Origin of the sequence: Streptomyces sp. NPDC059696, assembly GCF_042733745.1 — a bacterium.
Lineage (GTDB): Bacteria > Actinomycetota > Actinomycetes > Streptomycetales > Streptomycetaceae > Streptomyces.
The window spans coordinates 1-56,254 of record NZ_JBHWFG010000013.1; the positions used below are offsets into that span (position 1 = coordinate 1).

At 72.4% G+C, this 56,254-nt stretch carries 50 protein-coding genes and 1 pseudogene (1 of these 51 cut by a window edge); 19 read left to right on the plus strand and 32 right to left on the minus strand.

The window, feature by feature from the left end; genetic code table 11:
* The first annotated feature begins 584 nt into the window (after positions 1–584).
* On the plus strand, positions 585–1,634 hold the full coding sequence (trpS, locus tag ACFV20_RS16205; protein WP_385656885.1) for a tryptophan--tRNA ligase: 1,050 nt from the start codon (positions 585–587) through the stop codon (positions 1,632–1,634).
* A gap of 41 nt (positions 1,635–1,675) precedes the next feature.
* Here the strand turns inward: trpS and proC are convergent, their stop codons facing one another.
* From proC to ACFV20_RS16230, 5 genes are all read right to left on the minus strand, one after another.
* Entirely contained in the window at positions 1,676–2,488 is an 813-nt protein-coding gene (proC, locus tag ACFV20_RS16210; RefSeq protein WP_385656889.1) for a pyrroline-5-carboxylate reductase, read from the minus strand.
* Between the two features lie 107 nt (positions 2,489–2,595).
* Complete coding sequence (locus ACFV20_RS16215; protein WP_385656892.1) at positions 2,596–3,384, minus strand: ABC transporter permease; 789 nt, start codon at positions 3,382–3,384, stop codon at positions 2,596–2,598.
* A complete protein-coding gene (locus ACFV20_RS16220) occupies positions 3,381–4,184 on the minus strand; it encodes an ABC transporter ATP-binding protein (protein WP_385656895.1) in 804 nt (267 codons plus the stop codon). The genes ACFV20_RS16215 and ACFV20_RS16220 overlap by 4 nt, the downstream gene beginning before the upstream one ends.
* Before the next feature lie 218 nt (positions 4,185–4,402).
* A complete protein-coding gene (locus tag ACFV20_RS16225) occupies positions 4,403–4,915 on the minus strand; it encodes an EamA/RhaT family transporter (protein WP_385656898.1) in 513 nt (170 codons plus the stop codon).
* A gap of 101 nt (positions 4,916–5,016) precedes the next feature.
* The gene (locus ACFV20_RS16230) at positions 5,017–5,337 is read right to left on the minus strand and encodes an SH3 domain-containing protein (RefSeq protein WP_385656900.1); all 321 of its coding nucleotides are present in this window, start codon (positions 5,335–5,337) and stop codon (positions 5,017–5,019) included.
* Positions 5,338–5,518: 181 nt separating this feature from the next.
* Here ACFV20_RS16230 and ACFV20_RS16235 point away from each other — a divergent pair, with 181 nt between their 5' ends.
* Positions 5,519–7,639, plus strand: coding sequence for a PQQ-binding-like beta-propeller repeat protein (locus ACFV20_RS16235; protein ID WP_385656903.1), 2,121 nt, complete (start codon positions 5,519–5,521; stop codon positions 7,637–7,639).
* A 56-nt stretch (positions 7,640–7,695) separates the two neighbouring features.
* Here the strand turns inward: ACFV20_RS16235 and ilvD are convergent, their stop codons facing one another.
* The 4 genes from ilvD to ACFV20_RS16255 form a co-directional block, all read right to left on the minus strand.
* Complete coding sequence (gene ilvD / locus ACFV20_RS16240; RefSeq protein WP_385656906.1) at positions 7,696–9,549, minus strand: dihydroxy-acid dehydratase; 1,854 nt, start codon at positions 9,547–9,549, stop codon at positions 7,696–7,698.
* A gap of 151 nt (positions 9,550–9,700) precedes the next feature.
* On the minus strand, positions 9,701–10,333 hold the full coding sequence (locus ACFV20_RS16245) for a TetR family transcriptional regulator (RefSeq protein WP_385656909.1): 633 nt from the start codon (positions 10,331–10,333) through the stop codon (positions 9,701–9,703).
* The gene (locus tag ACFV20_RS16250) at positions 10,330–11,154 is read right to left on the minus strand and encodes a sugar phosphate isomerase/epimerase family protein (protein ID WP_385656911.1); all 825 of its coding nucleotides are present in this window, start codon (positions 11,152–11,154) and stop codon (positions 10,330–10,332) included. The genes ACFV20_RS16245 and ACFV20_RS16250 overlap by 4 nt, the downstream gene beginning before the upstream one ends.
* A gap of 92 nt (positions 11,155–11,246) precedes the next feature.
* On the minus strand, positions 11,247–12,179 hold the full coding sequence (locus ACFV20_RS16255; RefSeq protein WP_385656914.1) for a Ppx/GppA family phosphatase: 933 nt from the start codon (positions 12,177–12,179) through the stop codon (positions 11,247–11,249).
* 83 nt (positions 12,180–12,262) lie between these two features.
* On the opposite strand from ACFV20_RS16255, the gene ACFV20_RS16260 reads away from it, so the two are divergent.
* On the plus strand, positions 12,263–13,063 hold the full coding sequence (locus ACFV20_RS16260; protein WP_385656916.1) for a hypothetical protein: 801 nt from the start codon (positions 12,263–12,265) through the stop codon (positions 13,061–13,063).
* A gap of 10 nt (positions 13,064–13,073) precedes the next feature.
* Here the strand turns inward: ACFV20_RS16260 and ACFV20_RS16265 are convergent, their stop codons facing one another.
* On the minus strand, positions 13,074–14,804 hold the full coding sequence (locus ACFV20_RS16265) for a hypothetical protein (protein WP_385656918.1): 1,731 nt from the start codon (positions 14,802–14,804) through the stop codon (positions 13,074–13,076).
* 197 nt (positions 14,805–15,001) lie between these two features.
* On the opposite strand from ACFV20_RS16265, the gene radA reads away from it, so the two are divergent.
* Entirely contained in the window at positions 15,002–16,411 is a 1,410-nt protein-coding gene (gene radA, locus ACFV20_RS16270; RefSeq protein ID WP_234850027.1) for a DNA repair protein RadA, read from the plus strand.
* A gap of 80 nt (positions 16,412–16,491) precedes the next feature.
* Positions 16,492–17,616 (plus strand): DNA integrity scanning diadenylate cyclase DisA, encoded by a 1,125-nt coding sequence (gene disA / locus ACFV20_RS16275; RefSeq protein ID WP_234850028.1) that lies wholly within the window; start codon positions 16,492–16,494, stop codon positions 17,614–17,616.
* A gap of 186 nt (positions 17,617–17,802) precedes the next feature.
* Here the strand turns inward: disA and ACFV20_RS16280 are convergent, their stop codons facing one another.
* A complete protein-coding gene (locus ACFV20_RS16280) occupies positions 17,803–18,660 on the minus strand; it encodes a hypothetical protein (protein WP_385656922.1) in 858 nt (285 codons plus the stop codon).
* 635 nt (positions 18,661–19,295) lie between these two features.
* Between ACFV20_RS16280 and ACFV20_RS16285 the strand changes: the two genes are divergently transcribed.
* The 5 genes from ACFV20_RS16285 to cseC all read left to right on the plus strand — a co-directional run bounded on the left by ACFV20_RS16285 (position 19,296) and on the right by cseC (position 23,981).
* A complete protein-coding gene (locus ACFV20_RS16285; RefSeq protein ID WP_385656925.1) occupies positions 19,296–20,264 on the plus strand; it encodes an A/G-specific adenine glycosylase in 969 nt (322 codons plus the stop codon).
* Positions 20,265–20,555: 291 nt separating this feature from the next.
* Positions 20,556–21,095 (plus strand): SigE family RNA polymerase sigma factor, encoded by a 540-nt coding sequence (locus tag ACFV20_RS16290; protein ID WP_030251439.1) that lies wholly within the window; start codon positions 20,556–20,558, stop codon positions 21,093–21,095.
* Positions 21,083–21,739 carry a hypothetical protein gene (locus tag ACFV20_RS16295; protein ID WP_385656928.1) on the plus strand — a complete coding sequence of 219 codons (657 nt, stop codon included), beginning with the start codon at positions 21,083–21,085 and terminating at the stop codon, positions 21,737–21,739. Before ACFV20_RS16290 ends, ACFV20_RS16295 begins: the two co-directional genes overlap by 13 nt.
* 176 nt (positions 21,740–21,915) lie before the next feature.
* Positions 21,916–22,617 carry a two-component system response regulator CseB gene (gene cseB / locus ACFV20_RS16300; protein WP_385656931.1) on the plus strand — a complete coding sequence of 234 codons (702 nt, stop codon included), beginning with the start codon at positions 21,916–21,918 and terminating at the stop codon, positions 22,615–22,617.
* 14 nt (positions 22,618–22,631) lie between these two features.
* Positions 22,632–23,981, plus strand: a complete 1,350-nt coding sequence (gene cseC / locus ACFV20_RS16305; protein WP_385656934.1) for a two-component system sensor histidine kinase CseC — start codon at positions 22,632–22,634, stop codon at positions 23,979–23,981.
* 15 nt (positions 23,982–23,996) lie between these two features.
* Here the strand turns inward: cseC and ACFV20_RS16310 are convergent, their stop codons facing one another.
* The 3 genes and pseudogenes from ACFV20_RS16310 to ACFV20_RS16320 all read right to left on the minus strand — a co-directional run bounded on the left by ACFV20_RS16310 (position 23,997) and on the right by ACFV20_RS16320 (position 26,881).
* Positions 23,997–24,443: a VOC family protein gene (locus tag ACFV20_RS16310; protein WP_385656937.1), complete on the minus strand. Its 447-nt coding sequence runs from the start codon at positions 24,441–24,443 to the stop codon at positions 23,997–23,999.
* Positions 24,444–24,798: 355 nt separating this feature from the next.
* Positions 24,799–25,194, minus strand: a pseudogene (locus tag ACFV20_RS16315) (helix-turn-helix transcriptional regulator); the annotation flags it as partial.
* Between the two features lie 103 nt (positions 25,195–25,297).
* Positions 25,298–26,881 carry an MDR family MFS transporter gene (locus ACFV20_RS16320; RefSeq protein WP_385656940.1) on the minus strand — a complete coding sequence of 528 codons (1,584 nt, stop codon included), beginning with the start codon at positions 26,879–26,881 and terminating at the stop codon, positions 25,298–25,300.
* 122 nt (positions 26,882–27,003) lie between these two features.
* Between ACFV20_RS16320 and ACFV20_RS16325 the strand changes: the two genes are divergently transcribed.
* A complete protein-coding gene (locus ACFV20_RS16325) occupies positions 27,004–27,600 on the plus strand; it encodes a TetR/AcrR family transcriptional regulator (RefSeq protein ID WP_385656942.1) in 597 nt (198 codons plus the stop codon).
* 22 nt (positions 27,601–27,622) lie between these two features.
* Here ACFV20_RS16325 and ACFV20_RS16330 read toward each other — a convergent pair whose 3' ends face one another.
* Entirely contained in the window at positions 27,623–28,345 is a 723-nt protein-coding gene (locus tag ACFV20_RS16330) for a M23 family metallopeptidase (RefSeq protein ID WP_385656945.1), read from the minus strand.
* A gap of 439 nt (positions 28,346–28,784) precedes the next feature.
* Here ACFV20_RS16330 and ACFV20_RS16335 point away from each other — a divergent pair, with 439 nt between their 5' ends.
* Both ACFV20_RS16335 and ACFV20_RS16340 read left to right on the plus strand, forming a co-directional pair.
* A complete protein-coding gene (locus ACFV20_RS16335; protein WP_385656948.1) occupies positions 28,785–29,423 on the plus strand; it encodes an HAD family acid phosphatase in 639 nt (212 codons plus the stop codon).
* A gap of 62 nt (positions 29,424–29,485) precedes the next feature.
* Complete coding sequence (locus ACFV20_RS16340; RefSeq protein WP_385656951.1) at positions 29,486–32,545, plus strand: NACHT domain-containing protein; 3,060 nt, start codon at positions 29,486–29,488, stop codon at positions 32,543–32,545.
* Between the two features lie 126 nt (positions 32,546–32,671).
* On the opposite strand, the gene ACFV20_RS16345 is transcribed toward ACFV20_RS16340, so the two are convergent.
* Positions 32,672–35,197 carry an ATP-dependent Clp protease ATP-binding subunit gene (locus tag ACFV20_RS16345; protein ID WP_385656954.1) on the minus strand — a complete coding sequence of 842 codons (2,526 nt, stop codon included), beginning with the start codon at positions 35,195–35,197 and terminating at the stop codon, positions 32,672–32,674.
* Positions 35,198–35,627: 430 nt separating this feature from the next.
* On the opposite strand from ACFV20_RS16345, the gene ACFV20_RS16350 reads away from it, so the two are divergent.
* Positions 35,628–36,320, plus strand: coding sequence for an SCO3374 family protein (locus ACFV20_RS16350; RefSeq protein ID WP_385656957.1), 693 nt, complete (start codon positions 35,628–35,630; stop codon positions 36,318–36,320).
* A gap of 9 nt (positions 36,321–36,329) precedes the next feature.
* Here ACFV20_RS16350 and ACFV20_RS16355 read toward each other — a convergent pair whose 3' ends face one another.
* The 10 genes from ACFV20_RS16355 to ACFV20_RS16400 all read right to left on the minus strand — a co-directional run bounded on the left by ACFV20_RS16355 (position 36,330) and on the right by ACFV20_RS16400 (position 44,868).
* Positions 36,330–36,665 (minus strand): Lsr2 family protein, encoded by a 336-nt coding sequence (locus tag ACFV20_RS16355; RefSeq protein WP_010048839.1) that lies wholly within the window; start codon positions 36,663–36,665, stop codon positions 36,330–36,332.
* A 264-nt stretch (positions 36,666–36,929) separates the two neighbouring features.
* Positions 36,930–37,463 carry an amino-acid N-acetyltransferase gene (locus tag ACFV20_RS16360; protein ID WP_234850358.1) on the minus strand — a complete coding sequence of 178 codons (534 nt, stop codon included), beginning with the start codon at positions 37,461–37,463 and terminating at the stop codon, positions 36,930–36,932.
* 9 nt (positions 37,464–37,472) lie between these two features.
* Positions 37,473–37,937 carry a BlaI/MecI/CopY family transcriptional regulator gene (locus ACFV20_RS16365; RefSeq protein WP_385657268.1) on the minus strand — a complete coding sequence of 155 codons (465 nt, stop codon included), beginning with the start codon at positions 37,935–37,937 and terminating at the stop codon, positions 37,473–37,475.
* A gap of 184 nt (positions 37,938–38,121) precedes the next feature.
* Positions 38,122–38,310, minus strand: coding sequence for a hypothetical protein (locus tag ACFV20_RS16370; protein ID WP_385656962.1), 189 nt, complete (start codon positions 38,308–38,310; stop codon positions 38,122–38,124).
* A gap of 18 nt (positions 38,311–38,328) precedes the next feature.
* On the minus strand, positions 38,329–38,994 hold the full coding sequence (locus tag ACFV20_RS16375; protein ID WP_385656964.1) for a hypothetical protein: 666 nt from the start codon (positions 38,992–38,994) through the stop codon (positions 38,329–38,331).
* Between the two features lie 313 nt (positions 38,995–39,307).
* Complete coding sequence (locus tag ACFV20_RS16380; protein WP_385656967.1) at positions 39,308–40,105, minus strand: type III pantothenate kinase; 798 nt, start codon at positions 40,103–40,105, stop codon at positions 39,308–39,310.
* 14 nt (positions 40,106–40,119) lie between these two features.
* A complete protein-coding gene (nadC, locus tag ACFV20_RS16385; RefSeq protein WP_385656970.1) occupies positions 40,120–41,094 on the minus strand; it encodes a carboxylating nicotinate-nucleotide diphosphorylase in 975 nt (324 codons plus the stop codon).
* Between the two features lie 5 nt (positions 41,095–41,099).
* Positions 41,100–42,809, minus strand: a complete 1,710-nt coding sequence (locus ACFV20_RS16390) for an L-aspartate oxidase (protein WP_385656972.1) — start codon at positions 42,807–42,809, stop codon at positions 41,100–41,102.
* Positions 42,806–43,807, minus strand: a complete 1,002-nt coding sequence (gene panC, locus ACFV20_RS16395) for a pantoate--beta-alanine ligase (RefSeq protein WP_385656975.1) — start codon at positions 43,805–43,807, stop codon at positions 42,806–42,808. Before panC ends, ACFV20_RS16390 begins: the two co-directional genes overlap by 4 nt.
* Complete coding sequence (locus ACFV20_RS16400) at positions 43,804–44,868, minus strand: DUF2520 domain-containing protein (protein WP_385656977.1); 1,065 nt, start codon at positions 44,866–44,868, stop codon at positions 43,804–43,806. Before ACFV20_RS16400 ends, panC begins: the two co-directional genes overlap by 4 nt.
* Positions 44,869–45,144: 276 nt before the next feature.
* On the opposite strand from ACFV20_RS16400, the gene ACFV20_RS16405 reads away from it, so the two are divergent.
* Positions 45,145–46,341: a threonine aldolase family protein gene (locus tag ACFV20_RS16405; RefSeq protein WP_385656980.1), complete on the plus strand. Its 1,197-nt coding sequence runs from the start codon at positions 45,145–45,147 to the stop codon at positions 46,339–46,341.
* 98 nt (positions 46,342–46,439) lie between these two features.
* On the opposite strand, the gene ACFV20_RS16410 is transcribed toward ACFV20_RS16405, so the two are convergent.
* Positions 46,440–46,676, minus strand: coding sequence for a hypothetical protein (locus ACFV20_RS16410; protein WP_385656983.1), 237 nt, complete (start codon positions 46,674–46,676; stop codon positions 46,440–46,442).
* A gap of 161 nt (positions 46,677–46,837) precedes the next feature.
* On the opposite strand from ACFV20_RS16410, the gene ACFV20_RS16415 reads away from it, so the two are divergent.
* Positions 46,838–47,944 (plus strand): DUF5937 family protein, encoded by a 1,107-nt coding sequence (locus ACFV20_RS16415; protein ID WP_385656985.1) that lies wholly within the window; start codon positions 46,838–46,840, stop codon positions 47,942–47,944.
* An 89-nt stretch (positions 47,945–48,033) separates the two neighbouring features.
* On the opposite strand, the gene ACFV20_RS16420 is transcribed toward ACFV20_RS16415, so the two are convergent.
* Both ACFV20_RS16420 and ACFV20_RS16425 read right to left on the minus strand, forming a co-directional pair.
* Entirely contained in the window at positions 48,034–48,702 is a 669-nt protein-coding gene (locus ACFV20_RS16420; protein ID WP_385656988.1) for a response regulator, read from the minus strand.
* A gap of 168 nt (positions 48,703–48,870) precedes the next feature.
* Positions 48,871–50,064 carry a sensor histidine kinase gene (locus ACFV20_RS16425; RefSeq protein ID WP_385656991.1) on the minus strand — a complete coding sequence of 398 codons (1,194 nt, stop codon included), beginning with the start codon at positions 50,062–50,064 and terminating at the stop codon, positions 48,871–48,873.
* A gap of 118 nt (positions 50,065–50,182) precedes the next feature.
* On the opposite strand from ACFV20_RS16425, the gene ACFV20_RS16430 reads away from it, so the two are divergent.
* A complete protein-coding gene (locus ACFV20_RS16430) occupies positions 50,183–51,193 on the plus strand; it encodes an SAM-dependent methyltransferase (RefSeq protein WP_385656994.1) in 1,011 nt (336 codons plus the stop codon).
* A 68-nt stretch (positions 51,194–51,261) separates the two neighbouring features.
* On the opposite strand, the gene ACFV20_RS16435 is transcribed toward ACFV20_RS16430, so the two are convergent.
* A complete protein-coding gene (locus ACFV20_RS16435; protein ID WP_385656996.1) occupies positions 51,262–52,413 on the minus strand; it encodes an NADH-quinone oxidoreductase subunit D in 1,152 nt (383 codons plus the stop codon).
* Between the two features lie 31 nt (positions 52,414–52,444).
* Here ACFV20_RS16435 and ACFV20_RS16440 point away from each other — a divergent pair, with 31 nt between their 5' ends.
* Both ACFV20_RS16440 and ACFV20_RS16445 read left to right on the plus strand, forming a co-directional pair.
* Entirely contained in the window at positions 52,445–52,975 is a 531-nt protein-coding gene (locus ACFV20_RS16440) for a PH domain-containing protein (RefSeq protein WP_385656998.1), read from the plus strand.
* Positions 52,972–54,306, plus strand: a complete 1,335-nt coding sequence (locus ACFV20_RS16445) for a PH domain-containing protein (RefSeq protein WP_385657000.1) — start codon at positions 52,972–52,974, stop codon at positions 54,304–54,306. Before ACFV20_RS16440 ends, ACFV20_RS16445 begins: the two co-directional genes overlap by 4 nt.
* Positions 54,307–54,681: 375 nt before the next feature.
* On the opposite strand, the gene ACFV20_RS16450 is transcribed toward ACFV20_RS16445, so the two are convergent.
* On the minus strand, positions 54,682–55,941 hold the full coding sequence (locus tag ACFV20_RS16450) for a hypothetical protein (RefSeq protein ID WP_385657003.1): 1,260 nt from the start codon (positions 55,939–55,941) through the stop codon (positions 54,682–54,684).
* A gap of 135 nt (positions 55,942–56,076) precedes the next feature.
* Positions 56,077–56,254, minus strand: the 3' end of a protein-coding gene (locus ACFV20_RS16455; protein WP_385657005.1) for an alpha/beta hydrolase. It continues 941 nt past the right edge of the window; only the last 178 of its 1,119 coding nucleotides appear in the window; its start codon lies beyond the right edge, outside the window; it ends in the stop codon at positions 56,077–56,079.

Sequence of the window (56,254 nt, forward strand, 5' to 3'; positions counted from 1 at the left end):
CTATCAGATCTTTCCGATCCGATTTCCTCGGTGCTTTCCAGGTTCCCGCTTTCGCGTTTCCCTTTCCGGCGGTTCCGACTCTATCAGATCCTTTCGGGCCTGATCCCCGGTCAGCGGGGTTTGTCTTTGCGGCTGTTGGGCCGTTCCGACGAGTGAGACTTTAGCGGATTCCCCGGCTCCCGAGCGAATCGGGGGCCGCGTCCTTTCGAACGTGGATTCCTCATTCCGTAAATACACACGCCAATGAAGCGACGGCAGACGTACTGCGCATCGATGAATGGTGGGTACTTGCGGAGTGGCCGCCCGGGGACCGACCGGAGTCGGCGCTCACGTCGGGCAACTCGGAGAACACTACGGATGGGGGTAGGGCGTGTCAACCCAGGGGCGGAGGGCGCATCCGGGGCGTAGCCTGGGCCGCATGACGACGCGTACGTGCACCCAGCTGTGGTGGGCCGCCTGACGGCGGCCGTCCTCACGTATGCACTCGACGGCCGCCGCTTCGGCGGCCGTTTTCGTTTCTCCTCCCGGATCCACGGAGGGGCGGCCGCCCGGGGCGGCGGTTCCGACCAGGAGGTGGAGGAGAGATGACGCGGGTCTTCAGCGGGGTCAAGCCGACGGGGCATCTGACGCTGGGCAACTACTTGGGAGCCATGCGGCGGTGGGCTGCCGTGGACCAGCACGAGGCCGAGGCCTTGTTCTGTGTCGTCGACCTGCACGCGCTGACCGTGGACCACGATCCTGCGCGGGTGCGCAGGCTGAGCCGGCAGTCGGCGACGCTGCTGCTGGCGGCCGGGCTGGATCCGGAGCTCTGCACGGTGTTCGTGCAGAGCCACGTGGACGAGCACGCCCGGTTGTCGTACGTGCTGGAGTGCGTGGCCACCGACGGTGAGATGCGGCGGATGATCCAGTACAAGGAGAAGGCCGCGCGGGAACAGCGGCGGGGTGGGAGTGTGCGGCTGTCGCTGCTGACGTACCCCGTGCTGATGGCGGCGGACATCCTGGCGTACGGGGCCGACGCGGTGCCGGTCGGGGACGATCAGCGGCAGCACGTGGAGCTCGCGCGGGATCTGGCCGTGCGGTTCAACCAGCGGTACGGACATACGTTCGTGGTGCCGCGGGCCACGCGGCCGGGGGTGGCGGCGCGGGTGATGAATCTGCAGGACCCGGCGTCGAAGATGGGCAAGAGCGACGACGTCGGGCCGGGGATCGTCTATCTGCTGGACGAGCCGGACGTGGTGCGCAAGAAGGTCGCGCGGGCGGTGACCGACAGCGGGCGGGAGGTCGTCTACGACCGGGCGGACCGGCCCGGGCTCGCCAATCTGCTGGAGATCCTCGCCGCGTGCACCGGTGGGGTTCCCGAGGAGCTGGCCGGGGCGTACACGTCGTACGGGGAGCTGAAGAAGGACACCGCCGAGGCCGTGGTCGAGGTGCTCCGGCCCCTTCAGCGGCGGCACAAGGAGTTGTGCGCGGATCCCGCGTATGTGGAGGGGGTGCTGCGGGACGGGGCCGAGCGGGCCCGGGGGATGGCCCGACCGACGGTGGATGCGGCGTACCGGGCGATCGGGTTGCTGCCCGCCGTGAAGGAGGTGCCCGTGGAGGACAGGGCCGTGGCTGGTTCCGTGCCGGGGGTGTGAGGGGTGCGGCCGGGGGCGGGTGAGGGGCCCGCCCCCGGCGCTCAGCTGTTGTTGCCGGAGGCCAGGGCGCGGCTGCGGTCGCGGGCGGCTTCGAGGGCGGCGATGAGGGCGGCCCGTACGCCGTGGTTCTCCAGTTCGCGGATGGCGTTGATCGTCGTGCCGGCGGGGGACGTGACGTTCTCGCGGAGCTTGACGGGGTGTTCGCCGCTGTCGCGGAGCATCGTCGCGGCGCCGATGGCGGACTGGACGATGAGGTCGTGGGCCTTGTCGCGGGGCAGGCCGAGGAGGATGCCGGCGTCGGTCATGGCTTCGACCAGGTAAAAGAAGTAGGCCGGGCCGGAGCCGGAGAGGGCGGTGCAGGCGTCCTGCTGGGACTCGGGGACGCGGAGCGTCTTGCCGACGGCGCCGAAGATCTCCTCGGTGTGAGCGAGGTGGTCGGCGGAGGCGTGGGTGCCGGCGGAGATGACGGACATGGCCTCGTCGACGAGGGCGGGGGTGTTCGTCATGACGCGGACGACCGGGGTGCCGGGGGCGAGGCGCTCCTCGAAGTAGGCCGTGGGGATGCCGGCGGCGCCGCTGATGACGAGGCGGTCGGCCGGGACCTGCGGGGCGAGCTCGTCGAGGAGGGTGCCCATGTCCTGCGGCTTGACCGTGAGGATCAGGGTGTCGGCGGTCTTGGCGGCCTCGGGGTTGGTGACCGGGGTGACGCCGTAGCGGGTGCGGAGTTCCTCGACTCGTTCCTGACGGCGGGCGGTGACCAGGAGGTCGGACGGGGTCCAGCCGGCGCGGATCATTCCGCTGAGCAGGGCTTCGCCGATCTTGCCGGTGCCGAGGACTGCGACTTTCTGGGTCATGGCGCGGGGTGCCTCCGAAGGGTGCGTCGTCCGGGGTCCATCCTCGCACCGGGGGGTGGGGGACGGCTCGGGTGTCCGCTGGGCGGGATGTCACGACGCCGGTCGGCTCACGCCGTGCGGCGCCTGAGGGTCGCCGCGCCGAGGATCAGGACCAAGAGTGCGCTTCCCGCGACGATCAGTGCGTCCCGGACGAACGTGGCGGTCATGTCGGTGTGGCGCAGGACCTCGTTCATGCCGTCGACGGCGTAGGACATGGGCAGGACGTCGGAGACGGCTTCGAGGGCGGGGTGCATGGTGTCGCGCGGGGTGAACAGGCCGCACAGGAGGAGCTGGGGGAAGATCACCGCCGGCATGAACTGGACCGCCTGGAACTCCGAGGCCGCGAAGGCCGAGACGAAGAGGCCGAGGGCCGTGCCGAGGAGGGCGTCGAGGAGGGCCACCAGGAGGAGGAGCCAGGGGCTGCCGGTGACGTCGAGGCCGAGGAACCAGAGCGCGAGGCCGGTGGCCAGGGCGGACTGGATGATCGCGAGGGTGCCGAAGGCGAGGGCGTAACCGGCGATGAGGTCGCCCTTGCCCAGGGGCATGGCGAGGAGGCGTTCGAGGGTGCCGGAGGTGCGTTCGCGCAGGGTGGCGATGGACGTCACCAGGAACATGGTGATCAGGGGGAAGATGCCGAGGAGGGACGCGCCGATGCTGTCGAAGGTGCGGGGGCTGCCGTCGAAGACGTAGCGCAGCAGGAGCAGCATCACGCAGGGGATGAGGATCATCAGCGCGATGGTGCGGGGGTCGTGGGTGAGCTGGCGGATGACCCGGGCTGCGGTGGCGGTGGTGCGGGAGGCGTTCAGGGCCCTGGGTGGGGCGGCCGGCCCGGGCGTGGCGGTGGCGGTGGTGGTCATCGGGTCGTCTCCTTCGTGCGGGCTGCTGCTTTTGCCTGGTCCACCAGGTGGAGGAAGGCCTTCTCGACCGTGTCGGCGCCGGTGCGGGTGCGCAGGGCCTCGGGGGTGTCGTCGGCGAGGAGTCGCCCGTCACGCATGAGGAGGAGGCGGTGGCAGCGTTCGGCCTCGTCCATGACGTGGGAGGAGACGATGAGGGTGGCGCCGCGGCCGGTCGCGATGTCCTCGAAGAGGTTCCACAGGTCGCGGCGCAGGACCGGGTCGAGGCCGACGGTCGGTTCGTCGAGGACCAGCAGGTCGGGGGCGCCGAGGAGGGCGACGGCCAGGGAGACGCGGCCCCGCTGGCCGCCGGAGAGGTTGCCGGCGAGGGAGTCGGCGTGGGTGGTGAGGTCGACGTCGGCGATGGCCCGGGTGACGTCTTCGGCGCGGCGGTCGGCGGCGGCCCGGCCGGGGTTCAGGATCGCGGCGAAGTACGCGAGGTTCTGGCGGACGGTCAGGTCGTCGTAGACGGACGGGGCCTGGGTGACGTAGCCGACGCGGGTGCGCAGGGTGGGGTGTCCGGCGGGTCGGCCGAGGACGTCGAGGGTGCCGGTGACCTTGGCCTGGGTGCCGACGAGGGCGCGCATGAGGGTCGACTTGCCGCAGCCGGAGGGGCCGAGGAGGCCGGTGATCCGGCCCCGGGGGATGGTGAAGCCGAGGTTGCGCAGGACGGTGCGGGGGCCGCGGACGACGGTGAGGTTCTCGGCGTGGACGGCCGGGGTGTCGGGGCCCGGGCGTGGCGAGCCAGGAGCATTATTCATCATGTGATGAATAATGCTCCGGGCGGTCGGGTGCGTCAAGCAGCCGGGTGGGGCGGTGAAGTCGAGGAGGCCGGCGGGGTCGGCGGCGCCGGCGTCGGCGTTGCGCTTCTCGGTGGCGACGTCGATGCCGCAGTGGCGCCGGGTGCGGTCGGCGGCCTCGGCGATCCAGGGGACGTCGAGTGCGTCGGTGTCCCACCGGGCCGGTGGGCGTGCGCCGGGAGTTATGGGCGGCGGCGGTTCTTCGGGTTGCCCGAGCGGCGGGTGGTGCGCTTCTCGTACTGCTTGCGGGCCTCTTCGTACTCCTCGCGGTGCAGCTTCTCCCCGGGGGCCTCGGTGAGGGAGCGGAAGAAGTACGCGAGGAGGGAGCCGACGAAGCCGACGGTCAGCAGGCCGCGCAGGGACGCCTGGCGCTCGGGGTCGTGGCGGCGGGTGAAGCCGTCCCAGGTGTGGCGGAAGGCCATCGCGCTGCAGATCGCGAACATCGCGACCATGAGGACGGTGACGAAGCCGCCGATCGCCGCGATCTGGAGGCCCTGGTAGGCGAGGCGCAGGACGAGGCAGGAGGCGGCGGCGGTGGCCAGGGAGCCGGCGGCCACGGCGATACGGCGGGCCGTGTAGCCGCGGTCGTGGTGCAGCCAGGTCGTGCCGAAGAAGCGCAGGGGCTCGGGGCGGGGGCCAGGAGTCCCGGCCCTGGAGCCCGCGGCGGCGGCAGGGGTGCTGTCTTCTGCACTCACGGGTCGATTATGACCCGTGCCGGGCCGCGGGCTCGGGCCGGGCTAGGCGCAGCGCGGGCGGACGTAGCCGTCGCTGTGCCGGGCCGCGGGCTCGGGCCGGGCTAGGCGCAGCGCGGGCGGACGTAGCCGTCGCTGCCGGTGGCCACGTAGGAGTCCGCTACGTACTCGCCGTCGGCGATGTTGTCCCAGATGTTCGAGGTGCCGTACGGGCCCGCCACCGTGGTGCCGGGGCGCTGGCAGAAGATGGTGACCCTGGCCCCCTCGGGCAGGACGCGGACGATGCCGTAGCCGGTGCCGGGGCCGCTGCGGACGTTCAGGCGGACGCCCGGGGCGACGGCGTAGGAGCGCAGGGCCGACGCCGCCATGGTGACGGTCTCGCCCCCGCTCGTGCCGTCCCGTTCCTCGACATGGTCGACAGACATGTGGTTCTCCCCCGTTGATCCCCATGGATGCCATGGGGTGCCGTTGATTCCCCCGGGTCGCGCGACGGAACACACGGGCGCGACTCGTGCGGGGAGGCTAGCAAGCCGCCTCTGTCCCGTACGAGTCTTCGACTAGGCTCCGTGCGTCGCGCGCGCGGACGAACAGCACGGGGGTGGTTCCATGGCGCCGCAGCAGAATGCCGGAGCGGGCGCGGAAGCGGAACTTCCCGAATACGCCGGTCACTACCGTCTGGAATCCTGCCTGGGTTCCGGCGGCATGGGGGTCGTGCATCTGGCGCGCAGCACCTCCGGGATGAAGCTCGCCGTGAAGGTCGTGCACGCGGAGTTCGCCAAGGACCCGGAGTTCAGGGGGCGTTTCCGGCAGGAGGTAGGGGCTGCCCGGCGGGTCAGCGGGGCGTTCACCGCGCCGGTCGTGGACGCCGACCCCGAGGCCGGGCGGCCCTGGATGGCCACCTTGTACATCCCGGGTCCGACGCTCGCCCAGGAGGTGAAGCGGAACGGGCCGTTGGCTCCGGCCCGGTTGCGGCGGCTGATGGCCGGGCTCGCCGAGGCGCTGCGGGACATCCACCGGGTCGGAGTCGTGCACCGGGATCTGAAGCCGAGCAACGTGCTGCTCGCCGAGGACGGGCCGAAGGTCATCGACTTCGGCATCTCCCGGCCGAAGGACAGCGAGTTGCGCACCGAGACCGGCAAGCTCATCGGGACTCCGCCGTTCATGGCGCCCGAGCAGTTCCGGCGGCCGAGGGAGGTCGGGCCCGCGGCCGACGTGTTCGCGCTCGGGTCGGTGATGGTCCACGCGGCGACCGGGCGGGGCCCGTTCGACTCGGACAGTCCGTACGTGGTCGCCTACCAGGTCGTGCACGACGAGCCGGAACTGACGGGCGTGCCCGAGGAGTTGGCCCCCCTCGTGCAGCGGTGCCTGGCCAAGGAGCCCGAGGACCGGCCCTCCCCCGACGAGTTGATGCGGGAGCTGCGGTCGGTGTCGGCCTCGTACGACACGCAGGCCTTCATCCCCGCGCAGCGCACCGCTGAGGAGCCGGCCGAGCCGCCGGAGCCCGCCCCCGAGGCGCCGGCCGGTGAGGTGCCCGCGCGTGCGGGGTCGGGTCGGCTGGTGAAACGGGGGGCGTTGGTGGCCGTGGCGCTGGCGCTGGCCACCGCCGGGGTGCTGGCGGTGGCGGGCCTGCCGGGGACTGCGGATCCGGCGGGCGAGGCCGCCTCGCCGCGGACCACGGCCGCCGCGTTCTCCGGTTGGGAGGCGGAGCCGCTCGACGGCCGGAGCACGCCGCAGTGCTCGTACGCGGCGGACGCCGTGGTGTGCGCGCAGGAGGGGCTGGTGTTCGCGCGTGACGCCGTGGACGGGCGGCTGTTGTGGCGGCGGGCGCTGAAGGGTGCCGCCGCGAGCGGGCCGCCGGCCGGGGCGCCGGTCGTGGCGGACGGCAGGGTGCTGGGCGGTCTCGGCCAGGGCCGGGAGCTGACGGCCGTGGAGCTGGCGTCGGGCGAGGTGGCCCGGCGGGAGCTGCCGGCGTACGGGGGACTGCGGGCCGTGGGGGGCATGGTGCTGCTCACCGCTTCCGACGGCACGGTCAGCGGGGTGGAGGCCGCCTCGGGCCGGGTGCGGTGGAGCCACCGGGTGCCCGGGCAGGACGTGCCGTACTTCGTGTCGTTCCCCGGTGACGGGCTGGCGTACGCGCTGGGCGTGTCCGGTGACGGGAGCCGCACGGGGGTCACGGCGGTGGATCCGCGGACCGGTGCGGTGCGGTGGCAGGCGGGGCTGGAGGGGAACCTGGAGGCCGTCGGCACGGTGGACGGGTCGCTCGTGGCGGTGGCCGTCGACGCCGCGAGCGGTCAGGCGCGGGCCGTGGTGCGCCACGATCCCCGCAGCCGCAGGACCGTACGGGTCCCGTTGCGTGTTCCGCTGGCTCAGGTCCAGGGCTCCGTGCGCGGGGACGTCGTCCATCTCATGGCGGGCGGCGGGGCGTTGACGGCCGTGGACCTCCAGACGCGTGAGCAGCTGTGGACGCTGGAGACGGGGGTCGCACGGGCGTCCCGGCCGGCGTCCGACGGCCGGCATGTGTACGTGAGCGCGCCGGACGGGCGGCTGCTCGCCGTCGACGCCCGGCGGGGCGGACTCGTCGGGCAGACGCCGGTCCGGCTGGGTGAGCGGTCCGACCGGGTGCCGGCCTCCCTTCCCGAGCCGCTGGTGGTGGGCGACCGGGTCTACGGCAGCGCCCCCGACGGCACGGTGTTCGCCGTCAACGGGCGTGATCCCGCGGCCTGGTGAGTGGTATGGCGAGGGCCGCCCCCCGGTCGGGGAGGCGGCCCTCGGGGTGAGATGCGTCAGCCGAGCTTCGACACGTCGCGGACCGCGCCCTTGTCGGCGCTCGTGGCCATCGCCGCGTAGGCGCGCAGCGCCGCGGAGACCTTGCGCTCGCGGTTCTTCGGGGCGTACACGCCGCCCAGCGCCCGCTCGCGGCGGGTCAGTTCGGCGTCGTCCACCAGGAGCTCGATGCTGCGGCCCGGGATGTCGATGCGGATGCGGTCGCCGTCCTCGACCAGGGCGATGGTGCCGCCCGCGGCCGCCTCGGGGGAGGCGTGGCCGATGGAGAGGCCGGAGGTGCCGCCGGAGAAGCGGCCGTCGGTGACCAGCGCGCAGGTCTTCCCGAGGCCGCGGCCCTTCAGGTACGAGGTCGGGTAGAGCATCTCCTGCATGCCGGGGCCGCCCTTGGGGCCCTCGTAGCGGATGACGACGACGTCGCCGTCCTTGACCTGCTGGGTGAGGATCTTCTGGACGGCCTCCTCCTGCGACTCGCAGACGACCGCCGGGCCCTCGAAGGTCCAGATGGACTCGTCGACGCCGGCCGTCTTCACGACGCAGCCGTCCACGGCCAGGTTGCCCTTGAGGACCGCGAGGCCGCCGTCCTTGGAGTAGGCGTGCTCGGCGGAGCGGATGCAGCCGCCGGCGGCGTCCTCGTCCAGGGCCTCCCAGCGCTCGGACTGGGAGAAGGCCTCGGCGGAGCGGACGCAGCCGGGAGCCGCGTGCCACAGCTCGACCGCCTCGGCGGACGGGGAGCCGCCGCGCACGTCCCAGGTCTTCAGCCAGTCGGCGAGGGAGGGGCTGTGGACGGAGTGCACGTCCTCGTTGAGCAGCCCGGCGCGGTGCAGCTCGCCGAGCAGGGCGGGGATGCCGCCGGCGCGGTGCACGTCCTCCATGTAGTACGTGCGGTCCTTGGCCACGTTCGGGGCGACCTTGGCGAGGCAGGGCACGCGGCGGGAGACCTCGTTGATCTCGTCGAGGCCGAAGGGGACACCGGCCTCCTGGGCGGCGGCCAGCAGGTGCAGGATCGTGTTGGTGGAGCCGCCCATGGCGATGTCGAGGGCCATGGCGTTCTCGAAGGCCGCGAAGGACGCCACGCTGCGGGGCAGGACCGTGTCGTCGTCCTGCTCGTAGTAGCGGCGGGTGATGTCCATGACCGTGTTGGCCGCGTTGACGTACAGCTGCTTGCGGGCCGTGTGCGTGGCCAGGGTCGAGCCGTTGCCCGGCAGGGACAGGCCGATGGCCTCGGTCAGGCAGTTCATCGAGTTGGCGGTGAACATGCCGGAACAGGAGCCGCAGGTCGGGCAGGCGTTCTCCTCGATGCGGAGGATGTCCTCGTCCGAGATCTTGTCGTTCACGGCGTCGGAGATCGCGTCGACCAGGTCGAGCGTGCGGACCGTGCCGTCGACGAGCGTGGCGCGGCCGGACTCCATCGGGCCGCCGGAGACGAAGACCGTGGGGATGTTCAGCCGCAGGGCGGCGTTGAGCATGCCCGGGGTGATCTTGTCGCAGTTGGAGATGCAGATCAGGGCGTCCGCGCAGTGCGCCTCGACCATGTACTCCACGCTGTCCGCGATCAGGTCGCGGGAGGGCAGGGAGTAGAGCATGCCGCCGTGGCCCATGGCGATGCCGTCGTCGACGGCGATGGTGTTGAACTCGCGCGGGATGCCGCCGGCGGCGACGACCGCCTCGCTGACGATCCGGCCGACCGGTGCCAGGTGCGTGTGCCCGGGCACGAACTCGGTGAAGCTGTTGGCGACCGCGATGATCGGCTTGCGGCCGATGTCCCCGCCCGGTACACCGGAGGCGCGCATCAGGGCGCGGGCGCCCGCCATGTTGCGGCCGTGGGTGACTGTGCGGGACCTCAGCTCGGGCATCGTCGCTCGCTCCTTCAGAGACGGCGTCAGAGAGTTCGGAGATTTCTGACTGCTACCGAGCGTACGCCGGTCATCCAGTGGGCGGGACGGAGTGTCCGGAATGCGGGACGGCTGTCTCGGACGACGGCACCCGCGACGGCACGAGCAGGCCTCACGGATCGGTCAGGTGGCCCTGCACGACCGGGGCCAGCCGCGCGACGATCTGTTCCGGGTCCGCCGAGGCCAGCGGCTCGATCCTGAGGACGTACCGCAGGATGGCGGTGCCCACGAGCTGCGCGGCGGCGAGCTCGGCCCGCAGCTCGGCGTCCGGCAGCTCCAGCTGCCCGGCGATGCGGCGCAGCACCTGTGCGGCGATGATCCGCCGGAAGACGGCGGCCGCGGTCTCGTTGGTGAGGGCGGAGCGGACGATGGCGAGCAGCGGCGCGCGGGTGGCCGGGTTCTCCCAGATGCCGAAGAAGAAGCGGACCAGCCGCTCCCCCACCCCGTCGAGCGGGCCCTCCTCGATGGCCCGGGGCGCTTGCAGGGCCGGGCCGAAGGACTGGGTGATCGCCGCCTCGAAGACCTGCTCCTTCGTCCCGAAGTAGTGGTGCACGAGCGCCGAGTCGACCCCGGCGGACTTGGCGATGCCGCGCACGGACGTGTTCTCGTAGCCGCGTTCGGAGAACTCGTCGCGGGCGGCGGTCAGGATGCGGTCGCGGGTGTCGGCCGACTCCGTGCGCGGGGGGCGGCCGCGGCGGCGGGCGGCGGTGCCGGGCGCGCTGCCGGCCGGGGGCCGGCCGGTCATGGCCGGGGCACCTTCACGGCCGAGGCGAGGTGCAGGCGGGTGAAGGCCAGGGCCTCCGCCAGGTCGGCCTCGCGCTCCGCGCTGGACATCGCGCGGCGGGTGTTGACCTCGATGACGACGTGCCCGTCGAAGCCGGTCAGGGCGAGCCGCTCCAGCACCTCGGCGCACGGCTGGGTGCCGCGGCCGGGCACCAGGTGCTCGTCCTTGGCCGAGCCCCGACCGTCGGCGAGGTGGACGTGGCCGAGCCGGTCGCCCATGCGGTCGACCATGTCGAGGGCGTCGGAGCGGGCCGTCGCGGTGTGGCTGAGGTCGATCGTGAAGTGCCGGTAGTCGTCTTTGGTGACGTCCCAGTCGGGGGCGTACGCGAGCATCTCGCGGTCGCGGTAGCGCCAGGGGTACATGTTCTCGACGGCGAACCGCACGTCCGTCTCGTTCGCCATGCGCCAGATGCCGGAGACGAAGTCGCGGGCGTACTGGCGCTGCCAGCGGAACGGGGGGTGGACCACGACCGTGCTCGCGTCGAGCTTCTCGGCCGCCGCGCGGGCCCGCTGGAGCTTGGTCCACGGGTCGGTGGACCAGACGCGCTGCGTGATGAGCAGGCAGGGGGCGTGCACGGCCAGGACCGGGATCTGGTGGTAGTCGCTGAGTCTGCGCAGGGCCTCGATGTCCTGGCTGACCGGGTCGGTCCAGACCATGACCTCGACTCCGTCGTAACCGAGGCGCGCGGCGATCTCGAAGGCCGTGGCCGTCGACTCCGGGTAGACCGAGGCCGTCGACAGGGCGACCTTCGCGTCCGGGATCTTCACGGCTGGCTCTGCCATGCAGGACAGATTACGGGGTGTGGTCGGGGTGGGGTGGGGGGTCTCCTGGCCGTTGTGGTGTTTGCCATAGCGTTCGCCCCCCGGGGATCCACCTACTCGGACTCCATGTGATCCAGGCGACGCAGGATCACGCCCTCCCGCAGCGCCCAGGGGCATATCTCCACACGCTCCACACCGAACAGGTCCAGCGCGGCCTCGGCCACCAGGGCGCCCGCCAGGAGCTGCCCGGCGCGGCCCTCCGAGACGCCCGGCAGCTCCGAGCGCTCCCGTTCCGTCATGGCGGCCAGCCGCGGGACCCAGCCCTCCAGGGACTCCCGCTTGAGCTCGCGCTGGACGTAGAGGCCCTCGGCGGAGCGGGCGGCGCCGGCGATGCGGGCCAGCTGCTTGAACGTCTTCGAGGTGGCGACGACGTGGTCGGGGGTGCCGAGGCGGCTGAACTCGCCGACCGTACGGGCGATCTCGGTCCGCACGTGGCGGCGCAGGGTGCGCACGTCCTCCGGGGCGGGCGGGTCACCGGGCAGCCAGCCGGCGGTCAGGCGCCCGGCGCCCAGCGGCAGCGAGGCGGCGGCGTCGGGCTCCTCGTCGATGCCGTAGGCGACCTCCAGGGAGCCGCCGCCGATGTCCAGGACCAGCAGCTTCCCGGCCGACCAGCCGAACCAGCGGCGGGCGGCGAGGAAGGTCAGGCGGGCCTCCTCCGAGCCGGTGAGGACCTGGAGCTCGACGCCGGTCTCGGCGCGCACGCGGGCGAGCACGTCATCGGCGTTGCGGGCCTCCCGTACGGCGGAGGTCGCGAACGGCAGGACCTCTTCGACGCCCTTGTCCTCGGCGGCCTGGAGCGCTTCCTTGATCACCGAGACCAGCCGGTCGACGCCGTGGGGACCGATCGCGCCGTCGTCGTCGAGGAGCTGGGCGAGGCGCAGTTCCGCCTTGTGCGAGTGCGCGGGCAGCGGGCACGCGCCGGGGTGCGCGTCCACCACGAGCAGATGCACCGTGTTCGATCCCACGTCGAGGACACCGAGTCTCATGTACGGAACGCTACTGCCCATGGGGCCGTGTGCCGTCCTCGGTGGGGGTACAAGGGCGGTACCGGGGCCCGTACCCTGGACTCGTGCCAAAGACGAAAAAGGCGAAGCGTGACAAATCACCGGCTGTCGTGGACTCCGACGAGAAGGGCCTCGACTTCGCTCGCGCATGGGTGGAGTTTCCTGATCCGGCGGACGACGAGCAGGTCTTCCGCTGCGATCTGACATGGCTGACCTCTCGCTGGAACTGCATCTTCGGCAGCGGCTGCCAGGGCATCCAGGCCGGCCGCGCGGACGACGGGTGCTGCACGTTGGGTGCCCACTTCTCCGACGAGGACGACGAGAAGCGCGTCGCCGGGCATGTGGCCAGGCTCACGCCGGACATCTGGCAGCACCACGCCGAGGGCACGCGGAACGGCTGGGTCTCCGAGGACGAGGACGGCGAGCGGCAGACGCGGCCCTTCCAGGGCTCGTGCATCTTCCAGAACCGGCCCGGCTTCGCGGGCGGCATGGGCTGCTCGCTGCACATCCTCGCCCTGAAGGAGGGCCGCGAGCCGCTGGAGACCAAGCCGGACGTGTGCTGGCAGCTGCCGGTGCGGCGGACCTACGAGTGGATCGACCGGCCCGACGACACGCGCGTGCTGCAGGTGTCGATCGGCGAGTACGACCGCCGGGGCTGGGGCCCGGGCGGCCACGACCTGCACTGGTGGTGCACGTCGGCGACCTCGGCGCACGGCGCGGGAGATCCCGTGTACGTCTCCTACCGGCCGGAGCTGATCGAGCTGATGGGCAAGGCCGGCTACGACCGGCTGGTCGAGCTGTGCGAGGAGCGCCTGGCCTCGCAGCTGCCGCTGGTGGCGCCGCACCCCGCGGATCCGGTGGTCTGAGGATAACCGGTCACGACGTGACCGGGCTCGGGTCGCCGCTGTCCGAGGGCGGCGGCGTCGAGCCCTGCGGTTCGGTCGGGTCCGGGTCCGTCGCCGTGGGCGTCGGGTCCGGGCCGGTCGACGGCGGCGGGGTGGTCGGCGTCGGGTCGGGGTCCGGGGCGGAGGTCGTGGGCGTCGGGTCGGGATGGCTCGGGGCCGGGTCGCCCGGGCCGCCGGGGTGCGGGCGCGGGTCCGGGTCCGCGGGGGCGGGCGCGGTGCCGTAGCCCTCGATGTGGACGACGGCGCCCGCCGGTGCGAGTGCCACCTGTGCCTGCCAGGGGCCCGCGGGTTCCCGCAGGTGATCGACGTAGACCTTGATCGTCACCGACTCGCCGGGGCGGAGCGTCCCCGAGGAGCGGCTGAGGTAGAGCCAGCGGGCCCCGGTGGACGCCGACCAGCGGACCGGGGCCGGGCCGGTGGCGGTCAGGGTGACCAGGGTGGTGTCGCCGCTGTGGTCGGCCGTGACCTCCAGGGCGCTCGCGCGGCCCGCCCCGGCGACGCCGATGACCTCCACGGAGACGTCGGCCTTGCCGTCCTTGCCGAAGCGGGGTCCGGGGCGGGTGCTCGCGTTGCCGGTGTTCTCGTAACCGCCGCCCGCCATCTCGCCGTCCAGGGCGAACGGGTCGTCCGCCTCGCGCGCGGAGGCCGAGCGGCCGTCCTGGCCCTCGCCGATCGGGGTGCCCCGGTAGGCGGCCCACAGGGCCAGCACCGGGGCGGCGACGACGGTGGCGACGACGGTCGTGGTGACGGCACGCGCGCGCAGGCGGTCCCTGCGGGCGGCGTGGTCCTTGGGGTCCATCGGGAAGCCGCGCCGGTCGAAGCGGGGTGCGGCACTCCGCGCGCGCGGGTGGTGGGCCATGGCGACGTGCAGGGCCGCGCGGGGCGCCGGCAGGACGGGCAGTTCGGCGGGCGTCACGCTGGTGCCGGGCCAGCGGCCGGGGATGGCGCGCTCGGCGGTGCGGCGGCAGCGGGGGCAGTCGTCGACGTGCCGGACGAGTTCGCGGCGCAGGGCCGTGCCGAGCACGAGCCGGTCGTCGCCGACGAGGTGCGCGACGCTCGGACACGCTCCCGTCTCGACCACGGCGAGAGCCGCACGCGTGCGTTCCACCTCGCAGGCGGCGGAGGCGAGCAGGTCCCGGGCGGCGGCCGGGGCCATGCCGAGGACGGCGGCGACCTCGTGGGCGGCGAGGTGGTGGCGCACGGCCAGTTCGAGCGCCTCGCGCTGTTCCGGGGTGGTGCCGGCGGCCTCCGGCCAGGCCAGCAGGGCCAGTTCGCGGCGGCGCCGCTCCTGGACCTCCTCGGAGACCGGCGGGGCGGCCGGACGGTCGGCGCGCTGCCGGTCGGCCCGGCCCGCCGCGTGGCTGCTCTGACGTTTCTGCTTGATCTCGGCCAGCTTGCGCAGGCACGCCCAGCGGGCCAGCGCGTAGAGCCAGGCCCTGCGGTCCGCGGGCGCCCCGGGGGCCTGCCGGCCGCGGCGTTCGGCGACGGCGAGGACATCGCCCAGGGCCGCGGTCGCGGCCTCGTGGTCGCACAGCACCGACAGGCAGTAGGTGAACAGGCCGTCCAGGTAGGGCTCGTAGCGCGCGGGCGGCCGCTGCGCCAGCGTGCGCGCCGCCCCGCGGTCACGCGCTTCCCGGTGCGACCGGTGTGCGCCGGCCGGGCGGGTCGAGCGGGTCGAGATCTCCGGAGTACTGCTCGTCATTCGGCGACCGTAGGGGGACGGGAGTGGCACCTTCAGGTGGCTTGAGCACATTTAATCCGTACGGGTGAAACGATCCCTCAATCGGGGACATCAACCGGTTGTTCGACGGCTGGCGAGGGGTGGCGGGCCCCTGGCGCACAGGTGGGCGCCGTCGGCCCGGCTCCGCGATGTCAGTGCCTGCGGCTACGGTTCCGTGCATGGCTGCCCGTACGAAGACCACCAAGGACCGCCCGTCCTACCGCTGCACGGAGTGCGGCTGGCAGACGGCGAAGTGGCTCGGCCGCTGCCCCGAGTGCCAGGCCTGGGGGACGGTCGAGGAGTACGGCGCGCCCGCGGTGCGCACGACGACACCGGGCCGGGTCACCACCTCCGCCCTGCCCATCGGCCAGGTGGACGGACGGCAGGCCACCGCCCGCCCCACCGGCGTGCCCGAGCTGGACCGCGTGCTCGGCGGCGGGCTGGTGCCCGGCGCGGTGGTGCTGGTCGCGGGCGAGCCGGGCGTCGGCAAGTCCACGCTGCTGCTGGACGTGGCGGCCAAGTCCGCGAGCGACGAGCACCGCACGCTCTACGTCACGGGTGAGGAGTCGGCGAGCCAGGTCCGGCTGCGGGCCGACCGCATCGGCGCCATCGACGACCACCTGTACCTGGCGGCGGAGACGGACCTGGCCGCGGTGCTGGGCCACTTGGACGCGGTGAAGCCGTCGCTGCTGATCATGGACTCGGTGCAGACGGTGGCCTCCCCCGAGATCGACGGAGCGCCCGGCGGCATGGCCCAGGTGCGGGAGGTCGCGGGCGCCCTCATCCGCGCCTCCAAGGAACGCGGCATGTCCACGCTGCTGGTGGGCCACGTCACCAAGGACGGCGCGATCGCGGGCCCCCGCCTGCTGGAGCACCTGGTGGACGTCGTCCTGCACTTCGAGGGCGACCGGCACGCGCGCCTGCGTCTGGTGCGCGGGGTCAAGAACCGCTACGGCACCACCGACGAGGTCGGCTGCTTCGAGCTGCACGACGAGGGCATCACGGGTCTCGCCGACCCCAGCGGGCTCTTCCTGACCCGCCGGGCCGAACCGGTCCCGGGCACCTGCCTGACCGTGACCCTGGAGGGCCGCCGCCCGCTGGTCGCCGAGGTCCAGGCGCTCACGGTCGACTCACAGATCCCCTCCCCGCGCCGCACCACCTCGGGCCTGGAGACCTCCCGCGTCTCGATGATGCTGGCCGTGCTGGAACAGCGGGGCCGGATCAGCGCCTTGGGCAAAAGGGACATCTACTCCGCGACGGTCGGCGGGGTGAAGCTGTCGGAGCCGGCCGCCGACCTGGCCGTCGCCCTCGCCCTGGCGAGCGCCGCGAGTGACACACCTCTCCCCAAGAACCTCGTCGCGATCGGCGAAGTGGGCCTCGCGGGCGAGGTGAGACGAGTCACGGGCGTGCAGCGCAGACTGGCGGAGGCACACCGTCTGGGCTTCACACATGCCCTGGTACCGGCCGATCCGGGCAAGGTCCCGCCGGGCATGAAGGTGCTGGAAGTCGCGGACATAGGGGACGCCCTGCGGGTCCTTCCCCGCTCCCGTCGCCGAGAGGCCCCACAGGACGAGGAGGGTCGCCGGTAGACTTTGCCCTGGTCTCGCCCGTCCGTGCGAACCGAGCGCGCGACACGGGGGCGCCCAGAACCTGCGACCGGAGGAGTGCAGTGGCAGCCAACGACCGGGCATCGTCTCCCGGAAAGTCCGGCGGGAGTGCCGGTACCGATGGCCTGATGCGCGCCTCCCTGAGCGCCGTGGCACCCGGCACCGCCTTGCGTGACGGCCTGGAGCGCGTGCTCCGCGGCAACACCGGCGGGCTCATCGTGCTCGGCTCCGACAAGACCGTCGAGGCGCTGTGCAGCGGTGGTTTCGTGCTGGACGTCGAGTTCACCGCGACCCGTCTGCGCGAGCTGTGCAAGCTGGACGGCGGCATCGTGCTGTCCTCGGATCTGTCGAAGATCCTTCGCGCCGGCGTGCAGCTGGTCCCCGACCCGACCATCCCCACCGAGGAGACGGGCACCCGGCACCGCACCGCCGACCGCGTCAGCAAGCAGGTCGGTTTCCCGGTGGTCTCCGTCTCCCAGTCGATGCGGCTGATCGCGCTGTACGTCGACGGCCAGCGCCGCGTCCTGGAGGACTCGGCGGCGATCCTGTCCCGCGCCAACCAGGCCCTCGCGACCCTGGAGCGCTACAAGCTCCGCCTCGACGAGGTCGCGGGCACGCTGTCGGCGCTGGAGATCGAGGACCTGGTGACCGTCCGGGACGTCTCGGCGGTCGCGCAGCGCCTGGAGATGGTCCGCCGCATCGCCACGGAGATCGCCGAGTACGTGGTGGAGCTGGGCACGGACGGCCGGCTGCTGGCCCTCCAGCTCGACGAGCTGATCGCGGGCGTGGAGCCCGAGCGCGAGCTGGTCGTGCGGGACTACGTCCCCGAGCCCACGGCCAAGCGCTCCCGCACGGTCGACCAGGCCCTCGCCGAACTCGACGCCCTCACCCATGCCGAGCTGCTCGAACTGTCCACGGTGGCCCGGGCGCTGGGCTACACCGGCGCGCCCGAGACGCTGGACTCGGCGGTGTCGCCGCGCGGGTACCGGCTCCTCGCCAAGGTGCCCCGGCTCCCCGGCGCGATCATCGACCGCCTGGTCGAGCACTTCGGCGGGCTGCAGAAGCTGCTCGCCGCGAGCGTCGACGACCTGCAGACGGTGGACGGCGTGGGCGAGGCCCGGGCCCGCAGTGTCCGCGAGGGGCTCTCGCGGCTGGCGGAGTCGTCGATCCTGGAGCGGTACGTGTAGCGACGCGCAGGACTCCGCACGGAGACGGCCGAGGGCGGTACCCGGGAAGGGGTACCGCCCTCGTGCGTTCCCGGCCCTGGCGACGGGCCGGCCCTGAGCCCCCGGGGCCGCCGCGGGCCCGGTCGTGTCCGCGAAGTCCCTCCTGCCCCGCCTTCCACGCGGACGAAGGGACTTCGCGGAGACGACCTAGTCGGCCGAGAGCACGAACGACGTCTGCACCTTCGAGAAGCCCGGGGCCTTGGCCTCCACCAGGTAGGTGCCCGCCCCGGCCGAGCCGGCGGGCGGCGTGGCGCACTTGGGGGCGCTGGGCTTGCGGTCCCACTTCACGGTGTAGGTGATGCCGCTGCCGGCGGCGACGCGGTACAGCTGGTGTGCGGCGGCCTTGGGGCAGTCCTCGGAGGACCAGTAGTCGTCGTCGCTGCTGGCCGGGGCGATGGTGAACACCGCGTTCTTCGGCCCGAGATCGATCTTGCAGTCGCTGCCGGAGACGTTCCGTGCGGTCAGCAGGAAGGTGGGCGTCTGCTCGGGGTCGTAGGTGTTGTGCTTGCTGCGGAGGCTGAACTTGACCGCGCTCGCGGTGCAGTTGGGGAGGGTGGAACCGGCGGGCAGGGTGTCGCCCGCGCCGACGCCGCCCGCGGACGCGCCGCTTCCCGGGCCGCCGTCACCGGCCCCCTCGGAGCCGCCGGACCCGGAACCGTCTCCCGACCCGTTTCCGGAGCCGTCGCCCGAGTCGTCACCGGAGCCCGACGACGAACCACCCGAGCCACCGGAACCGCCCGAACCGCCGGTACCGCCGCCCGACTCGTCGCGTCCGCCGGGTGCTTGGCTGATGGCCGGACCCGAACTCGACGGGCCGGGCGTGATGGAGGGCGCGGGATTCTTGCCGTTGGCGCCGTTGTCGCCGTCCTTGCCGCCCCCGCCGCCCATCATCACGATCCAGGCGGTCAGCAGCGCCAACACGGCGACCACGGACACCAGTACGACCCTCCGACGCCAGTAGATGGAGGAGGGAAGCGGCCCGACCGGATTGCGCAGTGATCCCACGGCCCAAACCTTACGAGAGATCGGCACGTTCACCGCTCCCACCCGCCGCTACGACCGACAACTTTTCCGGATCATCATCCCGGAAACCATGTCCTCACCCCGGTCTCTCATCAGGGGCGGGACCCGTTGATCGCGGGGTGTGACGGTTCCGGCCGGTCGCCTACCGTCCGTGATCATGCGCCGGGCACCTCGATGTGGCTATGCGCAGGGCCCGGACGTGGACGCGGGGCCGTACTGCCGCTCAGCGGCGCGCTGTTCACGGCCGGCCGTGGTGCGACCGCCGCCGGACACGGCGCCCCTCCCCGTCGCACGAGACCTCCGCGCGCCGCTGAGCGGGACCGCACGACGCTCCGCCGGTCCGGAACGCCCCCGCGCCTCCCGGCAGTTCGACATGCCGCTCCACCGACACACCTGGGCGAAGGGGCGGTTGAGGGCGGCCGCAGACGCCGAAGCGATGCGCCCACGCACGGTCGGCTCACGCGGCCCGCGGGAGCGGCCACTCGAACAGAGACCTGCGCCGCACCGCGCCGGAGGACGACTCGGCGGCGGACGGGCCGCCGGATCAGCGGGCGACCACCCCGGCGGGGTGGCGGTGTGCCCGATTCGGCGCCTCATCGTGGCACCATCAAAGGGCCATGACTGCTCCCACGAAGCCCCAGCGCCCCACCGCCGGCCCGCCCTCCGGCTCCCCCTCCGACGCCGTCTCCGGCACCTCCTCCGGCCGGCCGCTCGGAGAGGATCTGCACTCCCCCGTCATCGACTGGTTCGGTGAGAACGCCCGTGACCTGCCCTGGCGGCGTCCCGAGGCCGGGGCGTGGGGGGTGATGGTCAGCGAGTTCATGCTCCAGCAGACGCCGGTGAGCCGTGTCCTGCCCGTCTACGAGCAGTGGCTGGAGCGCTGGCCGCGCCCCGCCGACCTGGCCAAGGAGGCGCCCGGTGAGGCCGTCCGGGCCTGGGGGCGGCTCGGCTACCCCCGCCGCGCGCTGCGGCTGCACGGCGCCGCCGTCGCCATAACGGAACGGCACGGCGGTGACGTACCGGCCGACCACGCCCAGCTGCTGGCGCTGCCCGGCATCGGTGAGTACACGGCCGCGGCCGTCGCCTCGTTCGCCTACGGGCAGCGGCACCCGGTGCTGGACACCAATGTGCGCCGGGTGTTCGCCCGGGCGGTCACCGGTGTGCAGTACCCGCCGAACGCCACCACCGCCGCCGAGCGCAGGCTGGCCCGCGCGCTGCTGCCCGAGGACGAGCGGACCGCCGCCCGCTGGGCCGCCGCCTCCATGGAGCTGGGCGCTCTGGTGTGCACGGCGAAGAGCGAGTCGTGTCACCGCTGCCCGATCGCCGCGCAGTGCGCGTGGCGGCTGGCGGGCAAGCCGGAGCACGACGGGCCGCCGCGCCGGGGGCAGACCTACGCCGGCACCGACCGGCAGGTGCGCGGGCGGTTGCTCGCGGTGCTGCGGGAGGCCCACGGTGCCGTTCCGCAGGCGGCTCTGGACCGGGTGTGGCACGAGCCGGTGCAGCGGGCCCGTGCCCTCGACGGTCTCGTCGCCGACGGTCTGGTGGAGCCGCTGGAGGGCGGTTCGTACCGGCTGCCGCTGACCTGACGTACAGACACGTCACAGCCGCGGGCCACCCTTCGTCACAGCACTCCGGGGGGACAAATCACCCCCAATCCATCCCAACACCCCCGCGTCTTTACCCCGTTCGAATTTCCGTTACACAACCGACGGACAGCCGAGTGCTGGCCGCAGGCTGCTTCGGACAGCGCCGTGACAACGCCTCCGTACCTTCAGATGCGTTCCCGGACGACAGACGTCACGGGACGACTGAAGACCACAGGCAATACACGGGCGGCGGGGAGCCGGCCCGAACGGGGAAACGGGAGGCGGTTCACCATGGCGCAGGGCGAGGTGCTCGAGTTCGAGGAGTACGTCCGCACCCGGCAGGACGCGCTGCTGCGCAGTGCCCGCCGCCTGGTCCCGGACCCGACGGACGCACAGGATCTGCTGCAGACCGCGCTGGTACGGACGTACGGCCGCTGGGAGACCATCGAGGACAAGCGGCTGGCGGACGCCTACCTGCGCCGGGTGATGATCAACACCCGCACGGAGTGGTGGCGGGCGCGGAAGCTGGAGGAGGTCCCGACCGAGCAGCTCCCGGACGCCTCGGTCGACGACGCCACCGAGCAGCACGCGGACCGCGCCCTGCTGATGGACATCCTGAAGGTCCTCGCCCCGAAGCAGCGCAGTGTCGTGGTGCTGCGACACTGGGAGCAGATGTCCACGGAGGAGACGGCCGCCGCACTCGGCATGTCGGCCGGGACGGTCAAGAGCACGCTGCACCGGGCGCTCGCCCGGCTCCGTGAGGAGCTGGAGTCCCGCGACCTGGACGCACGGGCGCTGGAGCGTGAGGAGCGGGAGCGGTGCGCGGCCTGACCGGCGAGGGTTCTGCACGGACCCGGGGCAGTATCCAGGCGGTGAGCGCGGCACTGGCCGTGCCCACCGCCCTCGCCCTTTTGGTGTCCGGGTGCGGTGCGGGCGGCACCGGCGCCCGTGACGAGGGCCCGGCGCACGCCGACTCGGTGGCCGGTGCCGCCGCCACCACACCGTCCGCCGCACCGTCGAAGACGCCCGAAAACGTGAACGCGGTCGCGCTCGTCAAGGACGACCCGAAGGTCGCGCCCGAGGTGAAGCGCGAACTCAAGCCGTGTGTGGCCGACGAGTACCCGGTCGACGTCTCCTACGGCAAGCTCACGGAGGGCTCCGCGGACGACGTCGTCGTCAACGTGCTGACCTGCGGTGACGCGGTGGGCGTCGGCAGTTACGTGTACCGCGAGCAGGACGGCTCGTACGAGAACGTGTTCACGTCGGAGGAGACGCCGGTCTACGCGGAGATCGACCGTGGCGACCTGGTGGTGACCAAGCAGGTGTACGACAAGGGTGACCCGGTGTCGAGCCCGTCCGGGGAGAACGTGATCACGTACAGATGGACCTCCGGCCACTTCGCCGAGAAGTACCGCACGCACAACGACTACGGGAAGGTCGCCGTCGACAGCGCGACGCCGGTGCCCGCGAGCTGACGCGGACACGGGCCGCGTGACCCGATCGGGGGCACGCGGACGGGCCCGCCGATGAACGCATCGCCGTGCCCGTGCGTCCCAGCAGGAGAACGCACTTTCACGCACCGCACAGACGTCCCCGCAGCGGAATGCACCCCCACGGAACACACGGACAACAAAGGACAGAGAGCACCGGGATGGCAGACCAGACCCACGTCCTGTTCGTCGAGGACGACGACGTCATCCGCGAGGCCACGCAGCTCGCCCTGGAACGGGACGGCTTCGTGGTCACCGCCATGCCCGACGGGCTGTCGGGTCTGGAGGCGTTCCGGGCGGACCGCCCCGACATCGCGCTGCTGGACGTCATGGTCCCGGGCCTGGACGGGGTCAGCCTGTGCCGCCGGATCCGCGACGAGTCGACCGTGCCGGTGATCATGCTGTCGGCGCGGGCCGACTCGATCGACGTCGTGCTGGGCCTGGAGGCGGGAGCGGACGACTACGTCACCAAGCCGTTCGACGGTGCCGTCCTGGTCGCCCGGATCCGCGCGGTGCTGCGCCGCTTCGGACACGCGGGCGGCGGCCGGGCCGAGGAGCCGGACGGCCCGGCGAGCGGCGGGATGCTGGCCTTCGGGGACCTGGAGGTCGACACCGAGGGCATGGAGGTCCGCCGCGCCGGGCAGCCGGTCGCGCTGACGCCGACCGAGATGCGGCTGCTGCTGGAGTTCTCCTCCGCGCCCGGCACGGTGCTCTCCCGGGACAAGCTGCTGGAACGGGTGTGGGACTACGGCTGGGGCGGGGACACCCGGGTCGTCGACGTGCATGTGCAGCGGCTGCGGCAGAAGATCGGCCAGGACCGGATCGAGACGGTCCGCGGCTTCGGCTACAAGTTGAAGGCCTGAGCAGGGGCAGGGGTATGAGGGGGCACTTCCGGCGCCTGGTCGCCGCGGGCCTGGAGCGGGCGGGCATCCGCACGGGCCTCAGATGGAAGCTCAGCGCCGCGATCGCCCTGGTGGGCGCGCTGGTGGCGATCGCGCTGAGCCTCGTGGTGCACAACGCCGCCCGGGTCTCGATGCTGGACAACGCGCGCGACCTCGCCGACGAGCGGATCATGATCGCCCAGCGCAACTTCGAGCTGTCGGGGCGCATGAACTTCCCCAACACCAAGATCAACGACCCGGATCTGCCGCCCGCGCTGCGGGAGCGGGTCGAGGCGGGCCAGCGGGCGACGTACGTGGCGGACCGGCCCGGTGACGTGCCCGACATATGGGCCGCCGTGCCGCTGAAGAACGGGCAGGTGATGTCGCTGCACTCGGGCTTCACCGACCGCAGCTCCGACATCCTCCAGGACCTCGACCAGGCCCTGCTCATCGGGTCCATCGCGGTCGTCCTCGGCGGCAGCGCCCTCGGCGTGCTCATCGGCGGTCACCTCTCGCGGCGGCTGCGCAAGGCGGCCAACGCCGCGAACCACCTCGCGGGCGGCGAGACGGACGTGCGCGTGCGGGACGCCATGGGCGGGGTCGTGCGGGACGAGACCGACGACCTGGCGAGCGCGGTGGACGCGATGGCGGACGCGCTGCGCCAGCGCATCGAGGCCGAGCGGCGGGTCACCGCCGACATCGCGCATGAGCTGCGCACCCCGGTGACCGGACTGCTGACCGCCGCCGAACTGCTGCCGCCCGGGCGCCCCACCGAGCTGGTGCTGGACCGGGCGAAGGCCATGCGCACGCTGGTCGAGGACGTGCTGGAGGTGGCCCGGCTGGACGGGGCCTCCGAGCGGGCGGAGCTGCAGGACATCATGCTGGGCGAGTTCGTCGCCCGGCGGGTCGCGGCCAAGGACCGGGCCGTCGAGGTGCGCGTCGTGCACGAGTCGGAGGTCACCACCGACCCGCGCCGCCTGGAGCGCGTGCTGTTCAACCTCCTGGCCAACGCGGCCCGGCACGGCAAGCCGCCCATCGAGGTCAGCGTCGAGGGCCGGGTCATCCGCGTGCGCGACCACGGCCCCGGCTTCCCGGAGGACCTGCTCGCCGAGGGGCCGAGCCGCTTCCGCACCGGCAGCAGGGACCGGGCCGGGCAGGGCCACGGGCTCGGCCTGACCATCGCGGCCGGGCAGGCCCGGGTGCTGGGCGCCCGGCTGACCTTCCGCAACGTCCGCACGCCCGGGACACCGGAGCACCTGCCGGCCGAGGGCGCGGTCGCCGTGCTGTGGCTGCCGGAGCACGCGCCGACGAACACCGGCAGCTACCCGATGCTGCCGGGGTCGTGAGGGTGGGGCGGCAGGTCAGCAGGACCAGTCCTGGTCCATGTCGAGGCCGCCCTCGCGGGGCTGGGTGAACGAGAACCAGTTGCCGGAGTCGTCGCGGAACAGCGCCTCCGTGCCGTACGGGCGCTCCTGGGGCTCCTGGAGGAACTCCACGCCCTTGTCCTTGAGCTTCTTGTAGTCGCCGTGGATGTCGTCGGTGGTGAGCACACCCGCGCCGAGAGCGCCCTTCGTCACGAGCTTCTTGAGCATCTCGGCGGACTCGGGGTCCATCGCGGGGCCGCCGGGCACCATCAGCGTCAGCTCGACGTCGGGCTGGTTCGGCGAGCCGACCGTGAGCCAGCGCATGCCGCCCTCGCCCATGGTCATGTCCGTACGGACCTCCAGACCCAGCTTCTGCGTGTAGAACTCCTTGGCGCGGTCCTGGTCGAGGACCCAGACGGTCGAGATGGCGAGACCCTTGATCATGGCGTGCTCCTGCTCTGACGCTGCGGCCGGTGGTGCCTGTGCTCTGCCACGGTAGGCAGCGGGGGTGTCAGCGCGCTTCTCCGGAATTGCGCTTCTCTGCAGCACCGGGGGCGGGGTGTTCGGCGCCGGGGGCACGGCGTTGAGCGCCCGGGGCGGGGCGTTGGGCACCGGAGGCGGGGACGGGGCGGTCGGCGGCGGGGCGTTGGGCACCGGAGGCGAGGGCAGGGCGGTCGGCGTCGGCGGCGGGGCGTTGGGCACCGGAGGCCGGGGCGGGCCGGTCGGCGTCGGCGGCGGGGCGTTGGGCACCGGAGGCGGGGGCGGGGCGGTCGGCGGCGGGGCGTTGGGCACCGGGGGCGGGGGCGGGGCGGAAGCCGCCGGCCCAGAGCATGGCGTAGCAGCCGGGGATGAGGGCGGCGCCCCGGCCCACGTGCTTCGTGCGGTACTCGCTCGGGGTGAGGCCCGTCCACGTCTTGAAGCGGGCCGAGAACGTGCCGACGCTGCTGAAGCCGACCAGGTGGCAGATCTCCGTCACCGACAGGTTCGCCGTGCGCAGCAGGTCCTCGGCGCGCTCTATGCGGCGGTGCGTGAGGTACTGGCCGGGGGTCTCGCCGTACGCCTCCTTGAAGGCGCGGATGAAGTGGTAGCGGGAGTACCCCGCGTGCGCGGCGACGGTGTCCAGGTCGAGCCCGGGGTCGGCCCAGTCCCGGTCCATCGCGTCCTTGGCCAGCCGGACCTGGCGCGTCCTGTCCATGCGACCGATGGTGACACGGGGGTACGACATCGGCCCCCGGCTCGGGTCCGGGCATGACGCAGGCCCCCGGGCGGTCACCTCCGGGGGCCTGCGTGCGGTGCGGTCAGACGGCCTCGACCACGGGCGGCTGCGCCGCCGGTGCGTCGGCCGTACCGTCCTCCTTGGGTCCCGCGCCCTTCAGCGGCACCTCCTTGACGAACACGGCCGCCGCCAGCGCGATGACCGCCACCACGGCACCGAGCAGGAACGCCGAGTGCGTGCCGGCGGACACCGCGTGCTGGTACGCCTCACGGACCAGCACCGGCAGCTTCTCCAGGCTCTTCGCGTCGAGCTGCGCCGACTGCTCGGTCACCTTGGAGCCCAGCGCGCCGCCCCGCTCGGCCATGACGTCCTGGACGCGGTTGTTGAACAGCGCGCCCATGATCGCGACGCCGAAGGAGGAGCCGAGGGTGCGGAAGAGCGTGGTGGACGAGGACGCGACGCCCATGTCCTTCATCTCGACGCTGTTCTGCGCGACGAGCATGGTGATCTGCATCAGGCAGCCCATGCCGAGCCCGACCACGGCCATGAAGATCCCGGAGGTCAGACGGGACGTCCCGGTGTCCATCGTGGACAGCAGGTACAGCCCGACGATCATCAGGGCGCTGCCGAGGACCGGGAAGACCTTGTACTTGCCGGTGTTCGTGGTCACCCGCCCGGCGACCATCGAGGTCACCAGCATCGCCCCGAGCATCGGCAGGAGCAGCAGTCCGGAGTTCGTCGCGGACGCGCCCTGCACGGACTGCTGGTAGAGCGGCAGGAAGAGCGTGGCGCCGAACATCACGAAGCCGGTGATGAAACCGATGACCGACATCAGCGTGAAGTTGGCGCTGCGGAAGATGTGCAGCGGCACCACCGGCTCCGCGGCCCTGGTCTGCCAGAACACGAACCCGACCAGGGCGGCGACCCCGATGCCGATCAGTTCCATGATCCGCGCGGAGCTCCAGGCGTACTCCGTGCCGCCCCAGGTCGTCACGAGCACGATCGCGGTGATGCCGACGGTCAGCAGCGCGGCGCCCAGGTAGTCGATCCGCGCCTGGGAGCGCTTCTTCGGCAGGTGCAGCACGGCGGTGACGGCGACCAGCGCGACCACGCCGAGCGGCAGGTTGATGTAGAAGGCCCAGCGCCAGCCCCAGTTGTCGGTGATCGTGCCGCCGACCAGCGGGCCGCCGATCATGGCCAGCGCCATGACGCCGGCCATCATGCCCTGGTACTTGCCGCGCTCGCGGGGCGGGATCAGGTCACCGATGATCGCCATGACGCCGACCATCAGACCGCCGGCGCCGAGACCCTGGACCGCGCGGAAGCCGATCAGCTCGCCCATGTTCTGGGCCATGCCGCTGAGCGCGGAGCCGATCAGGAAGATCACGATGGAGGAGAGGAACGTGCCCTTGCGGCCGTACATGTCGCCGAGCTTGCCCCACAGCGGGGTGGAGGCCGCGGTCGCGAGGGTGTAGGCGGTGACGACCCAGGAGAGGTGTTCGAGCCCGCCCAGCTCACCGACGATCGTCGGCATCGCCGTACCGATGATCATGTTGTCGAGCATCGCGAGCATCATCGCGATCATCAGCGCGAGCAGGACCACCCGCACGCTCTTGGGTTGCTTCTCCCCGGCGTCCGCCGCCGGTGTGTCCGTTGTCTCCGTCATCGCTCCCACTCCCCCAGCTACCGCTACTTACTTGTCGACCGGCTAGTGACTACACTCGGAAGCTAGCCGCGGAACTAGCCGGGCGTCAAGTAAGTTTTCTGGAAACCGGGCGGCGTAGGAGGATGGGCGGCACCATGGACGGCACCAGGCAGCGGCGCCGCGGGGACACCCGCCGGCGCATCCAGGACGTGGCCCTCGAACTCTTCGCGGAGCACGGTTACGAGAAGACCTCCCTGCGCGAGATCGCCGAGCGCCTGGAGGTCACGAAGGCCGCGCTCTACTACCACTTCAAGACGAAGGAAGAGATCCTCGTCAGCATCTTCGAGGACCTCACGCAGCCGATCGAGGACTTGATCGAGTGGGGCGGGCAGCAGCCGCACACCCTCGCGACCAAGCAGGAGATCATCCGCCGCTACGCCGACACCCTCGCCGAGGCGGCCCCGCTGTTCCGCTTCATGCACGAGAACCAGGCGACGGTCAGGGACCTGCGGATCGGCGAGTCTTTCAAGGGGCGCATCCAGCGTCTGCGCGAGATCATCATCGACCCGGACGCGGACCTGGTCGACCAGGTCCGCTGCGCCAGCGCCATCTTCACGCTGCACGCCGGGATGTTCCTGCTCCAGGACATGGGAAACGACCCCGAGGAGAAGAACAGAGCCGTCCTCGAGGTCGCCACGGACCTGGTGACCCAGGCCCACCGGGGAGCCGGAGGCTCCTAGCGGGCCCGTGCGGTCGGGCAGGTCAGACCTTCACGCCCTTGGCGCGCAGGAACTTCACCGGGTCGATCGCGGAACCGTAGTTCGGGGTCGTCCGGATCTCGAAGTGCAGGTGCGGGCCGCTGGAGTTGCCGGTGTTGCCGGACTTGGCTATCTCCTGGCCGGTCTTGACGATCTGGCCGATGTGCACCTTGACCTTGGACAGGTGGGCGTACTGGGAGTACGTGCCGTTGCCGTGCTTGATGACGATGGCGTTGCCGTACGCCGGGCCGTCACCGGCGCCGTTGCCGCCGGCCTTGACCACGGTGCCGCCGTGGGCGGCGAAGACCTGGGTGCCGCTCGGCACGGCGAAGTCCTGACCGCTGTGCTTGTGCGCCCACATGCCGCCGTTCTGGGCGAAGCTCGCGGAGAGCGTGTACTTCTTCACCGGGTCGACCCAGGAGGGCGCGGCCTTCTTGGCGGCGGCCTTGGCGGCGGACTTGGCGGCGGCCTTCTTCTGGGCGGCCTTCTTGGCGGCGGCGGCCTTGGCGGCCTTCTCAGCCTTCACGGCCTCGGCCTTGGCGGCCTTGGCCTGGGCGGCGGCCTGCGCCTGGACGGCACCGGCGGCCCCGGACGCGGCCGTGGTGTCGGCGGCGGACGCGACCCCGGCTCCCAGTGCGACCGAGACACCAAGGCCGGCGGCCAGCACGGTCGCACGGGTGCGGAGCTGGGACGTACGGGAAGAACGGGACGTGACGCGCTGGGACATCGAAACCTCGTGTGGAAGGGGACGGAGAAAACCACCCGGCGCACAACCGCTCGCCGTGTGGCCATCCCTTGGTAACCCGAAGTCCGACAAACGCCCAAAAGCGTGATCTACGACGCTACTTAGTAAATTAGCTCAGTGTTCTACGTCTCTTGACACAGCCGTCATTCGGGACGAATCAGGACACTGGCCAGCACTTCCGCCCTCGCACGGGCGGAAAAATCCCTTTCCTCCTGGTCCGTTATCCACTATTCCAACTAGTAACGGACATATCGCCTGTGCGGCATGTCACCGGAGGCCCTCTTCGGCCATTCCGAAAATGTGGCGCACGCCTCTAGGCGCCTACCGTCCGGTAACCCTACGGTTCCCCTCGCGCCACCCTCGCCCACAAGCATGCACACGACATGTTGCAGCGTCACGGACGTGAGAGGACCCCCACGACATGCAGACCCGACGCCCCTGGTTGCGCCGCGCCTCAGTGACCGCCGTCTCCGCGGCGGCCCTGGTGGCGATGGCCGCGCCGGCCGACGCCACGACCGCGGCCCCGGCCTCCACGACCGCCGCCGCGGCCACGTCGGCGGCCGCCGACGTCGACTACGGCACCTGGCAGAAGGACTGCCAGGCGGTGATGAACCAGGCGCTGCCCTATCTGAAGCAGCGGATAGCGGCCACGAAGCCGGGCGAGAAGCAGGCGATCGTCTTCGACATCGACAACACGACGCTGGAGACGGACTTCGGCTTCAGCTATCCGCAGCCGGCCAACAAACCGGTCCTGGAAGCCGCCAGATACGCGCAGGAGCGCGGCGTGGCCCTGTTCTTCGTGACGGCGCGGCCGGACATCATCGCCGCGTTCACCCAGTACAACCTGAAGCAGACCGGCTACCAGGGCTCCGGGCTCTACGTCCGCAACTTCATCGACCTCTTCAAGAACGTCGCCGACTACAAGACCGCCCAGCGCGCCGACATCGAGCGCAAGGGCTACACGATCATCGCGAACATCGGCAACAGCGCCACCGACCTGTCGGGCGGCCACGCCGAGAAGACCTTCAAGCTGCCGGACTACGACGGGCAGCTTTCCTGATCCCACCTGGTCAACTCCGGGTAGTCTCACCCCCGTTCGCGCGATCACGGGGGTGAGACGGGTTGGATCCGACGGTGCTCGGCGGCAGGCTGGCGTCCGCGCTGGTCGCGCCGCTGCTGAAGAGGCTCTTCCGCCCGGACGGGCCGGGAGCGGGCCTTGTCGACAAGCCCGTACGCGTGTCCGCTCTCGTGTCCTTCCGGGGCGAGAAACGCACCCTGGACGAGCGGGACGTCCGGACCATCGCCGCGCAGCTCGTCACACAGGCGGTGGACTCCCCCGGCGAGCAGCCCTTCCCGTCCGACGAGCGGATCGCCGTCACCGACACCCTCGCCCGCAGACTGCTCGCCCTCGGCGAACTGGACATGGACGACGTCCAGGCGGTCCGCCTGGGCCACCGCGAACTGGCCAGGAAGCTTCATTGCGCGGCACAGGCACCCGACGGTCTGTCCGCGGACTCCTGTCACTTCCTCGACCACGCGACCGACTGGGCGTGCCTGAACATCCTGGAGTTCTTCACCCGTCGTTCCACCTTCGTCGCCCGCTCCCTCGTCGAGCAGACACGGAGCCAGGCGGAACTGATCGCCAAGGTCGACGAGCTGATCAGCCGCACGCCCCGCCCGGACGCCCGCGACACCGCGTTCGAACGCCGCTACCTGCCGTTCGTCGCCGAGCGCCACAACCACATCACGATCTACGGTATCGACCTGCGCGACTCCACCGACCGCTGGCCGCTGGAGGTCGCCTATCTGACGCTGGAGGCGACCGCCGATCAGGAGCCCGGCCCCACCGCCGCGCCCGGCGACGATCCGCCGGCCCGCACCGGGCGGATGCCCGCCGACGAGATGCTGGACAAGGATTCCAGGGTGCTGCTGCGCGGCGACGCAGGCTCCGGGAAGACGACACTGGTGCAGTGGCTGGCGGTGACGGCGGCGCAGGAGGGCACGCACATCCCGTTCGTCCTCCCGCTGCGCACCCTGATCCGTACCGGCCCGCTGCCCGCTCCGGCCGCCTTCCTCAGCGCCGTCGGCTGCCCGCTGTCGCCGCCGGACGGCTGGACGGAACGCGTACTGGCCGCGGGACGGGCACTGGTCCTGGTCGACGGTCTGGACGAGATCCCGGCAGCGGACCGCCACGGCACCCGGGACTGGCTGCGCGCCCTCATCCACGCCTACCCCGGCAACCGCTGGCTGCTGACCACCCGGCCCACCGCCGTACGCCCCGAGTGGCTGTCCCAGGAGGGCTTCCGGGAACTGTCCCTGGCGCCGATGGGCCGGGCGGAGGTCGCCACCTTCGTCCACCGCTGGCACGAGGCGGCGCGCGCCCCGGAGTACGAGCAGCGGCTGCTGGACTCCCTGCGCACCAAGCGGGACCTGGCCCGGCTCGCCACCAACCCGCTGATGTGCGGCCTGATCTGCGCCCTGCACCGCGAGCGCCGCGGCTACCTGCCCACCGGGCGCAAGGAGCTGTACGACGCGGCCCTCGCCATGCTGCTCTCCCGACGCGACCGGGAACGCGGCATGGGCACGGTCGAAGGGCCGGAGCTGGGCGAGGCGGCCCAGCTCGAACTGCTCCAGCGCATCGCCTACGCCTTGGTGCTGAGCGGCCGGACCGAGATGGCCTTGGACACGGCCGGGAGGATCGTGGAGCGGGCCCTGCCCGCGCTGGCACCGGCGGCCGGGGCGGGGGACGCGCCGGCGGTCCTGCGGACCCTCCTGCTGCGCAGCGGGGTGCTGCGCCGTCCGGCCGAGGACGTCCTGGACTTCGTCCACCGCACCTTCCAGGACTACCTGGGAGCCCGGCACGCGGTGGAGGAGGGCCACCTCGACGTCCTCACCCGCCATGCCGACGACACCCAGTGGGAGGACGTCATCCGCATGGCCGTGGCCCACGCCCGGCCCCACGAACGGGTCTCCGTGCTGGGGAAGCTGCTGGCCAGGGACACTCCCCGGCTCACGCTGCTGGCGCTGGCCTGCCTGGAGCACGCGACGGCGCTCGACCCCACGGTGCGCACCGAGGTGGAGAGACGGGCCTCCGCGCTGATCCCGCCGCGCACGACCGTGGCCGCGAGGGAACTGGCCGAGGCCGGTCCGCTGGTGCTGGAGCTGCTGCCGGGACCGGAGAGCCTGACCAGGGAGGAGGCGCGGGGCGTCGTGGTCACCGCCTCGGTCCTGGCATCGGAGGAACCCGACGGGGCCCTGACCGTGCTGCGCCGCTTCCGGGACCATCCGGACCACGGCGTCCGGCGGCAGCTGGCGGGCACCTGGCACCGGTTCGGTGCCGAGGAGTACGCGGCCGAGGTACTGGACCACCTCGACCGCTCGAACCTCTACCTCACCTGCGAGTCACCCGCCCAGCTGACGGCCCTCGCCCGGATGCGTCCCTGGCCCGCGCTCACCTTCGAGGGCCCGCACAGCGCCGAGGACATCGTGGCCGCCGTACCGGAGTCCGCGACGGTGACCACGCTCGGCATCCACCGGAACGCGCGGCTGACGGACTTGGGCGCCCTGGGAGGCTTCACCTCGCTGAAGAGGCTGACCCTCTTCGAGTGCCCGGACGCGACGGGCCTGGACCGGCTGCGGTCGCTGCCGCTCACCGAACTCGTCCTCGCCCCCGTCGCCGACCTGGCGGGGCTGCGGTCCCTGCCGGCCCTGACGGTGCTCTCCGTGACCCAGGAGCTGCCCGGCACCGACCTCACCGACGCCCTGCCGGCCACGGCCCCGCTGGACTTCCTCTTCCTGGGCCGCCACACCACCGACGCGACCGGGCTGCGCGGCCTGGGCCACTGGCGCACCCTGCGCACGCTCAGCCTGGGACCGCTGACCACGGAACTGACGGCGGCCGACTGGCAGGAGGTCGCCGCGCTCCCCGGACTGACCCACCTGTTCCTGAACGCGTCGATCATCCGGGATCTGCCGGCCTCCATCGGGTGCATGCCCGAGCTGCCCGGGGTCGAGGTGCTGCGGATCCCCTCGATGGATGGCACCGAGCATCTCGCCGCGCTGGCGTCCCGGCTGCCCGGGGTGCACTCGGTGATCCTGGGGAACCGGCCGGGGCATTCCTTCCCGGTGTCCGGTTTCCAGTCGCTCTTCCCGGACGCGGACCTCACCCTGGACTCGCGCTGAGGCGCGAGCCGCCGGCCGTGGGGGCCGTCGGACGGACCGGGGACCCTGCCCCCCGGGCGCAGCACGAAGTGGGGCCACCGCCCGAAGGCAGTGGCCCCACTCGGTGTCAGGAGCGTCCCCGCAGGGTCACGCGTCCTTGCTCAGGTTCGGACCCGTGCCACCGGCCGCCTGCTCGATCGGCGGGACGTCCGGCAGGGCCGCCTTCTCCTCGCCGCGGAAGGTGAAGGTCTTGGTTTCGCCCTCGCCCTCCGTGTCGACGACCACGATGTGACCGGGGCGCAGCTCGCCGAAGAGGATCTTCTCCGACAGCGAGTCCTCGATCTCGCGCTGGATGGTGCGGCGCAGCGGACGCGCACCCAGCACGGGGTCGTAGCCCTTCTTGGATAGCAGCTCCTTGGCGGACTGGGAGAGCTCGATGCCCATGTCCCGGTCCTTCAGGCGCTCGTCGACCTTGCCGATCATCAGGTCGACGATCTTGAGGATGTCGTCCTGGCTGAGCTGCGGGAAGACGACCACGTCGTCGACGCGGTTGAGGAACTCGGGCCGGAAGTGCTGCTTGAGCTCGTCCTGGACCTTGTTCTTCATGCGCTCGTAGTTGGTCTTCGTGTCACCCGAGGCCGCGAAGCCCAGGTTGAAGCCCTTGGAGATGTCCCGGGTGCCGAGGTTGGTCGTCATGATGATGACCGTGTTCTTGAAGTCCACGACCCGGCCCTGGGAGTCGGTCAGGCGACCGTCCTCCAGGATCTGCAGCAGCGAGTTGAAGATGTCCGGGTGGGCCTTCTCGACCTCGTCGAAGAGGACGACCGAGAACGGCTTGCGGCGGACCTTCTCCGTCAGCTGGCCGCCCTCCTCGTAGCCCACGTAGCCGGGGGGCGAACCGAAGAGGCGCGAGACCGTGTGCTTCTCGCTGAACTCCGACATGTCGAGGGAGATCAGCGCGTCCTCGTCGCCGAAGAGGAACTCGGCGAGCGCCTTGGACAGCTCGGTCTTACCGACACCGGACGGGCCGGCGAAGATGAACGAGCCACCGGGACGCTTCGGGTCCTTCAGACCGGCACGCGTACGGCGGATCGCCTTCGACAGCGCCTTGACGGCGTCGTTCTGGCCGATGACCCGCTTGTGGAGCTCCTCCTCCATGCGCAGCAGGCGGGAGGACTCCTCCTCGGTGAGCTTGAAGACCGGGATGCCGGTGGCGGTCGCGAGGACCTCGGCGATCAGCTCGCCGTCGACCTCGGCGACGACGTCCATGTCGCCGGCCTTCCACTCCTTCTCCCGCTTGGCCTTGGCGGCGAGGAGCTGCTTCTCCTTGTCGCGCAGGGAGGCGGCCTTCTCGAAGTCCTGCGAGTCGATCGCGGACTCCTTGTCGCGGCGGACGCCGGCGATCTTCTCGTCGAACTCACGCAGGTCCGGCGGCGCGGTCATCCGGCGGATGCGCATCCGGGAACCGGCCTCGTCGATCAGGTCGATCGCCTTGTCCGGCAGGAAGCGGTCCGAGATGTACCGGTCGGCCAGGGTGGCGGCCTGGACCAGCGCCTCGTCGGTGATGGAGACGCGGTGGTGCGCCTCGTACCGGTCACGCAGACCCTTGAGGATCTCGATCGTGTGCGGCAGGGACGGCTCCGCGACCTGGATGGGCTGGAAGCGGCGCTCCAGGGCCGCGTCCTTCTCCAGGTGCTTGCGGTACTCGTCCAGCGTCGTCGCACCGATGGTCTGGAGCTCACCGCGGGCCAGCATCGGCTTCAGGATCGAAGCGGCGTCGATGGCGCCCTCGGCGGCACCCGCACCGACCAGCGTGTGCAGCTCGTCGATGAACAGGATGATGTCGCCGCGGGTGCGGATCTCCTTGAGGACCTTCTTCAGGCGCTCCTCGAAGTCACCGCGGTAGCGGGAGCCGGCGACCAGCGCGCCGAGGTCCAGGGTGTAGAGGTGCTTGTCCTTGAGGGTCTCGGGCACCTCGCCCTTGACGATGGCCTGGGCGAGGCCCTCGACGACGGCGGTCTTGCCGACGCCGGGCTCACCGATCAGCACCGGGTTGTTCTTCGTACGGCGGGACAGCACCTGCATGACCCGCTCGATCTCCTTCTCGCGCCCGATGACCGGGTCGAGCTTGGACTCACGAGCGGCCTGGGTGAGGTTCCGGCCGAACTGGTCGAGGACCAGGGACGTGGAGGGGGTGCCCTCGGCAGGACCGCCGGCGGTGGCGGTCTCCTTGCCCTGGTAACCGGAGAGCAGCTGGATGACCTGCTGCCGCACCCGGTTCAGATCTGCGCCCAGCTTCACGAGGACCTGGGCGGCGACGCCCTCGCCCTCGCGGATCAGGCCGAGCAGGATGTGCTCCGTGCCGATGTAGTTGTGGCCCAGCTGAAGGGCCTCGCGGAGCGACAGCTCCAGGACCTTCTTGGCACGGGGGGTGAAGGGGATGTGGCCGGACGGGGCCTGCTGGCCCTGGCCGATGATCTCCTCCACCTGCTGGCGGACCGCCTCGAGCGAAATCCCGAGGCTCTCAAGGGCCTTGGCGGCGACACCTTCACCCTCGTGGATCAGGCCCAGGAGGATGTGCTCAGTGCCGATGTAGTTGTGGTTGAGCATCCGGGCTTCTTCCTGAGCCAGGACGACAACCCGCCGCGCGCGGTCGGTGAACCTCTCGAACATCGTTAATCGCTCCTCAGAGCGGTCAGGCAGTGGGGGGAACTTCCCCTCCCTGTCCTTCCGCAGCTTAGTCCCGCAAGCGGGGACCGCTCATTCCAACTGCCGACACCGTCCTTGGCCTCCTGACCCCGAACGCCGACATCTGCTCCAACCCGATGGTGCGAGACGATGTTCCCGCAGGCCAGGCAGATACCCCACTCGCCAGTACGCCGATGGCGAACGTGAGACGTCCTTTCCTGCGTGTCGCCCCCTCCCACTAGGGATGTCTTACCCGCGGGGACCGGAAGACCATGCCGAGCGCCCCGGTTCCCTCCGCTACGGGCGAACAACCTTGCGCCTCCCCACACCACTCGCGCGCCCCCATTCGGCCACGCTGCGCACCCGACAGGCGACCCGGCGTAACCAACGCGGCCTTCCTGCTGTTGCACGTGGCATGTTCGGCGCCCCTCCGCCCGTGACCGCATCCTCGTCCCCGCTCGTTCCGCTCCCCCGCCGGCCGCTCGCCCCGGCCGGCGCGAGCGATCAGGTCCGGCGGTGGTACGAGAACGAACTGGGGTGGCCCACGGTGCCCGGCGACCCACTGCGCCTGGTGGTGGGGGTGCGCTACGACGTCCTGGACGTGCCCGCGGAGGTGGGGTACGCGTCGCTGCGGCACGCGCCGTCGGGCTCTCCCGTGGCCGTGCGCGGCGACCGGATGCTGCTCTGGGTGGCCGCGGGCAGCGCGGAGGAGCTTCCGGGGCTGCTGGAGTGGCTGGACTGGGGGGACCTGCCGCTGGATCTGGTCGCGATCGGCGCGGGCGGCCTCATGGAGGCGCCGTCACCCCCGGAGCCTCACGGGGAGAGGGCGGTGCCGTCGTGCCCGTCGCACGCCCCGGCGCCCTGCGGGGCCGGTGTCGCGCCCGCTCCGCGGGGCCGGTTCGGTTCCCAGGGGGCCGCTGTGTGGCTGCGGCCCCCCGAGCCGGGATGCGAGGTCGAGGCCTCGCTGCCGACGCTGTCGGCGCTGGGGGGCGCTGGGGACGCCCCCGATCTCGTGCGGCTGGTGAGCGCGGTGGCCACGCGGTGCCACCGGATCCGGCTGCGGCGCGCGGGCGCCCAGCCGCCGGCCGTGCGTACGCAGGGTCGGTAGTGCCGCTGTTCAGCCGTTGGCCTTCTCGTAAGCCTCGCGGATGGTCGCGGGAACACGGCCGCGGTCGTTGACCTCGTAGCCGTTCTCCTTCGCCCAGGCGCGGATCGCCGCGGTGTCCTGGCTGCCGCTCGACGCGGCGCGCGCCTTTCCGCGCCCGCCCGAAGCACGGCCTCCGGTACGACGACCGCCCTTCACGTAAGGCTCGAGAAGGCCACGGAGCTTGTCCGCATTGGCAGTGGTGAGATCGATCTCGTACGTCTTGCCGTCCAGCGCGAACGTCACGGTCTCGTCCGCCTCGCCACCGTCGAGGTCGTCGACAAGAAGGACCTGAACCTTCTGTGCCACCGGATTTCCTTTCATCGATATCTTCAGGGCCGGGGTGTGCCGGCGTCCGCCGTATCGCCGTCCCCTGTTATATGCAGTACTGCAGTACCTCGGAAAGCAAACCGCTTTTGCCGGAAAAACACAAACCCTCGGCTGAGACCGGCAGCCCGGGCTCGGTCCGGAAACGTGCGCGTTTCGGACATAGGGAACCGGGGCAGGGCGGCCCGGCGGAATATGCCTTGACGAACCGGCCGTGCCCACTTGCGGCCGGCCGGCATGCGGCGATCACAGATGCAAGAGCATCCGGCTGTTGCCCAAGGTGTTCGGTTTCACTCGTTCGAGTCCGAGGAACTCCGCGACACCCTCGTCATAGGAACGCAGGAGCTCCGCGTAGACATCCGTGTCGACGGGTGTCTCGCCGATCTCCACGAAGCCGTGCTTGGTGAAGAAGTCGACTTCGAAGGTCAGACAGAAAACCCGGCGAACGCCGAGCCAGCGGGCGGTCTGCAGCAACTTCTCCAGCACACGGTGTCCGACACCCGCGCCCTTCAGGCCGGGCTTCACCGCGAGAGTGCGGACTTCCGCGAGGTCTTCCCACATCACGTGCAGGGCGCCGCAGCCGACGACCTCGGCGTTGTCGTCCCGTTCCGCGACCCAGAACTCCTGGATGTCCTCGTAAAGCGTCACCGTCGCTTTGTCGAGCAGGATGCGGCCGCGCACGTAGGCGTCGAGGAGGCCGCGGACGGCCGGGACATCGCTGGTGCGGGCCCGCCGGACGGTGATGGCTTTTGCGGCGGCTTCGGGGCTCTTCGCGGACATGACGGGACGCTATCGCCCGTCCCGGTCCTGAGCGGAGGCGGGGTTCTCCGGAGGGGCTTCCCCGGGTTCGGGCCGTTCGGGCCGTTCAGGCTGTTCGGGCTGTTCGGGCCGTTCCGCGGATTCCGACGGTTCGGTCGGTTCCTGGGTTTGTGGACCCTGCACGATCCGTACGGCATCGCTGAGTGACTGCCGCTGTTCCTCGCTCATCATGCCGAAGAAGGCGACGAGAGCGGCGGCGGGGTTGTCGCTCTGCGACCAGGCGTCGTTCATCAGGGCGGCCGCGTAGGCGGCGCGGGTGGAGACCGCCTCATATCGATAGGCACGGCCTTCCGCCTCGCGGCGCACCCAGCCCTTCTGATGGAGATTGTCCAAAACGGTCATCACGGTGGTGTACGCGATGGACCGCTCCTTCTGAAGATCTTCCAGGACTTCTCGAACGGTCACCGGGCGGTTCCACTTCCACACCCGCGACATGACCGCGTCTTCGAGTTCTCCCAATGGGCGAGGCACAGCTCAGAACAATAGTGGGAGATCCCGGTAATGGCGTGGCGGACGTGCGCTTCACCGGCGAACGTGAACAAAAAGGGCGTACGGCTCGGAAGTGCGGGCCCCGCGGGGTGCGGGTCCGCCGAGTCGTACGCCCTCGGGAGGGGTGGGGTCAGGCCTCGGCCTTCGGGGACGGCGCGCCGGACTGGCGGGCGCCCTCCACGCGCGCGAGGGCGGCGTCCACGGCCGCGTCCTCCTTGGCCTTGTTGGCGCCGCCCTGGGTCTTCACGATCACCCGGATCACGCCGACGAAGAAGACGGCCATGACGGCCGGGGGCAGCAGCGCGGAGACGTAGTCCATGGCTCCAGAGTAGCCACGTCAGCCCGCGGCGAGCTGCTGGGGGTTGGCGGGCGGGGGCGGGGCCGGCTTGCGGCGCGGGAAGACCTCGCCCGGGGTGGGGATCGGGCGTGAGGGCTTGGGTGTGCCGGGCGCGGGCGCCGGAGCGGGGGCGGGTTTGGGGGGTGCGGGCTTGCGTGCGGGTTTCTTCTCGGGCTGCTTCTCCGGGCCGTCGGCGGCGTCACCGGCCGGGGCGCAGCGGCCGCCGGGGATCGCCAGGAGACGGGTGCGGGAGCGGGAGCCGGGGACGACGGCCGCGGGGACGGGCGCGGTGGCCGCGGGGGCGGGCGTGCAGCGGTCCAGGAGGGCCGCCGCGGCGGGATTGCCGCGCAGGGCGCTCAGGGCGGCCAGGTCGTCGGGGAGGGGGCGGTAACCGGCCCCCAGGGCCTCGTCCAGGAGTGCGAGGTAGCCGGCGGCGGTGCCGGGGAGGGCTGCGCGGTACCGGCCCAGGTCGGCCACGAGGAACGCGCGCAGCCTGGCTCCTTCCCGCAGCGCCTCGTCGAGCGACTCTGCGAGACGGAGACAGTCCTGGACGTCTTCGGCCGAGGCGGGGGTGGGATGGAGGGCAAGGGCGAGAGCGCGGCGGAGCACACGCAGCTCCTCCACACCGAACGCCATGCCGCCGCGGGATCCGTAGGGCGTGGGCATGCGGCGACGATACGCGCTAATCAGACAAATCGCGCATAGGGGGCGGGTGTGGCGCGGAGGACCACTCGTCCCGCCCAGGGGGCCTCGCCCGGCCCGGGCGGGGTGGGGCGCGCCGGACCACTCGTGCCACCCAAGGGGCGTCGCCCGGCCCGGGCGGGGTGGGGCGACGGACCACTCGTGCCGCCCGGGGGTCTCGTTCGGGCCGGCCGGGGGTGGGGCGCGTGTGAGGACCCGCGCCGGCGGCGTGAGCCGGACGGGAGGGCCCCGGGGGGCGGCGGCGCGGGTCCGGCCGCGTCCCCGGCCCGGTGGCCGCTCACATGCGGGACACGTTCCGCTCGTACACAAGGCGCAGCCCGATCAGCGTCAGCCACGGTTCGTGCTCGTCGATCACCGACGACTCGCCCAGGACCATCGGCGCGAGACCGCCCGTCGCGATGACGGTGACGTCGTCGGGGTCCTGCGCCAGCTCGCGGGCCATGCGGTTGACGACGCCGTCGACCTGGCCGGCGAAGCCGTAGATGACGCCCGACTGCATCGCCTCGACCGTGTTCTTGCCGATGACGCTGCGCGGCCGGGCCACCTCGATCTTGCGGAGCTGGGCGCCGCGGACGCCCAGGGCCTCCACGGAGATCTCGATGCCGGGCGAGATGACCCCGCCGACGTACTCGCCTCGCGCGCTGACCGCGTCGAACGTCGTCGCCGTGCCGAAGTCGACGACGATGGCCGGGCCGCCGTAGAGCTCGACCGCCGCGACCGCGTTGATGATGCGGTCGGCGCCGACCTCCTTGGGGTTGTCCATGAGGATCGGCACGCCCGTCTTGACGCCCGGTTCGACCAGGATGGCCGGCACGTCGCCGTAGTAGCGGCGGGTCACCTCGCGGAGCTCGTGCAGCACCGAGGGGACGGTCGCGCAGATGGCGATGCCGTCGATGCCGTCGCCCAGCTCGTCCCCGAGAAGCGGGTGCATGCCCATCAGGCCCTGGAGGAGGACCGCCAGTTCGTCGGCGGTGCGGCGCGCGTCCGTGGAGATGCGCCAGTGTTCGACGATCTCGTCTCCGTCGAACAGGCCGAGGACGGTGTGCGTGTTTCCTACGTCGATCGTCAGCAGCATGGCCCGTACCGCCCCTACTCCGCCGGCCGCAGGTCCAGGCCGATGTCCAGGATCGGCGAGGAGTGGGTGAGGGCTCCGACGGCGAGGTAGTCGACGCCGGTGTCGGCGTACGCCTTGGCGTTGTCGAGGGTGAGGCGGCCGGAGGCCTCCAGGGCGGCGCGGCCCCGGACGATCTCGACGGCCTCGGCGCACTCGGCCGGCGTGAAGTTGTCCAGGAGGATCAGGTCGGCGCCGGCGTCCAGGACCTCGCGGAGCTGGTCCAGGGTGTCGACCTCGACCTCGATGGGGACGTCGGGGAAGCGTTCGCGGACCGCCCGGAAGGCCTGGGCGACGCCGCCCGCGGCGACCACGTGGTTGTCCTTGACCAGTGCCGCGTCCGACAGGGACATGCGGTGGTTGACGCCGCCGCCGCAGCGGACCGCGTACTTCTCCAGGGAGCGCAGGCCCGGGGTGGTCTTGCGGGTGTCGCGGACCCTGGCCCTGGTGCCGTCCAGGACGTCCGCCCACGCGCGCGTGGCCGTCGCGATGCCCGAGAGGCGGCACAGGATGTTCAGGGCGCTGCGCTCGGCGGTGAGCAGGTCGCGGGTGCGGGTGGTGACGGAGAGCAGCTTCTGGCCCGCCTCGACGCGGTCGCCGTCCTCGGCGTGGCGCTCGATCTCGAGCTCCTCCTCGCAGACGACCGAGATGACCGCCTCGGCGACGCGCAGGCCGGACACGGTGCCCGCCTCGCGGGCGGTGAAGTCGGCCGTGGCCACCGCGTCCTCGGGGATGGTCGCCACCGTCGTCACGTCCACGCCGTGGGCCAGGTCCTCCTGGAGGGCCACGTTGGCGATGTCCTCGACCTCGACGGGGTCGAGGCCCGCGTCGGCCAGGAGCTGGGCGAGTGCGGGGTCCAGACCGCACTCCAGGTACGCCTCGTCGTCCGCGCCGCAGGCGCAGCCGTCTCCGCAGCCTCCGGCGGAGGCGAGGGGAAGGTCGGGGGTGCTCACGTCGGTCACTGCTCCTGGGGGGCCTGGGTGGGGAGGGTCGGGGGGAAGTGTGTGGTGTCCGTGGTGCGCACGGCCAGCGTGCGGTCCGGATTCAGGGTGACGACGATGTGGCGCCGCCAGGTGGCGTCGTCGCGCTCGGGGCGGTCCTCGCGCCAGTGGCAGCCCCGGGTCTCCTCGCGCAGCAGGGCGGCGGCCACCAGGACGCGGGCCACGCACAGCAGGTTGGTGGCCTCCCAGGTGTCGACGCCGGCCTCGGCCGTCTTGCCGTTCTCGGCGAGGGCCTCCCGGGCGTCGGTGTGCAGGCGCTGGAGCTGGTCGGCGGCCTTGCTCAGGGAGCCGGCCGAGCGCAGGACGCCCGCCCCGCCCGTCATGATCCGCTGGATGGCGAAACGGGCTTCCGGGGTCTGCAGGGGGTGCTCGGGGATCTCCGGGTGCGGGAGCGGCTGGGGGACGCGCGCGTGCAGGCCGTTCGCCGCGATGTCGTCCGCGATGCGCTCGGCGTAGACGAGGCCTTCGAGCAGGGAGTTGGACGCCAGCCGGTTGGCTCCGTGCACGCCGGTGCAGGCGACCTCGCCGCACGCGTACAGGCCGGGGACGGTCGTCCGGCCGTGGGAGTCGGTACGGACGCCGCCGGAGGCGTAGTGGGCGGCCGGGGCGACCGGGATGGGCTCGGTGACCGGGTCGATGCCGTGGGCGCGGCAGGCGGCCAGGATCGTCGGGAAGCGGTGCTCCCACATCTCGGCGCCGAAGTGCCGGCCGTCGAGGTACATGTGCTCGGCGTCCTGCTCCAGCATGCGGCGCAGGATGCCCTTGGCGACGATGTCGCGGGGGGCCAGTTCGGCGAGTTCGTGCTGTCCGAGCATGAAGCGCACGCCGTCGGCGTCGATCAGGTGGGCGCCCTCGCCGCGCACGGCCTCGGAGACCAGGGGCTGCTGGCCCTCCGCGTCGGGGCCGAGGAACAGCACGGTCGGGTGGAACTGGACGAACTCCAGGTCACTGACCTCAGCGCCCGCCCGCAGCGCGAGCGCCACGCCGTCGCCCGTCGACACCGACGGGTTGGTGGTCGCGGAGAAGACCTGGCCCATGCCGCCGGTCGCGAGGACCACGGCGGGGGCGTGGACGGCCCCCACGCCGTCGTGCTGGCCCTCGCCCATGACGTGCAGGGTCACCCCGGCGGTGCGGCCCTCCGCGTCCGTGAGGAGGTCCAGGACGAGCGCGTTCTCGATGGTGCGCATGCCCCGCGCGCGGACGGCCTCGACCAGGGCGCGGGAGATCTCGGCGCCGGTGGCGTCACCGCCGGCGTGGGCGATGCGACGGCGGTGGTGGCCGCCCTCGCGGGTCAGTTCGAGATCGCCTTCGGAGGACTCGTCGAAACGGGCGCCGGTCTCGATGAGGCGGCGTACGGCGCCGGGGCCCTCGGTGACGAGGAGCCGGACCGCGTCCTCGTCGCACAGGCCCGCGCCCGCGACCAGCGTGTCGTCGAGGTGCTGTTCGGGGGTGTCGCCCTCGCCGAGGGCCGCGGCGATGCCGCCCTGGGCCCAGCGGGTGGAGCCGTCGTCGAGACGCGCCTTGGTGACGACGACCGTCCGCAGGCCCGCGGCCTCGCAGCGCAGGGCGGCGGTGAGCCCGGCGACGCCGGAGCCGACGACGACCACGTCCGCGGCGATGGACCACCCGGCGGCGGGCGCGTGCAGACGTATGCCTGTGGTGGTCACGAGGCGGCTCCGAAGCGTGTGAAGGTGAGCGGGACGTTGTCGATCAGCCGGGTCGCCCCGACCCGGGCGGCGACGGCGAGGACCGCCTCGCCGGTGAAGTCGTCCCCGATCTCGGTGAAGTCGGACGGGTCCACCAGGGCGAGGTAGTCCAGCACGAGCGGCGGATCGAGGCGGGCGGCCTCGTCCAGGACCTGGCGGGCGGCGGCGCGGACGGCCGACGGGCCGCCCGGGACGGCCGTCGCCACGGCGTGCGCGTCCGCCGCCGCACGGGACTCCCCTATGGCACTCAGCGCCTCGGCACGCGCGCGCGTGGCGGGCACTTCCCGCGCCCGGGCCCGCAGCGCCTCCTGCGCGGCATGCCGGTCCTGGCCCGCGAACAGCGCCCCCGACAGGGCGAGGGCGGTGCGCCGCTCGGCGGCCGACAGGTAGCGGTTGCGGCTGGACAGGGCCAGTCCGTCCTCCTCGCGGACGGTGGGCACGCCGACGATCTCCACCCCGAAGTTCAGGTCCCGCACCATGCGGCGGATCAGGGCCAGTTGCTGGGCGTCCTTCTGGCCGTACAGGGCGACGTCGGGACGGGTCAGGTGCAGCAGCTTGGCGACGACGGTGAGCATGCCGTCGAAGTGGCCGGGCCGGGAGGAGCCCTCCAGTCGCTCGCCCATGGGGCCGGCGGTGACGCGGACCTGTGGTTCGCCGCCCGGGTACACCTCGTCGACGGTGGGGGCGAACACGACGTCCGCGCCCGCCTCCCCGGCGAGTTCGAGGTCGGCGTCCAGGGTGCGCGGGTAGCGGTCGAGGTCCTCGCCCTGGCCGAACTGCAGCGGGTTGACGAAGACGGTGACGACGACCTCGCCGTCCGGCCCGGCGAGGCCGCGCGCGGTGCGGATCAGCGTGGCGTGGCCCTCGTGCAGGGCGCCCATGGTCATCACGACGGCGCGGCGGCCCGCCCGCGCGCGTGCGTGCAGGTCGGCGGCGGTGCGCAGCAGGGTGGTGGTCATCGGGCGTCCCCTTCGGTGCCGTCGGTGCCGTCGGTGCCGTCGGTGCCGTCGGCCCCATGGCTGCCGTCGGTCCCATGGCTGCCGTGGGGGCCGTCGGTCCCATGGCTGCCGTGGGGGCCGTCGGTCCCATGGCTGCCGTGGGGGCCGTGGGGGCCGTCGGTCCCGTGAGCGAGTACCCCGAGGAGGTCCTCGGCGAGTTCCGGCTTCAGCAGGCCGTGGGCCAGGGCCCGGTCGGCGGTGGCCCGGGCCATCGCCAGGTAGCCGTCGACGGCTTGGGGGGCGTGCCGGCGCAGCTCGGTGACGTGCGCGGCGACCGTGCCGGCATCACCGCGCGCGACCGGGCCGGTGAGGGCCGCGTCGCCGGAGCGCAGGGCGTTGTCCAGGGCCGCGCCCAGCAGCGGTCCGAGCATCCGGTCGGGGGCGGCGACACCGGCCGCGCTCAGCAGCTCCATGGACTGGGCGACCAGCGTGACCAGGTGGTTGGCGCCCAGGGCGAGCGCCGCGTGGTAGAGCGGCCGGTTCTCCTCGGCGATCCACTCCGGCTCGCCGCCCATCTCGATGACCAGCGCCTCCGCGGCCAGGCGCAGCTCCTCGGGGGCGGTGACGCCGAAGGAGCAGCCCGCCAGCCGCTGGACGTCCACGGGCGTGCCCGTGAAGGTCATCGCGGGGTGCAGGGCGAGCGGCAGGGCGCCCGCGCGCAGGGCGGGGTCCAGGACCCGCGCGCCGTACCGCCCGGAGGTGTGCGCGAGGAGCTGCCCGGGCCGGACGGAGCCGGTGTCGGCGAGGCCGGTGACGAGCCCGGGCAGGGCGTCGTCGGGAACGGTCAGCAGCACCAGGTCGGCCCGCTTCAGGACCTCGGCGGGCGGCATCACCGGCACGTCAGGCAGCAGGTGCGCGGCGCGGCGCCGGGAGGCGTCCGAGACGGCGGAGACGGCGACCGGGCGGTGCCCGGCGAGCCGCAGGGACGCGGCGAGCGCGGGACCCACACGGCCGGCGCCGACGACGCCGACGGTGAGCCGCGCGGGGCGGTCCTTGGGGTCTGGCTGTGGCGTTGTGTTCACTCGACGGCGGCCTTCCCGTTCCAGTCCGCTCCGGGTACCGGACGATTTCTCGTCATGTTAACGCGATCGGTTCGAGGGGCGTTCGGCTGTCCACAGGCTGTGCATGCCCGAGCGGCATTCCCGCAGGGGCACGCAGCCATGCGGAAGCCCGCCGCGCGCGGTCTCGTGAATGCGGGTGCGGCGCCGCGCGCGGTCTCGTGAATGTGGGTGCGGCGCCGCGCGCGGTCTCGTGAATGCGGGTGCGGCGCCGCACGCGCGCGGGGCAGGATCCGGGGCATGACCGATACGGCGGAACGCGACGACCGGGTGACGGACGACCAGGTGACGGACGGGGACGGGGGCGCGGGGCTGCGCGCGAGGCGGCTGGCCGCCCACCGCAGCGCCCGGCGGGTGCTCGCCCGGTTCGGTTTCCACCAGACCCTCCGGGAGCGGCTGGCGGTGCTGGAGGAGGCGGCCGCCGTCCACGACCTCGACCAGCTGTCCGACCTGTACGGCGACGGTGTCGTCGAGACGCTGGAGACGAAGGTCGCCGGGCTGCTCGGCACCGAGGCCGCCGCGTTCTTCCCGACCGGCACGATGGCCCAGCAGGTGGCGCTGCGCTGCTGGGCGGGCCGCACCGGGAACCCGACCGTCGCCCTGCACGCGCTCAGCCATCCCGAGGTGCACGAACGCAACGCGTTCAGCGAGGTCGGCGGGTTGCGCCCGGTGCGGCTGACGGGCGAGCCGCGGATGCCCTCCGCCGCCGAGGTGCGCGACTTCGAGGAGCCCTTCGGGGCGCTGATGCTCGAACTGCCGCTCAGGGACGCCGGTTTCGTGCTGCCCGCCTGGGAGGAGCTCACCGAGGTCGTCGGGGCCGCGCGGGAGCGGGACGCGGTGGTGCACTTCGACGGGGCCCGCCTGTGGGAGTCCACCGTCCACTTCGGCCGCCCCCTCGCGGAGATCGCGGGCCTGGCCGACAGCGTCTACGTGTCGTTCTACAAGTCCCTGGAGGGCTTCGGCGGTGCGGCGCTCGCGGGCCCCGGGGAGCTCGTCGAGGAGGCGAAGACGTGGCGGCACCGGTACGGCGGGATGGTCTTCCAGCAGTTCCCGACGGTGCTGTCCGCGCTGGTCGGGCTCGAGCGGCAGCTGCCCCGGCTGCCGGAGTACGTGGCCCACGCGCGCGTGGTGGCCGCCGCCCTGCGCGAGGGGTTCGCCGCGGCCGGTCTGCCGTGGGCCCGTGTGCACCCGGAGGTGCCGCACACCCACGACTTCCAGGTGTGGCTGCCGTACGAGCCGGACGTCCTCGCCGAGGCCGCGGTCCGCACGGCCGAGGAGACCGGGGTCGTCCTGTTCGGCGGCGGCTGGGACCGGGGAGGTCCCGGTCTCGCGCTCACGGAGGTGCATGTGCGGGCCGCCGGGCTGGAGTGGAGCGCCGAGGACGTGAAGGCGGCGGTGGCGGAGTTCGTGACCCGGCTGCCGGAGCCGGTCAGGTAGGGCGGACGCCGACCGCTCAGCTCCCGGCCCCGCTCCCCGCACCGGCCAGGTGCAGCGGACAGCGACCGCTCAGTTCCCGGCTCGGCGGCCGGAGCGGGTCAGGCGGGGTGCCGTCGGCGGCGGCTCAGGGCGTCCCGGACGCGCCGCCGCCACCGGCTCAGGGCGTTTCGGAACCGGGGCCGGGCCGGGCAGCCCGCCAGGATCGCGCGGAGCTGCCGTTCGTCGCGCCATTCCCGCACGACCTGCCAGTCGTGGGTGCCGGGGGCCGGCGGGGCGGGCTCGTCGAGGGCCCGGGCGCGGTAGGTGTCGAGGAGGTACTGCTGTGTGACGCTCATGCTGACATCGCCTCTGCTGGACGGGGTGAGGGAGGGGCCGAAGGCTCCGCGGCTGCCCCGGTGGTCCCACCCTGCGCCCGGGCCGGTCACCGCGTCGCGTCGATTGACGAGGCCCGTCAATCGACGGGGGCGTTGTCAGTGGCCGGGTGCACCATGAGGGCATGAGCGTGCACATCGACATCGAGGGGCTGCGGCCCGAGGCGGTCGCCGTGGTGCCGTCGCCCCTGGCCGAGCTCGGCATGGCGCTGCACGCACTGTCCGAACCGGCGCACCACCCGGGCCTGCAGGGCTGGGTGACAGCCGTGACGGCCCGGCTCGACCCCCATCTGGCCGACCGGCTGTGCGAGGCGGACTTCCTGTGGCGGACGACGTTCTCCGACCTGTTCCTGCCCTGGGCGGGTCTGCCGGACCGGCGCTCGCTCCCGGGCGCGACCCTCGCCGAGGAGCTGGACCAGCTCGACCGGCTGTCCGACGAGCAGTTCGTGGACACGGCGCTGGAGTTCACGTGTTCCCCGGGCTACGGCGAGTGCGCCCCCTCGGCGTTGTCCGACCCGGAGACCCGCCGCCGGACCCTGGAGCTGGCCGCCGCGCGCGGCCCGCGGCAACTGAGCTTCGGTGAACGGCTGCTGGCCGATCCGCCCCGGATCCGGGTCTGGCTGCGGCAGTTCCTCCGGGACTGCGAGGAGGCGTTCTTCGCGGACGTCTGGTCCCGGCTGCGCCACCAACTCGCGGCGGACGCCCGGCACAAGACGGACCTGCTGCGGCACAAGGGCCTGGCCGAGGGACTGGCCGCGGTGTCCCCGGCGGTCACGCTCGACGCGGCCGCCACCCGGATCACCGTCGACAAGCTGGGCGACGGCCGTACGGCCACGGGCGACGGCGGCCTGCTGCTCGTCCCGACGAGTCTCGGCTGGCCGCATCTGATGGTCCTGCACCGGCACGGCTGGCAGCCGGTGCTGCACTACCCGGTCGGCTCACCGGAGCTCGCCGCACCCCAGGCGCTCGAGCAGTTGGCCCTGCGGATGACCGCGCTGTCCCATCCGGTGCGGATGCGCATGAGCCGCCATCTGGCCCGCAGCGCGCACACCACCAGCGAGCTGACCCAGGTGCTCGGCATGACGGCCCCGGAGATATCCCGGCACCTGGCCGTGCTGAAGAAGGCGGGCCTGATCAGCACCCGCCGCCGCGGCCGGTACGTACTGCACCAGCTGGACGTGACGGTGGTGGCCCGGCTGGGCAGCGAGTTCCTGGAAGGAATCCTCAGGTAGCTCCTCCGGCCTCCGGCCTCCGGCCCACCCCGGCCGGCCCCTCCGGCAGTTCCCGAGGCAGCTCCGGCAGGCCGGCCCGCGCCGGGGGATCAGCCGTGTCCGCCCGCGCGCACCAGCCCGGTCTCGTAGGCCAGCACCACGACCTGCACCCGGTCCCGCAGGCCCAGCTTGGTCAGGATGCGGCCCACGTGTGTCTTCACCGTCGCCTCCGACAGCACCAGCCGCGCCGCGATCTCACCGTTGGACAGCCCCTGCGCGACCAGCACCATGACCTCGCGCTCACGGTCGGTGAGCCGCTCCAGCTCCTTGTGCTGGGGCTGCTTGGTGCCCGGCAGCATCGGTGCGAAGCGGTCCAGCAGACGGCGGGTGGTGGAGGGCGCGACGACCGCGTCCCCGCTGTGCACGGCCCGGATCGCCGTCAGGAGCTCGGCCGGCGGCACATCCTTCAGCATGAAGCCGGAGGCGCCCGCCTTCAGCCCGGAGAAGGCGTACTCGTCGAGGTCGAAGGTGGTCAGGATCAGCACCTTCGGCGGGTCGGTGTCCGCGCAGATCCGGCGGGTCGTCTCCACGCCGTCGAGCTTGGGCATGCGGACGTCCATCAGCACCACGTCGACCTCGGTCCTGCGCAGTTCCTGGAGGGCCTCGACACCGTCCCCCGCCTCCGCCACGACCTCCATGTCGGGCTGGGCGGCGAGCACCATCCGGAACCCGGTCCGCAGCAGCACCTGGTCGTCGACGAGCATCACGCGGATCGTCATCGGGCCTCTTCCAAGTCGGGGTCGCCCCAGGGGGCGTAACAGATCATTGCGAGCAGTTGCAGGTCATCGTGGGCAGTTGCGGGGCATCGTGGGCCGTTGCGGTTCATCGTGGGCCGTTGCGGGGCATCGCAGGTCGTTACAGGTGTCAGTCCGGGGCGTGCGGCCGCGTCAGTGCGCGGGTTTGAGCGGCAGCAGGGCACTGATGCGGAATCCTCCGCCCGGGCGCGGGCCCGCGTCCAGGGTGCCGCCGACCATACCGACCCGCTCGCGCATGCCGATCAGGCCGTGGCCCTGCCCGTCGAACCCGCCCTCCTCGTACAGCTCGTGCGGGGCGCCCTTGCCGTCGTCCTCGACGAGCAGACCGAGGCCGTCGTCGAAGTACACCAGGCGCACGCTCGCGCCCGCGTTGGGCCCGCCGTGCTTGCGGGTGTTGGTGAGCGCCTCCTGCACGATGCGATAGGCGGTGAGCTCGACGCCGCTGGGCAGCGGGCGGGGGGTGCCCTCGACCTTGAAGTCGACGGGCAGCCCCGAGGTGCGGCACTGATCGACGAGGTCCTCGATCTGCTGCACATCGGGCTGCGGCACGTACTCGCCGGCCTCCTGGTGCTCGCCGGTGCGCAGTACGCCGAGCAGGCGGCGCATCTCGGCGAGGGCCTGGCGGCCGGTGGAGGAGATGGTCTCCAGGGCCTTCTTCGCCTGGTCGGGCGCGGCGTCGAGGACGTAGGCGGCGCCGTCGGCCTGGACCACCATCACCGAGACGTTGTGCGCGACGACGTCATGCAATTCCCGTGCGATCCGGGCCCGTTCGGCGGCGACGGCCACCTTGGACTGTGCCTCGCGCTCCTTCTCCAGGCGGGCGGCCCGCTCCTCCAGTTGCGCGAAGTAGGCGCGGCGGGTGCGGATGGAGTCGCCGAGCACCCAGGCCAGGGCGAAGGGGACGGTCTGGAGCACCGCCAGGGCGATGTCGCCCGCCACACCCGTCTGCTCGTTGGACCAGCGCACCTGCGCGAGCGGCGCCGCGCACAGGCCGGCGGCCAGCGCGAAGCGTGACGCCCAGCGGGCACCCTCCGCGGCGACCGTGTAGACGATCACCAGCATGGCGAAGTCGGCGGGCAGGACCGCGACGTCGGTGATCAGCTGCACCACGCCGACCGCGCAGGCCAGCAGCAGCATCTTCTCCGGCATCCGGCGGCGCAGCGCGACCACCAGGCTCAGCAGCAGCGTGATCGGGACGACGGCGGCCCACGGGCCGATCCGCTCGCCGGCCGCTCCGCCCAGCACCGAAATCCCGAGGAGGACCACGGCCCAGAAGCCGTCGACCCACATCGGGTGCCTGCGGAGGAAGTCATAGAGGCGCTGCACGTAACCCAGCGTAGGGAAGCGCGATAGGTGCAGGGGTCAACCGGAGGGCCGATCCGCACCGGGCGCGCGTACTCCGCAAGGTGGAGTTGCGTTCGTTGTGTGCGCATAGCCTGGCCCGGTGACGGCTGGGACGAGGGACGAGTGGCGTGGGTGGCAGGGGTGGCGCGGGTGGCGTGCCGCGGCGCAGCACGCCCTGTACGCGCCGGGGGGCTTCTACCGGCGCGCGGAGGGGCCGGCCGGGCATTTCCGGACGTCCGTGCACGCGTCGCCCCTGTTCGCCGGGGCCGTGGCGCGGCTGCTGTGCCGGGTCGACGAGGCGCTGGGGCGGCCCGGGACGCTGGACTTCGTCGACATGGCGGCCGGACGGGGTGAGCTGACGAGCGGGGTGCTGGCCGCGCTCCCTTCCGAGGTGGCGGCGCGTACGCGCGCGTACGCCGTCGAGATCGCCGAGCGGCCCGCCGGTCTCGATCACCGGATCGAGTGGCGGGCCGCGCCCCCGGAGGGGACGACCGGGCTGCTGTTCGCCAACGAGTGGCTGGACAACGTGCCCGTGGAGGTCGCCGAGGTGGACGCCGCCGGCGTCGCGCGGCTGGTCATGGTCCGGGAGGACGGGAGGGAGCGGCTCGGGGAGCCCATGACGGGGGCGTCGGCGCGGTGGCTTCAGCGGTGGTGGCCGCTGCCCGGCGAGGCAGGGCTGCGGGCCGAGATCGGCCTGCCCCGGGACGAGGCCTGGGCCGGGGCGGTCGCCACGCTCCGCCGGGGCCTCGCCGTGGCCGTGGACTACGCGCACACGGCGGACACCCGGCCGCCGTTCGGGACACTGACGGGGTTTCGGGAGGGCCGGGAGACGACACCCGTCCCGGACGGCTCCTGCGACATCACCGCCCATGTCGCCCTCGACGCGTGCGCGCTGCCCGGCAGCCGCGTGCTCCCCCAGCGCGAGGCGCTGCACACCCTGGGCGTGACCGGCGCACGCCCCGCGCTCACGCTGGCCTCCACCGACCCCGCCGGGTACGTACGCGCCCTCGCGAACGCCGGAGAGGCCGCCGAGCTCACGGCGCCGGGCGGACTGGGCGACTTCGGCTGGCTGGTCCAGCCGGTCGGGATCACGGACCCGTTCGCGGGCTGAGCCGCCGTACGCGGACCGCTCCGGGGACGAGGGTCCCGCTGCTTGCCGGAGCGCACCGCAACGAGGTCCTACTTGTCGATGTCCCCCACCACGAAGAACATCGACCCCAGGATCGCCACCATGTCCGCGACCAGCGTCCCCGGCAGCAGCTCCGTCAGCGCCTGGATGTTGTTGTACGAGGCGGAGCGCAGCTTCAGCCGGTAGGGGGTCTTCTCGCCCTTGCTGACGAGGTAGTAGCCGTTGATGCCGAGGGGGTTCTCGGTCCACGCGTACGTGTGACCCTCGGGTGCCTTCAGGACCTTCGGCAGCCGCTGGTTGACCGGCCCGGGCGGCAGCTCGGCGAGCCGGTCCAGGCAGGCGTCGGCCAGGTCCAGCGCGTTGTGCGTCTGCTCCAGGAGGCACTCGAAGCGGGCCAGGCAGTCGCCCTCCTGCCGGGTGACCACCTTCAGGATGTCCTGGAGGTCGCCGTAGGCGAGGTACGGCTCGTCGCGGCGCAGGTCGAAGTCGACGCCCGAGGCACGGCCGATCGGCCCGCTGACGCCGTAGGCGTGCACGGTGTCGGCGGAGAGGGTGCCGACGCCCCGGGTGCGGCCCCGGAAGATCTCGTTGCCGAGCACCAGGTCGTCGAAGCGGTCCATCCGGGAGCGCACGTCGGCGACGGCCGTGCGCGCGCGGGTGGTCCACCCGGCGGGCACGTCCTCCTTGAGGCCGCCCACGCGGTTGAACATGTAGTGCATCCGCCCGCCGGAGATCTCCTCCATGACGTGCTGGAGTTCCTCGCGTTCGGTGAAGGCGTAGAAGATCGGGGTGATCCCGCCCAGCTCCAGCGGGTACGAGCCGAGGAACATCAGGTGGTTGAGCACCCGGTTCAGCTCGGCGAGCAGCGTGCGCAGCCACACCGCGCGCTCGGGCACCTCCATGCCGAGCATCCGCTCCACCGCGAGGACGACGCCCAGCTCGTTGGAGAACGCCGACAGCCAGTCGTGCCGGTTGGCGAGCATGATGATCTGGCGGTAGTCGCGCGCCTCGAAGAGTTTCTCCGCGCCGCGGTGCATGTAGCCGATCACCGGCTCGGCGTGCGAGATGCGCTCGCCGTCCAGGACGAGCTTCAGCCGCAGCACGCCGTGGGTGGACGGGTGCTGCGGCCCGATGTTGAGCACCATGTCGGTGCTCTCCGCGGCGCCGCCGATTCCGACCATGGTCTCCGTCGTAGGAGTCATGCACACAGTCTCTCCTACGTACGCTGGCCCCATGGATACGGGGAGTCCGCAGAACACAGGGCCGGTGGGACCACAGGCCACGGTCGAGGCCGCCGGGGGCGAGCCGGAGTGGATCGCGCTGCCGCCCGGCCTGCTGAGGATGCGCCGGCTGCTGCTGGTCGTGTGGCTCGGGCTGATCGCCCTGGCGGCCGGACTGCTGCCGGGGCTGCTGGCCGGTCCCGCGTGGGCCGCCTTCGCGCTGCCGCCGCTGGCGCTGATGGCCTGGTGCTGGGTGATGATCGAGCGAAACTGGCGTTCCTGGCGGTACGCCGAGCGGGCCGACGACCTGCTGATCACCCGGGGCGTGCTGTGGCGCGAGGAGACGGTCGTGCCGTACGGGCGGATGCAGCTCGTCGAGGTCACCTCCGGGCCCGTCGAGCGGCACTTCGGGCTGGCCAGCGTGCAGCTGCACACGGCCGCCGCGGCGACCGACGCGACCATCCCCGGCCTGGACCCGGCCGAGGCGGAACGGCTGCGCGACCGGCTCACCGAGCTGGGCGAAGCCCGGTCGGCGGGGCTGTGACGGCGCCCGGGGCCGCGCAGGCCCCCGAGGCCGCCACGGAGATCACCGAGCGGCGGCTGCACCCCGTCACACCCCTGCGCCGCGCCTGGGCCCCGGTCGCCGTGCTCTTCGGCTGGGCCGTGCACGACCCCGACGGGGCCCAGCGCCAGCTGACCCGGCTGACGACGACCACGCTGCTGATCGGTCTCGCCGTGCTCATCCCGGCCGCCGCCCTCTACGGCTTCTGCTCCTGGTGGTTCACGCACTTCGCGGTGACCGGGACCGAGCTGCGCATCCGCACCGGGCTCGTCTTCCGGCGCACCGCGCACATCCGGCTGGAGCGGATCCAGGCCGTCGACGTCACCCAGCCGCTGCTCGCCCGGGTCGCGGGCGTGGCCAAGCTCAAGCTCGACGTCATAGGCACCGACAAGAAGGACGAACTGGCCTTCCTCGGCGCGGACGAGGCACGGGCGCTGCGGGCCGAACTGCTCGCCCGGGCGGCCGGCTTCGCACCCGAGACCGCGCACGAGGTCGGGGAGGCCCCGGTCCGGCAGCTGCTGCGGGTGCCGCCGGGGGTGCTCGCTCTCGCGCTGGTGCTGACGGGCGCGACCTGGGGGTCGCTGGCCGCCGCGCTGGTCGTCCCGCCGGTGCTGTGGCTGGTCACCCACAGCCTGTGGACGGTCCTCGCGGTCGCCCTTCCGCTGCTGGGCGCGGCGGGCGCGAGCAGCGCGGGGCGGTTCGTCGCCGAGTACGACTGGACGGTGGGCGAGTCGCCCGACGGGCTGCGCATCGACCACGGGCTGCTGGACCGGGCCCACGAGACGGTGCCGCCGGGGCGCGTGCAGACGGTGCGGATCGTGGAACCGCTGCTGTGGCGGCGGCGCGGCTGGGTGCGGGTGGAGCTGGACGTGGCGGGCTCGTCCAACTCCGTGCTGGTTCCGGTCGCTCCGCGCGCCATCGCCGAGGAGGTCGTCGCGCGGGTGCTGCCCGGGGTGAGCGTGCCGGGGCCCGCGGCCCTGTCACCGGCGCCGCGCCGCGCCCGCTGGTGCGTGCCGCTGTGGTGGCGCGGGTACGGACTCGCCGTCACGGACGCGGTGTTCGCGGCCCGGTCCGGACTGCTGGAGCGGCGTCTGGCGCTGGTGCCGCACGCCAAGGTGCAGAGCGTGCGGATGACCCAGGGGCCGTGGGAGCGGGCCCGGGGCGTCGCCGACGTGTGTGTGGACACGGGCGCGAACAAGACCGTGCGGGCGCGGCTGCGGGACGCCGACGAGGCACGCGAACTCCTGGCGGCCCAGGCGGAACGCTCCCGAACGGGCCGCCGGGACGCCCGCCCGGACCGCTGGATGTCCTGACCGGCCGCACACACAGCCGCACGACCCGACCCGCAGGACAACCCGACCCACCGCACACACAGCCACACCACCGAACCCGCAGGACAGCCCGACCCACCGCACACACAGCCGCACGACCCAACCCGCAAGACAGCCCCACCCACCGCACACACAGCCACACCACCGAACCCACGGGACAGCCCCACCCACCGCACACCCAGCGACACCACCCAACCCGCAGGACAACCCGACCCACCGCACACACAGCCACACCGCCGAACCCGCAGGACGGCGCGATCCGGTGGGCGTGGGGCTCTCGCGGACCGCTGGGCGGCGGTCCCGCGTGTACGGCGAAGGGCCCCGGCCGCGGCCGGGGCCCTTCGGGGTCATCGGGCCTCAGGACACCGCGCTGCGCAGTCCCTGGACGTCGATCTGCTCCGTCTCGTCGTGCGCGGTCAGGTCGATGACCTGGCCGATACCGCGCGACTCCTCGTCGGCCGGCTTGTAACGGGCCTCGGTCTCGGCCTTGTGCAGGGCGAGCGCCTCCTGGCCCACGACATCGGCGAGGTCCTCGTTCTGCACGGCCTCCAGGGCCGCCGGGGACGTATCGGCCTTCGTGCCGAAGAAGTCGAATCCGCCCCCGGCCTGCGGACGCCGCACCGGCGACTGCGGCGGGACGGCCACGGCCGTCGGCACGGTGAAGTGCCCCGACCGCCGCTCGGCGGGCCGCTCGGCCCGCGCCGGCTCCGGAAGCCGGCTGGTCTCGCCGACCGGTGCCGCGCTTTCCTCGGCGGCCACGGCGCCACCGGCCTGCGCCACGGTCGTCTCGGCCGTCGTGCGCTCGTGGTCGTCGGCCGCCCCGGACCGCTCCTCGGCTGCCTCCTGGGGTGCCGGCTCCGACTGCTCCCGCTCCGCCGCAGGCTCCCCGTCCTGCGCATCCTGCGTCTCCTGCGCGTCCTCGTCCTTCGGTACGCCGTCGCCGTCACCGTCGCCGCCGCCGTCCGGGTCGGGAACCGTCGCGCCGTCGAACCGGGCGAGCGCCGCCGCGGCCCTGAGGAACAGCCGGGATCCCTCCGGCGAGAACACGGCGGGAACCCCGGGCTCCTCCTCCACGGTGAGGGCGCCCGGAGCCTCGTCGGGCTCCGCCGGTGCCTCCGCCGCGTCCGACGCGCCCGCCGGCAGCGCTGCCCGCACCGGAGCGGTCGCCTCTATCTCGAGCACCCGGCGATCCTCCAGGACGCTCGCGCGCTCGGCCTCCGACGTGGCGTACCGGCGCAGCAGCGCGGCGTGCTCGTTGCGCAGACCGGCCAGTTCCGTGCGCTTGGCGCGCAGCCGCTGCTCCAGCTTCACGCGCAGCTCGCGCGACTCCTCGAGGTCGGCTTCCAGTTCGGCGACCCGTTCCTCGAAGCGCCACTCGTCGCTCGCCCGCGCGCGCGTGAGATCGGCGACGCGCTTGCCCGCCTGGGTGTCCCAACGACGCAGCACGACCGCGCCGATGACCGCCGTCGCCGCGGCGGCCGCGGCCAGACCGCGGAGCACCATCGGCTCCGTGAACACCCAGGGCCCCAGGGCGCAGACGAGGGAGACGCCTGCGATCGCCGACGGGGGCAGCATCCTGTGCAGAGGCGGGGAATGGCGGTGACGTCCACGTGGCATGGCCAGAAACTTACCGCGCGTAGGCGAATCATGGTGACCCACCCCGCAAAAACAAAGCCACACCGAAACGTTCACACCACATCAGAACTCGGGAAGAAGCGGAATCGACCGCTCACCCCATTCCCAAGATCATTATCAGAAGCCGCTCAGCCGCCCGCTCATCCACTCCAGCGCCGCCGGAATCTCGCGCCGCCAGGTGTTGAAGTTGTGCCCGCCGCTTTCGAGGATGATCGACGAGATCCGCGTCCGCCCGGTGTCCCGCACGCGTTCGATGAACCGCAGCGTGTCCCGGTAGTCCTTCTCCCCGACCTTG

Excerpts from the sequence above, each read along its gene's own strand:
- trpS (WP_385656885.1), top strand. The coding sequence starts at position 585 with ATGACGCGGGTCTTCAGCGGGGTCAAGCCGACGGGGCATCTGACGCTG.
- proC (WP_385656889.1), bottom strand. The coding sequence starts at position 2,488 with ATGACCCAGAAAGTCGCAGTCCTCGGCACCGGCAAGATCGGCGAAGCC.
- ACFV20_RS16215 (WP_385656892.1), bottom strand. The coding sequence starts at position 3,384 with ATGACCACCACCGCCACCGCCACGCCCGGGCCGGCCGCCCCACCCAGG.
- ACFV20_RS16220 (WP_385656895.1), bottom strand. The coding sequence starts at position 4,184 with ATGATGAATAATGCTCCTGGCTCGCCACGCCCGGGCCCCGACACCCCG.
- ACFV20_RS16230 (WP_385656900.1), bottom strand. The coding sequence starts at position 5,337 with ATGTCTGTCGACCATGTCGAGGAACGGGACGGCACGAGCGGGGGCGAG.
- ACFV20_RS16235 (WP_385656903.1), top strand. The coding sequence starts at position 5,519 with ATGGCGCCGCAGCAGAATGCCGGAGCGGGCGCGGAAGCGGAACTTCCC.
- ilvD (WP_385656906.1), bottom strand. The coding sequence starts at position 9,549 with ATGCCCGAGCTGAGGTCCCGCACAGTCACCCACGGCCGCAACATGGCG.
- ACFV20_RS16245 (WP_385656909.1), bottom strand. The coding sequence starts at position 10,333 with ATGACCGGCCGGCCCCCGGCCGGCAGCGCGCCCGGCACCGCCGCCCGC.
- ACFV20_RS16250 (WP_385656911.1), bottom strand. The coding sequence starts at position 11,154 with ATGGCAGAGCCAGCCGTGAAGATCCCGGACGCGAAGGTCGCCCTGTCG.
- ACFV20_RS16255 (WP_385656914.1), bottom strand. The coding sequence starts at position 12,179 with ATGAGACTCGGTGTCCTCGACGTGGGATCGAACACGGTGCATCTGCTC.
- ACFV20_RS16265 (WP_385656918.1), bottom strand. The coding sequence starts at position 14,804 with ATGACGAGCAGTACTCCGGAGATCTCGACCCGCTCGACCCGCCCGGCC.
- radA (WP_234850027.1), top strand. The coding sequence starts at position 15,002 with ATGGCTGCCCGTACGAAGACCACCAAGGACCGCCCGTCCTACCGCTGC.
- ACFV20_RS16285 (WP_385656925.1), top strand. The coding sequence starts at position 19,296 with ATGACTGCTCCCACGAAGCCCCAGCGCCCCACCGCCGGCCCGCCCTCC.
- ACFV20_RS16290 (WP_030251439.1), top strand. The coding sequence starts at position 20,556 with ATGGCGCAGGGCGAGGTGCTCGAGTTCGAGGAGTACGTCCGCACCCGG.
- cseB (WP_385656931.1), top strand. The coding sequence starts at position 21,916 with ATGGCAGACCAGACCCACGTCCTGTTCGTCGAGGACGACGACGTCATC.
- cseC (WP_385656934.1), top strand. The coding sequence starts at position 22,632 with ATGAGGGGGCACTTCCGGCGCCTGGTCGCCGCGGGCCTGGAGCGGGCG.
- ACFV20_RS16310 (WP_385656937.1), bottom strand. The coding sequence starts at position 24,443 with ATGATCAAGGGTCTCGCCATCTCGACCGTCTGGGTCCTCGACCAGGAC.
- ACFV20_RS16320 (WP_385656940.1), bottom strand. The coding sequence starts at position 26,881 with ATGACGGAGACAACGGACACACCGGCGGCGGACGCCGGGGAGAAGCAA.
- ACFV20_RS16325 (WP_385656942.1), top strand. The coding sequence starts at position 27,004 with ATGGGCGGCACCATGGACGGCACCAGGCAGCGGCGCCGCGGGGACACC.
- ACFV20_RS16330 (WP_385656945.1), bottom strand. The coding sequence starts at position 28,345 with ATGTCCCAGCGCGTCACGTCCCGTTCTTCCCGTACGTCCCAGCTCCGC.
- ACFV20_RS16335 (WP_385656948.1), top strand. The coding sequence starts at position 28,785 with ATGCAGACCCGACGCCCCTGGTTGCGCCGCGCCTCAGTGACCGCCGTC.
- ACFV20_RS16345 (WP_385656954.1), bottom strand. The coding sequence starts at position 35,197 with ATGTTCGAGAGGTTCACCGACCGCGCGCGGCGGGTTGTCGTCCTGGCT.
- ACFV20_RS16350 (WP_385656957.1), top strand. The coding sequence starts at position 35,628 with ATGTTCGGCGCCCCTCCGCCCGTGACCGCATCCTCGTCCCCGCTCGTT.
- ACFV20_RS16360 (WP_234850358.1), bottom strand. The coding sequence starts at position 37,463 with ATGTCCGCGAAGAGCCCCGAAGCCGCCGCAAAAGCCATCACCGTCCGG.
- ACFV20_RS16365 (WP_385657268.1), bottom strand. The coding sequence starts at position 37,937 with ATGTCGCGGGTGTGGAAGTGGAACCGCCCGGTGACCGTTCGAGAAGTC.
- ACFV20_RS16370 (WP_385656962.1), bottom strand. The coding sequence starts at position 38,310 with ATGGACTACGTCTCCGCGCTGCTGCCCCCGGCCGTCATGGCCGTCTTC.
- ACFV20_RS16375 (WP_385656964.1), bottom strand. The coding sequence starts at position 38,994 with ATGCCCACGCCCTACGGATCCCGCGGCGGCATGGCGTTCGGTGTGGAG.
- ACFV20_RS16380 (WP_385656967.1), bottom strand. The coding sequence starts at position 40,105 with ATGCTGCTGACGATCGACGTAGGAAACACGCACACCGTCCTCGGCCTG.
- panC (WP_385656975.1), bottom strand. The coding sequence starts at position 43,807 with ATGACCACCACCCTGCTGCGCACCGCCGCCGACCTGCACGCACGCGCG.
- ACFV20_RS16405 (WP_385656980.1), top strand. The coding sequence starts at position 45,145 with ATGACCGATACGGCGGAACGCGACGACCGGGTGACGGACGACCAGGTG.
- ACFV20_RS16410 (WP_385656983.1), bottom strand. The coding sequence starts at position 46,676 with ATGAGCGTCACACAGCAGTACCTCCTCGACACCTACCGCGCCCGGGCC.
- ACFV20_RS16415 (WP_385656985.1), top strand. The coding sequence starts at position 46,838 with ATGAGCGTGCACATCGACATCGAGGGGCTGCGGCCCGAGGCGGTCGCC.
- ACFV20_RS16420 (WP_385656988.1), bottom strand. The coding sequence starts at position 48,702 with ATGACGATCCGCGTGATGCTCGTCGACGACCAGGTGCTGCTGCGGACC.
- ACFV20_RS16435 (WP_385656996.1), bottom strand. The coding sequence starts at position 52,413 with ATGACTCCTACGACGGAGACCATGGTCGGAATCGGCGGCGCCGCGGAG.
- ACFV20_RS16440 (WP_385656998.1), top strand. The coding sequence starts at position 52,445 with ATGGATACGGGGAGTCCGCAGAACACAGGGCCGGTGGGACCACAGGCC.
- ACFV20_RS16450 (WP_385657003.1), bottom strand. The coding sequence starts at position 55,941 with ATGCCACGTGGACGTCACCGCCATTCCCCGCCTCTGCACAGGATGCTG.